This window comes from Alphaproteobacteria bacterium HT1-32 (assembly GCA_009649675.1).
In the GTDB taxonomy this organism is placed as follows: Bacteria; Pseudomonadota; Alphaproteobacteria; order Rhodospirillales; family HT1-32; genus HT1-32.
Genome location: WJPL01000001.1, coordinates 1 through 57540, shown reverse-complemented (window position 1 = coordinate 57540; position 57540 = coordinate 1). Strand labels below are relative to the sequence as shown.

The 57540-nt window shown below is 57.2% G+C and carries 58 protein-coding genes; 25 read left to right on the top strand and 33 right to left on the bottom strand.

Annotated elements, in window-relative coordinates; translation table 11 throughout:
- Window positions 1-21: 21 nt before the first annotated feature.
- Entirely contained in the window at window positions 22-729 is a 708-nt protein-coding gene (locus GH722_00290) for a response regulator (GenBank protein MRG70190.1), read from the bottom strand.
- 235 nt (window positions 730-964) lie between these two features.
- On the opposite strand from GH722_00290, the gene fliI reads away from it, so the two are divergent.
- Window positions 965-2290 carry a flagellar protein export ATPase FliI gene (fliI, locus tag GH722_00285; GenBank protein ID MRG70189.1) on the top strand — a complete coding sequence of 442 codons (1326 nt, stop codon included), beginning with the start codon at window positions 965-967 and terminating at the stop codon, window positions 2288-2290.
- On the top strand, window positions 2232-2729 hold the full coding sequence (locus GH722_00280) for a hypothetical protein (protein MRG70188.1): 498 nt from the start codon (window positions 2232-2234) through the stop codon (window positions 2727-2729). Before fliI ends, GH722_00280 begins: the two co-directional genes overlap by 59 nt.
- 18 nt (window positions 2730-2747) lie before the next feature.
- Here GH722_00280 and GH722_00275 read toward each other — a convergent pair whose 3' ends face one another.
- The 16 genes from GH722_00275 to GH722_00200 all read right to left on the bottom strand — a co-directional run bounded on the left by GH722_00275 (window position 2748) and on the right by GH722_00200 (window position 20077).
- Window positions 2748-3350, bottom strand: a complete 603-nt coding sequence (locus GH722_00275) for an AraC family transcriptional regulator (GenBank protein MRG70187.1) — start codon at window positions 3348-3350, stop codon at window positions 2748-2750.
- Between the two features lie 64 nt (window positions 3351-3414).
- Window positions 3415-3903 (bottom strand): hypothetical protein, encoded by a 489-nt coding sequence (locus tag GH722_00270; protein ID MRG70186.1) that lies wholly within the window; start codon window positions 3901-3903, stop codon window positions 3415-3417.
- Window positions 3904-3970: 67 nt separating this feature from the next.
- A complete protein-coding gene (locus GH722_00265; protein ID MRG70185.1) occupies window positions 3971-4981 on the bottom strand; it encodes a cyclase family protein in 1011 nt (336 codons plus the stop codon).
- Window positions 4982-5007: 26 nt separating this feature from the next.
- Window positions 5008-5370, bottom strand: a complete 363-nt coding sequence (locus GH722_00260) for a hypothetical protein (GenBank protein MRG70184.1) — start codon at window positions 5368-5370, stop codon at window positions 5008-5010.
- A complete protein-coding gene (locus GH722_00255; GenBank protein ID MRG70183.1) occupies window positions 5370-6875 on the bottom strand; it encodes a hypothetical protein in 1506 nt (501 codons plus the stop codon). Before GH722_00255 ends, GH722_00260 begins: the two co-directional genes overlap by 1 nt.
- A 13-nt stretch (window positions 6876-6888) precedes the next feature.
- Entirely contained in the window at window positions 6889-7683 is a 795-nt protein-coding gene (locus GH722_00250; protein ID MRG70182.1) for a P-loop NTPase, read from the bottom strand.
- On the bottom strand, window positions 7680-8666 hold the full coding sequence (locus GH722_00245; GenBank protein ID MRG70181.1) for a GTP-binding protein: 987 nt from the start codon (window positions 8664-8666) through the stop codon (window positions 7680-7682). Before GH722_00245 ends, GH722_00250 begins: the two co-directional genes overlap by 4 nt.
- A 12-nt stretch (window positions 8667-8678) precedes the next feature.
- Window positions 8679-10835: a flagellar biosynthesis protein FlhA gene (flhA, locus tag GH722_00240; GenBank protein ID MRG70180.1), complete on the bottom strand. Its 2157-nt coding sequence runs from the start codon at window positions 10833-10835 to the stop codon at window positions 8679-8681.
- Window positions 10836-10843: 8 nt separating this feature from the next.
- Complete coding sequence (locus GH722_00235) at window positions 10844-12163, bottom strand: AAA domain-containing protein (GenBank protein MRG70179.1); 1320 nt, start codon at window positions 12161-12163, stop codon at window positions 10844-10846.
- 15 nt (window positions 12164-12178) lie between these two features.
- Window positions 12179-12979 carry a flagellar motor protein MotA gene (locus GH722_00230; protein ID MRG70178.1) on the bottom strand — a complete coding sequence of 267 codons (801 nt, stop codon included), beginning with the start codon at window positions 12977-12979 and terminating at the stop codon, window positions 12179-12181.
- Between the two features lie 51 nt (window positions 12980-13030).
- Window positions 13031-13402, bottom strand: coding sequence for a flagellar motor switch protein FliN (gene fliN / locus GH722_00225; GenBank protein ID MRG70177.1), 372 nt, complete (start codon window positions 13400-13402; stop codon window positions 13031-13033).
- Between the two features lie 29 nt (window positions 13403-13431).
- Window positions 13432-14292, bottom strand: a complete 861-nt coding sequence (locus GH722_00220) for a hypothetical protein (GenBank protein ID MRG70176.1) — start codon at window positions 14290-14292, stop codon at window positions 13432-13434.
- 16 nt (window positions 14293-14308) lie between these two features.
- On the bottom strand, window positions 14309-15328 hold the full coding sequence (fliG, locus tag GH722_00215) for a flagellar motor switch protein FliG (GenBank protein ID MRG70175.1): 1020 nt from the start codon (window positions 15326-15328) through the stop codon (window positions 14309-14311).
- Between the two features lie 12 nt (window positions 15329-15340).
- Window positions 15341-17008 carry a flagellar M-ring protein FliF gene (gene fliF, locus GH722_00210; protein ID MRG70174.1) on the bottom strand — a complete coding sequence of 556 codons (1668 nt, stop codon included), beginning with the start codon at window positions 17006-17008 and terminating at the stop codon, window positions 15341-15343.
- A gap of 138 nt (window positions 17009-17146) precedes the next feature.
- Window positions 17147-17434 carry a DUF1153 domain-containing protein gene (locus GH722_00205; protein MRG70173.1) on the bottom strand — a complete coding sequence of 96 codons (288 nt, stop codon included), beginning with the start codon at window positions 17432-17434 and terminating at the stop codon, window positions 17147-17149.
- Window positions 17435-17647: 213 nt separating this feature from the next.
- The gene (locus GH722_00200) at window positions 17648-20077 is read right to left on the bottom strand and encodes a tetratricopeptide repeat protein (protein MRG70172.1); all 2430 of its coding nucleotides are present in this window, start codon (window positions 20075-20077) and stop codon (window positions 17648-17650) included.
- Window positions 20078-20165: 88 nt separating this feature from the next.
- Here GH722_00200 and GH722_00195 point away from each other — a divergent pair, with 88 nt between their 5' ends.
- The 9 genes from GH722_00195 to GH722_00155 all read left to right on the top strand — a co-directional run bounded on the left by GH722_00195 (window position 20166) and on the right by GH722_00155 (window position 32460).
- Entirely contained in the window at window positions 20166-22529 is a 2364-nt protein-coding gene (locus GH722_00195) for a tetratricopeptide repeat protein (GenBank protein MRG70171.1), read from the top strand.
- 89 nt (window positions 22530-22618) lie between these two features.
- Window positions 22619-24520, top strand: a complete 1902-nt coding sequence (locus tag GH722_00190) for a tetratricopeptide repeat protein (protein MRG70170.1) — start codon at window positions 22619-22621, stop codon at window positions 24518-24520.
- 79 nt (window positions 24521-24599) lie between these two features.
- Window positions 24600-26681: a tetratricopeptide repeat protein gene (locus tag GH722_00185; GenBank protein MRG70169.1), complete on the top strand. Its 2082-nt coding sequence runs from the start codon at window positions 24600-24602 to the stop codon at window positions 26679-26681.
- A gap of 52 nt (window positions 26682-26733) precedes the next feature.
- Window positions 26734-27846, top strand: coding sequence for an aminotransferase class I/II-fold pyridoxal phosphate-dependent enzyme (locus tag GH722_00180; protein ID MRG70168.1), 1113 nt, complete (start codon window positions 26734-26736; stop codon window positions 27844-27846).
- A 3-nt stretch (window positions 27847-27849) separates the two neighbouring features.
- A complete protein-coding gene (locus GH722_00175) occupies window positions 27850-28596 on the top strand; it encodes a methyltransferase domain-containing protein (GenBank protein ID MRG70167.1) in 747 nt (248 codons plus the stop codon).
- Window positions 28596-29138 (top strand): methyltransferase domain-containing protein, encoded by a 543-nt coding sequence (locus GH722_00170; GenBank protein MRG70166.1) that lies wholly within the window; start codon window positions 28596-28598, stop codon window positions 29136-29138. The genes GH722_00175 and GH722_00170 overlap by 1 nt, the downstream gene beginning before the upstream one ends.
- A 66-nt stretch (window positions 29139-29204) precedes the next feature.
- Complete coding sequence (locus GH722_00165) at window positions 29205-29981, top strand: class II aldolase/adducin family protein (protein ID MRG70165.1); 777 nt, start codon at window positions 29205-29207, stop codon at window positions 29979-29981.
- Between the two features lie 3 nt (window positions 29982-29984).
- Window positions 29985-30854 carry an alpha/beta fold hydrolase gene (locus GH722_00160; GenBank protein ID MRG70164.1) on the top strand — a complete coding sequence of 290 codons (870 nt, stop codon included), beginning with the start codon at window positions 29985-29987 and terminating at the stop codon, window positions 30852-30854.
- Window positions 30847-32460 (top strand): choline dehydrogenase, encoded by a 1614-nt coding sequence (locus GH722_00155; protein MRG70163.1) that lies wholly within the window; start codon window positions 30847-30849, stop codon window positions 32458-32460. The genes GH722_00160 and GH722_00155 overlap by 8 nt, the downstream gene beginning before the upstream one ends.
- 30 nt (window positions 32461-32490) lie before the next feature.
- Here the strand turns inward: GH722_00155 and GH722_00150 are convergent, their stop codons facing one another.
- The 3 genes from GH722_00150 to GH722_00140 all read right to left on the bottom strand — a co-directional run bounded on the left by GH722_00150 (window position 32491) and on the right by GH722_00140 (window position 35438).
- Window positions 32491-33798 (bottom strand): TRAP transporter large permease subunit, encoded by a 1308-nt coding sequence (locus GH722_00150; protein ID MRG70162.1) that lies wholly within the window; start codon window positions 33796-33798, stop codon window positions 32491-32493.
- A 3-nt stretch (window positions 33799-33801) separates the two neighbouring features.
- Entirely contained in the window at window positions 33802-34350 is a 549-nt protein-coding gene (locus tag GH722_00145; protein ID MRG70161.1) for a TRAP transporter small permease subunit, read from the bottom strand.
- A gap of 80 nt (window positions 34351-34430) precedes the next feature.
- Window positions 34431-35438 (bottom strand): hypothetical protein, encoded by a 1008-nt coding sequence (locus tag GH722_00140; protein MRG70160.1) that lies wholly within the window; start codon window positions 35436-35438, stop codon window positions 34431-34433.
- A gap of 164 nt (window positions 35439-35602) precedes the next feature.
- Between GH722_00140 and GH722_00135 the strand changes: the two genes are divergently transcribed.
- Window positions 35603-36376: a hypothetical protein gene (locus GH722_00135; GenBank protein ID MRG70159.1), complete on the top strand. Its 774-nt coding sequence runs from the start codon at window positions 35603-35605 to the stop codon at window positions 36374-36376.
- Here the strand turns inward: GH722_00135 and GH722_00130 are convergent.
- From GH722_00130 to GH722_00120, 3 genes are read right to left on the bottom strand one after another with little or no spacing between them, the layout of a single operon-like run.
- Window positions 36352-36897 (bottom strand): GNAT family N-acetyltransferase, encoded by a 546-nt coding sequence (locus GH722_00130; protein ID MRG70158.1) that lies wholly within the window; start codon window positions 36895-36897, stop codon window positions 36352-36354. The genes GH722_00135 and GH722_00130 overlap by 25 nt on opposite strands.
- A gap of 48 nt (window positions 36898-36945) precedes the next feature.
- Window positions 36946-37710 carry a hypothetical protein gene (locus GH722_00125; GenBank protein MRG70157.1) on the bottom strand — a complete coding sequence of 255 codons (765 nt, stop codon included), beginning with the start codon at window positions 37708-37710 and terminating at the stop codon, window positions 36946-36948.
- A gap of 18 nt (window positions 37711-37728) precedes the next feature.
- The gene (locus GH722_00120) at window positions 37729-38586 is read right to left on the bottom strand and encodes a hypothetical protein (protein MRG70156.1); all 858 of its coding nucleotides are present in this window, start codon (window positions 38584-38586) and stop codon (window positions 37729-37731) included.
- An 89-nt stretch (window positions 38587-38675) separates the two neighbouring features.
- Here GH722_00120 and GH722_00115 point away from each other — a divergent pair, with 89 nt between their 5' ends.
- Window positions 38676-39275 (top strand): DNA-3-methyladenine glycosylase 2 family protein, encoded by a 600-nt coding sequence (locus tag GH722_00115; GenBank protein ID MRG70155.1) that lies wholly within the window; start codon window positions 38676-38678, stop codon window positions 39273-39275.
- On the opposite strand, the gene GH722_00110 is transcribed toward GH722_00115, so the two are convergent.
- Genes GH722_00110 through GH722_00090 form a run of 5 tightly spaced genes read right to left on the bottom strand, consistent with a single transcriptional unit; the run spans window position 39251 to window position 41423 of the window.
- On the bottom strand, window positions 39251-39733 hold the full coding sequence (locus GH722_00110) for a GNAT family N-acetyltransferase (GenBank protein ID MRG70154.1): 483 nt from the start codon (window positions 39731-39733) through the stop codon (window positions 39251-39253). The two genes, GH722_00115 and GH722_00110, sit on opposite strands and share 25 nt — an antisense overlap.
- A gap of 7 nt (window positions 39734-39740) precedes the next feature.
- Entirely contained in the window at window positions 39741-40502 is a 762-nt protein-coding gene (fliP, locus tag GH722_00105) for a flagellar type III secretion system pore protein FliP (GenBank protein ID MRG70153.1), read from the bottom strand.
- The gene (locus GH722_00100) at window positions 40499-40828 is read right to left on the bottom strand and encodes a hypothetical protein (protein ID MRG70152.1); all 330 of its coding nucleotides are present in this window, start codon (window positions 40826-40828) and stop codon (window positions 40499-40501) included. Before GH722_00100 ends, fliP begins: the two co-directional genes overlap by 4 nt.
- 17 nt (window positions 40829-40845) lie before the next feature.
- A complete protein-coding gene (locus GH722_00095) occupies window positions 40846-41100 on the bottom strand; it encodes a hypothetical protein (protein MRG70151.1) in 255 nt (84 codons plus the stop codon).
- Window positions 41094-41423, bottom strand: coding sequence for a flagellar protein FhlB (locus GH722_00090; protein ID MRG70150.1), 330 nt, complete (start codon window positions 41421-41423; stop codon window positions 41094-41096). Before GH722_00090 ends, GH722_00095 begins: the two co-directional genes overlap by 7 nt.
- 204 nt (window positions 41424-41627) lie before the next feature.
- On the opposite strand from GH722_00090, the gene GH722_00085 reads away from it, so the two are divergent.
- From GH722_00085 to recA, 8 genes are all read left to right on the top strand, one after another.
- Window positions 41628-42035 (top strand): flagellar basal body rod protein FlgB, encoded by a 408-nt coding sequence (locus GH722_00085; GenBank protein ID MRG70149.1) that lies wholly within the window; start codon window positions 41628-41630, stop codon window positions 42033-42035.
- A 9-nt stretch (window positions 42036-42044) separates the two neighbouring features.
- The gene (flgC, locus tag GH722_00080; protein MRG70148.1) at window positions 42045-42455 is read left to right on the top strand and encodes a flagellar basal body rod protein FlgC; all 411 of its coding nucleotides are present in this window, start codon (window positions 42045-42047) and stop codon (window positions 42453-42455) included.
- A 24-nt stretch (window positions 42456-42479) separates the two neighbouring features.
- A complete protein-coding gene (gene fliE / locus GH722_00075; protein ID MRG70147.1) occupies window positions 42480-42791 on the top strand; it encodes a flagellar hook-basal body complex protein FliE in 312 nt (103 codons plus the stop codon).
- Between the two features lie 21 nt (window positions 42792-42812).
- Entirely contained in the window at window positions 42813-43079 is a 267-nt protein-coding gene (gene fliQ, locus GH722_00070; protein ID MRG70146.1) for a flagellar biosynthesis protein FliQ, read from the top strand.
- Window positions 43080-43094: 15 nt separating this feature from the next.
- Window positions 43095-43859, top strand: a complete 765-nt coding sequence (fliR, locus tag GH722_00065; GenBank protein MRG70145.1) for a flagellar biosynthetic protein FliR — start codon at window positions 43095-43097, stop codon at window positions 43857-43859.
- 9 nt (window positions 43860-43868) lie between these two features.
- The gene (gene flhB, locus GH722_00060; GenBank protein ID MRG70144.1) at window positions 43869-44945 is read left to right on the top strand and encodes a flagellar biosynthesis protein FlhB; all 1077 of its coding nucleotides are present in this window, start codon (window positions 43869-43871) and stop codon (window positions 44943-44945) included.
- Window positions 44942-47356 carry a response regulator gene (locus tag GH722_00055; GenBank protein ID MRG70143.1) on the top strand — a complete coding sequence of 805 codons (2415 nt, stop codon included), beginning with the start codon at window positions 44942-44944 and terminating at the stop codon, window positions 47354-47356. Before flhB ends, GH722_00055 begins: the two co-directional genes overlap by 4 nt.
- A gap of 210 nt (window positions 47357-47566) precedes the next feature.
- Complete coding sequence (recA, locus tag GH722_00050) at window positions 47567-48649, top strand: recombinase RecA (GenBank protein ID MRG70142.1); 1083 nt, start codon at window positions 47567-47569, stop codon at window positions 48647-48649.
- Window positions 48650-48801: 152 nt separating this feature from the next.
- Here recA and GH722_00045 read toward each other — a convergent pair whose 3' ends face one another.
- From GH722_00045 to GH722_00025, 5 genes are read right to left on the bottom strand one after another with little or no spacing between them, the layout of a single operon-like run.
- On the bottom strand, window positions 48802-50016 hold the full coding sequence (locus GH722_00045) for an NADP-dependent isocitrate dehydrogenase (GenBank protein ID MRG70141.1): 1215 nt from the start codon (window positions 50014-50016) through the stop codon (window positions 48802-48804).
- Window positions 50017-50020: 4 nt separating this feature from the next.
- Entirely contained in the window at window positions 50021-50224 is a 204-nt protein-coding gene (locus GH722_00040) for a hypothetical protein (GenBank protein MRG70140.1), read from the bottom strand.
- Window positions 50136-51344: a hypothetical protein gene (locus tag GH722_00035; GenBank protein ID MRG70139.1), complete on the bottom strand. Its 1209-nt coding sequence runs from the start codon at window positions 51342-51344 to the stop codon at window positions 50136-50138. The genes GH722_00040 and GH722_00035 overlap by 89 nt, the downstream gene beginning before the upstream one ends.
- Before the next feature lie 31 nt (window positions 51345-51375).
- On the bottom strand, window positions 51376-51957 hold the full coding sequence (locus GH722_00030) for a TIGR00730 family Rossman fold protein (GenBank protein MRG70138.1): 582 nt from the start codon (window positions 51955-51957) through the stop codon (window positions 51376-51378).
- 13 nt (window positions 51958-51970) lie between these two features.
- Window positions 51971-52630, bottom strand: a complete 660-nt coding sequence (locus tag GH722_00025; protein MRG70137.1) for a hypothetical protein — start codon at window positions 52628-52630, stop codon at window positions 51971-51973.
- Window positions 52631-52789: 159 nt separating this feature from the next.
- Between GH722_00025 and GH722_00020 the strand changes: the two genes are divergently transcribed.
- From GH722_00020 to GH722_00005, 4 genes are all read left to right on the top strand, one after another.
- Window positions 52790-54004, top strand: coding sequence for a LysM peptidoglycan-binding domain-containing protein (locus tag GH722_00020; protein MRG70136.1), 1215 nt, complete (start codon window positions 52790-52792; stop codon window positions 54002-54004).
- A 64-nt stretch (window positions 54005-54068) separates the two neighbouring features.
- Window positions 54069-54764, top strand: coding sequence for a phosphatidylserine decarboxylase (locus GH722_00015; GenBank protein MRG70135.1), 696 nt, complete (start codon window positions 54069-54071; stop codon window positions 54762-54764).
- A gap of 1 nt (window position 54765) precedes the next feature.
- Window positions 54766-55614 (top strand): CDP-diacylglycerol--serine O-phosphatidyltransferase, encoded by an 849-nt coding sequence (gene pssA / locus GH722_00010; GenBank protein MRG70134.1) that lies wholly within the window; start codon window positions 54766-54768, stop codon window positions 55612-55614.
- Between the two features lie 273 nt (window positions 55615-55887).
- A partial coding sequence (locus GH722_00005; GenBank protein ID MRG70133.1) for a hypothetical protein occupies window positions 55888-57540 on the top strand: 1653 nt, incomplete at its 3' end.

Sequence of the window (57540 nt, the reverse complement as noted above, 5' to 3'; positions counted from 1 at the left end):
TTTGTGGTTTGCCGGTTTAAATCAGGCAACCGCACTTTTCGGATTAATCACTTCATCAGGGTCGCGCAGTACGTAGCCACGTCCCCAGACGGTCTCAATGTAATTCTCGCCGGCGGTCGCGTTTGAAAGCTTCTTGCGGAGCTTGCAGACGAAAACATCGATGATCTTGAGTTCCGGCTCGTCAATGCCGCCATAGAGATGATTGAGGAACATCTCCTTGGTCAGGGTTGTGCCCTTCCGCAGGGACAGCAATTCGAGGATACCGTATTCCTTGCCGGTCAGGTGGATCGGATGGCTGTCAACCTCAACGGTTCTGGCATCCAGATTGACCGACAGACGACCGGTATGAATGATGGATTGTGCATGCCCCTTGGAGCGGCGGACAATCGCCTGAATACGCGCAATCAGTTCACGCTTGTCGAAGGGTTTGGTGAGGTAATCGTCAGCCCCGGTCCCAAGCCCCTTGATCTTGTTGTCTGGCTCGGACAGGCCGGACAGAATCAGGACGGGTGTCTGCACTTTTGCGTCGCGAAGACGCCGCAGAACCTCATATCCGTCAATGTCAGGCAGCATGAGATCGAGAATGATGATGTCGTAATCATACAGTTTCCCGATTTCGAGGCCGTCTTCCCCATATTCGGTCGTGTCGACCACCATATTTTCAGACCGGAGCATCAATTCGATGCTTTTTGCCGTTGCCTGCTCGTCTTCAACCAGAAGCACGCGCATATCTGGAACTCCACCTGAACGCTGTTAACCTTGGTTAACCATAATCAACTTTAATACGTCTTACAAGAGTATTGTTAACCATATTCGTAAGTTTGCTGTTTTACTGCGTAGTCTCCAAGAAAAACCAGCGTTATTTGGCTAGTCTTGAGGTCTGTCGGCGGACACGGATATTTACCAGTGATTAACCCTGTTGTCCGTACAGTGCGGAGGGATCGAGAGATGAGGGATAGTGGATTTGCGCAGTGCGCTGATCAAAAGCTTTATCAGTGATGTAGACCAGCTGACCGACCGGCATCTGTTCGGCCGGGTGACGGCTGTTCTCGGCATGCTGGTTGAAGTCGGCGGCGTCCAGCGGGCGTTGTCCGTCGGTGACCGCTGTACCATTCATGCCCGTGGCGGTCGTCATCTTCCCTGTGAGGTTGTCGGCTTCCGGAATGACAGGGCCCTGATGATGCCGTTCGGTGCCGTCGAAGGCATTGGTATTGGCTGTCGCGCCGAAATTGGCGAGGCGGAGCCAATGATCTATCCGACACGGGAATGGCTCGGGCGGGTGATCAACGCCATGGGGGAGCCGATTGACGGCAAGGGACCACTGCCTCGCGGTGATGTCGGCATGCCAATTCACAATACGCCCCCGCCGGCGCATCAGCGACAGCGCGTTGCCGGCAAGCTGGATGTCGGTGTGCGGGTAATGAACAGTTTCCTGACCCTTTGTAATGGTCAGCGCATGGGAATCTTTGCCGGGTCCGGTGTTGGCAAGTCTTCGGTGCTGTCAATGATTGCACGTGGAACCTCAGCCGAGGTGAATGTCATCGGCCTGATCGGTGAACGTGGCCGTGAGGCACGGGAGTTCATTGAAGATGATCTTGGTGACGATGGCATGGCCCGGAGCGTAATTGTTGCGGCAACGTCAGACGAGCCGCCACTGATGCGCCGCCAGGCGGCTTACGTAACGATGGCGGTTGCTGAATTTTTCCGGGATCAGGATTGTCAGGTCCTGTGCATGATGGATTCCGTCACGCGATTTGCGATGGCCCAGCGTGAGATCAGCTTGTCAGCAGGCGAGCCGCCGACGTCAAAAGGCTATACACCGACCGTATTTGCAGAATTGCCGAAACTTCTGGAGCGCGCAGGACCGGGCATTGATCGCGGCAGCATTACCGGTCTGTTCACCGTGCTGGTGGAAGGTGATGATCATAATGAGCCGATTTCCGATGCTGTCCGGGGTATTCTGGACGGCCATATTGTTCTCGACCGTGAAATTGCCGAGCGCGGGCGCTATCCGGCAGTGAATGTTCTGCGTTCTGTCTCCAGAACCATGCCTGCCTGTAATACGGCGGAGGAAACAGCGATTGTAAGCCGGGCGCGCCGACTGATGGCGACCTATGATGATATGGCTGAACTGATCCGTCTTGGTGCCTATCGGAAAGGCTCTGATCCGGGAATTGATGAAGCAATTCACTATCACGAACCGCTGGAAGAATTTATGACCCAGCAGAAGGGTGAGGCGACGGATCTCGCCACTGGTTATCAACGACTTGCAGAAATATTGGGGGCTTGAGGGTATGGCGCGACGGGGACTGGATAGCGTAATCCGGCTGCAGAAGTGGCGGCTCGATGAAAAACGCCGACAGCTTGGCGACTTGCTCAGCCTGTCTGAACAACTCCAGACGGAACTGGCAAATCTGGAGGCTGAACTACAGGCGGAGCAGGCGCTGGCAGCCCGGAATTTCGAGGCTGGCCGAACCTATGCAACCTATGCCCTTGGCTATATCGACCGGCGGGAACGACTGCGTCAGTCGCTGGCCAATGTGGAAAAACAGATTGAGTCTGCTCAGGAAGAAGTGCGCGGGGCCTTTCGCGAGCTGAAAACCATTGAAATAACCAAGGACAACCGGGACAAGGTTGAAACCCTGCAGGTCAACAGGCGGCAGCAGAACGAGCTTGATGAGTTGGGGCTTAACCCGCAACGCCGCGCACTGAATGCCGGCCGGCTTTAGGCTGCGCGCCGGCCTTGTTCACCGGCTCTGATCAGCCTGTGTTGCGGCTTTGACCAGATTATCGACAAAATTATCGCCCTCGCCGATGGGCGCAACATATGCCAGGGCATCGCGGGCGGCAGCTTCGCCAACCAGGCGGCAAAGTATCCAGGCCGCCAGTTGCTGTGCGCCGAGACATCCCCCGGCAGTGGCAATATTTCCGTCCACCGCAAGGGTTCTGTCGAGCACGGTAAGTCCCATCTCCTCGATCCAGGGTCGGGTCATGTTGTCGGTGCAGACCGGTAGTCCTTGCAGCAAACCGAGTTTTGCCAGAATCAGCGCCCCCGAACATTGTGACGCGACGATCTGCTGATCTGGTCTGAATTTCAGCGCGGTCAGGAAATCGTTATTAGCGGCAAACTTTCTGGTCAGACGGCCACTGCCGACAATGACTGCATCGGCTTTCAGGGCGTCTTCCAGACTGTGGTCGATATGAACCCGTGTGCCGAAGAAGGAAACGACCTCCGGTTCCGGCCCGGCAAGAAAAGCATCAACCTCCGGTGCCCGGTTCAGCATGTGGTAGGCGACAAAACTGTCGACTTCATTGAATTCAGGCAGCGTCAGTATGGCAACGGATGGCATGGTACTGTCCTTTGATTACGAGGGGATACCCTGCGCATTGCCTGATGTCAGAAGCTTGTCGATTTCAGGGTTGTTTGATGGACTGTGCCAGAAACTCTTCGGCTGTCAGGTCTGTATAAAGACCACAATCCTTCGGCTCGACACCAAGCCGGCTACAAAGGGTCACAACAGCGATCTGCTCCGGCAGGTTGACCTCGCCATCCGAAGCACAGATGGCGAGGCATATCCGCAGCATCAGAGCGGCTGTTTCGATATCCTCAACCGCGGCGTGGATATCTTCCCAGCAACGTTCGTGCCCGGCGGCAGAGTTTTCCTTGATCCCCTCAATATAATCATTGAACAGATCAACCCCTTCATGGGGGTCAAAAACCGCAAGCTTGTCGAGCGTTTCAAGAATCTGGTCAATTCGTACACGTTCGTTGAAGGTAACTTCCCCGTCGGCAATTGCCATGATCGCGCTGGACGCCATCACTGCCTTCAGAAAGGGCAGATTACGGTGCCGTTCCAGCATTTCCTGATAGGCGTTTGTCAGGCTCGATAGTAGTCCGCTCATAACATCCCCGAATTATTCTTCCCCGATGCGGAGACGATAGCGGAAATTCCCGGCAACTGCCAAATAGTCAAATGGTCGCGACAGGGGTTACCGGCGAACCAACGGCGCCGGGCAGGCGTAGTGGCGGGGCCGTGATCAGGAAGCTGTTGCGCTTACGGTCAACCAGGGCCTTCGCCAGATCTTCAAAATACCAGAGTTCCCCGAGATGTACGCCAAGTTTGAACAGGCAATGGTGATGCAGGGGAAGCCGGGAACCGCCATCTTCTGCGCCACCAGTGCCATGGGAGTCTTCAACTGCCATATTGTCGGAAGCAATCGCAACAATGCCGGTGTCACTGATCCAACGCAGCAGTCTGTCGTCACGGCCATTCAGCACGGCACAGGAACTGTGGAGTTTTGCTGCATCCGGATTACCTGCCATTTCCATGATCATGGTGGCAAACCCGGTATGAAGGCAGAGCATGTCGCCTTCGCGAACATCAATACCATCGGTATCCATGATCTGCTGGAGGCCGTCCATATCAATGGCTGTACGGGCATCGCCAAGATGACGCCGGGCGTCGATCATGACACCGCGGGTCTGGACGCAGGCTGTTGCCATATTGTCGATGCTGAGTGCACGGGCGCCGCCTTCGTAGGGGCTGTGAATATCTTCTCCGGCACGAAATCCGTTGTAATACAGGGCTTCGGGCACGCCATCCCCGTCGGCATCAAACTCGGCCCCGATATGGGCCAGGCTATCCCATTGGGTTGAATACTGGCTGTGTAGCAGAACCGCTTCGTCGCTGCTGATGTCATGGTTGCCGGGAATGCGTTCACTCCAGCGATAGTTTGAATAGACGTCATCGCCAACGAATACCGGGCGCAGTTCAGGTGGCTTGCGCTTGCTGTTCACACTGTCGCCGCCCGGCAGATCCAGTGGCAGGCTCAGGCAAAAGGTGACGCCCTCCTGTACCTCGGATATGGCGCTGCGGACCACCTCTGGTGTCAGCAGATTCATTCTGCCCTGCTGGTCATCTTCACCAAAATCGCCCCAGGTTGAGCCCTCAGGTCTTCGTTTCCATCGTTGTGTGGTCATTGCTTTCTCCCTCTCAGAGTTCCTGCCTATCGCAACCGTTCCAGCAGCCGTGTGTTATTCCAGTTTGGTTGCCGGTCTTCGGCCATGAATTCAATTGCCGCATCACCATCGGTCTGCTGCAGCGTTACCATTGTCCAGCGGGCGATCGAGACATCAAAGAAATCTTCCATCACCGTGACACCGATAGATTCAATGCCGGTCCAGTCAAGCCGTTCAATTGCCTGAAGGTATCGGATCAGCGAGTCCCGCATGATGATTTCACGATCCGGCACATAATGAATTTTCACGGTAATGCCGGGCAACTGGCCGGTAAGACTGACAATATAATCCCGATGTACGGCCGGATTGGGGGCACAGGCCAGCAAGGCACGGCGTTCAAAGGTCTCCATCAGACAAAAATTCCCGGTCTTGATTCTGCTGTCGGCTGAATTTCAATCAGGGGCTCGTCATGGCGGAAGGTCAGCCGTCCGGTTTTTCCGACAGCTTCCAGTGCAGTGATATAGATCAGGTTCAGATCATCCATGAAATTGCCGGGCATCGGCATGGTGGTGCGCAGGATCAGATCAAGACTCTGGTCGCCGATCAACCCGTCAATTTGCAGCGGGCCGATATTGCTGAGGTCGAGATCAATCAGAAAGCGTTTCGTTGCCTGATCCGGATCAGGTTTGCCGTCGTCATCTTCCGGGTGGTGGAGATGGAGCCTGATGGGCTCAATCTCCTGTCCATTGAGAAATGGTAACTGGTAACTTCGCCAGTCATTGTTTTCACCGCCGGTTTGCCGGGCAGTCCGCACGTCTTCCCGGATACGGCTGAGCAGTCCGCCACGCCCGCTTCTTTCCAGTATCTGCATGACTGTGTCGCCGATGACCGGGCCGGCCTGTCCCAGACGCAGACCGCTGATCATCCGTGTAATGTTGGCCGCCAGTTCGGGGCTGGCCTGTGGCAGGCGGGAGGCCAGCTCACGCGCGGCATCCGGATTCGTTCGGGACAGCACCTGCATGACCTGCAACAGGGTATCGCCCAGTCCGCGCAGACCGGAGGCTGATAATACCGGACTGTTTGTCAGGGGGGCGGGCAGGATCTCAAGAATTTCCAGCCGGACCTGACCGCCGGGAGGCGGTGCATCCGGCAGATTGAGCGACAGGGTGCCTGCTGGCGATGTCAGCAAGCTGGTCCCGCCGGAGCTGGTACTGGCAACAGTTGCTGTCAGAACTGTTGTTGCAGCAGATAAGGCAGATGAACCGGCGGGTAACGGACGCACTGTAAGCATACTTCCCGGGACGAATGTCTGTGGGGTTACCGCAGGGGCTGCGGCTGTCGATGCCGGAGCGACATTGCTTCCGGTCGGGAGCGGCGGAGTGGTTGTTGCGGTCGGTGTCGCCGGAGGTGCGCCTGATGCGGTTGTTGCGCCTGTCGCGGCAGGAGGCGTACCGGTAGCTGCCGCCGTTGAGGCAGAAGGAGCTGCCGGTGACGAGACACCGGCTGCCGGACGGATGACCGTGGCCTGCAAGGTACCCCTGATGGTGACGATTGCGGGATTGCCATCTGATCTGGCAGCGGAGGATGTGCCGCCGGAATTGCCGGCTGTCTTGCCGGTATCCGGCAAAACCAGCTGGGCCTTTGTGCCGTTGGCGGCGGGCAGAAGTTTCAGTTCAGCCTGGGTACCCGGCGCCAGAGTGACCGGACTGCGGACTTCCACAGACTGACCGGCAACCTGTAACAGAAGGACGGCTCCTGCTGATGTCGGCTGACTGGCCGTTACCGCAACCTGGACCGCAGTATTACCGCCCAGTGCAGCAAGTGCCGCCGCCGGATTGCTGAAGGTAACAACAGGATTTGGCGACGTTGTTCCCGGAACGGGCTGGGGCAGGGCCTGCGGGGTTATTGTCACCATGACCGATGGATGCTCAGCCGCTGCCTTTGATCAGGCGTGTCGCGATGGCTTCGATATCTGCTGCGGCGTCCGTGTTCGGATAGCGCATCAGCAACGGGGTCTGGCTGCGGATCGCAGACCGGACCTTGTCATCGCGGCGAACTGTTCCGGCAAGTGCCGGGCTGAACTTCAGAAAACCCTCACAGGCTTTCAGCAGGGTGTTGTAGGTACGTTCGCCTTCCTTCGGCGTGTTCGACATGTTCACGACAACCCGGATATCTGCATCCGGCTGATCCATATGGGTCACCTTGATAAAGGCATAGGCATCGGTGAGAGAGGTCGGCTCATCGGTTGTCACCACAAGAATGACCCCGACATTATTGGTCAGGGCCCGGACCGTCTTTTCGACACCCGCCCCGAGGTCAATGATGACATGATCGTAATTGGCCGCCATCAGGGTCAGGTCGTCACCGAGCCCCTGCAGACGTCCAACCGGCAGATCAACAAGGCTGCCGGAACCGGAACGCCCGGAGATGATATCAAATCCACCGTCATCAAACGGCAGAACCGCCTGATTGAGTGACATCCGGCCAGCAATTACACCGCCGAGGTCATGCTTTGGCATCAGGCCAAGCTGAATATCCACGTTGGCCAGTCCAAGGTCTCCGTCGAACAGCAGGACCTTGCGTCCGGCGCGTGCGAGCGCATGGCTCAGGCTGATGGCAAAGAGCGTCTTTCCGACGCCGCCCTTACCGGATGCGATAGCAACCAGATTGCGGCCTCGTGGCCGGGCATTGGTTCTTGGCGCGAGTGGTGTGACAGTACTCATGATAGGGCCTCATCGAGGGAGTAACTCGAAGTTGACTGTTGATAATCGGGCATTAGCAATTGTGCCAGAACGACCGGGTTGATCGGGCTGACGCCGTTGGCTACCTGGGGTGTGGCGCAGACATCGCAGAACATCATGCGCCCGGCATCGGCAGCACTGAGCAGGCTGCCCAGTCGCCGGGTCATGTCGAGACGGGTGGCCAGTAATCTTGTTGCACCCAGTCCGGCATAGGCTTCACCGATTTCGGCTGATTCCAGCGGATCGCCACCGGCCGCCAGCACCAGAACGGGTTCCAGTTCCGAGGCGGTGAAGTAATCTGCCAGATCGGCCATATCCATGCGGTTGAACGGATTGCCGGCGGTGCTGTCGATGAAGGTCAGTTCGTTGCCGGTGCGGCTTTGCAGCAATTTGGCGAGTGCAGCGGCGCTTTCGGCGGTTTCCAGCCGGATGCTCATGATCTTGGTGAAGGCGTCCAGCCGGGCAATGGCACCGGCGCTGGTGGTGTCGGTGGTAATGACACGAACCGGGTTGCCGGCCAGCATGGCCCGGGCTGCCAGCTTGGCTACGGTTACTGTTTTGCCGACACCGTGAGGGCCGATCAGCATAAAGGGCTTCGGCGCGGCATCCTGTGGAATGGGGGCAAAAGTAAATCCGGCCTCCAGCGCGCCGGCCAGTGCCATTACCGGATCTTCCACCTCGATCTGGCGGGCCGCATTCAGCAGCCTGTCAACCAGCCGGGGCGGGGCGTTATGGGCATCCAGCGTCCGGCGGATGGAATCGATGGCCGCGGGCTGCTGCGTCCGTGGTTTTTCTTCGGTCTCCTTGGCCGGGCCGGTCGATGGTTCAAGGGCTGCCGTGACACGCACGCCAGAGCCGTCGATACCCTTCTGGGTCGAGACGATGATGGCATCATCACCCATTTCCAGCCGGACAAGCCGCATGGCATCTGCCATGTCTATTGCTGTGAAGGTTTTCAAGCGCATGACCGGTTCACCCTAGACCTGACCCAGCGTGCGTATGCGCGCTTTCGGGTGGATTTCATTCTGGGACATGACGGTTGTAACAGGCCTGAAGCGCTCGATGATCGATCGCACATAGGGGCGGATTGCCGGGCTGGTCAGCAAAGCTGGCGTTTCGCCCATCATGGCAAAATGTTCAAAGGTCTGGCGTACCTTTGCAATGAAATCCTGCAACTGGCTGGGTGGCATCGCAAGCTGGCGATCGTCGCCCTGACCGATGAGGGATTCGGCAAATGCCTGTTCCCACTGCGGTGACAGGGTGACAAGCGGCACCACGCCATCCGCGTTCAGGTTCATGTCGCTGATCTGTCGCGCCAGCCGGGTCCGGACATGCTCGGTTATCTGCATGATATTGCGTGTGTGCCCTGATGTTTCCGATATCCCTTCCAGTATGGTCGGCAGATCGCGGACTGACACGCGTTCCTTCAGCAGATTCTGGAGAACACGCTGGATACCACCAACCGTGATCTGGCCGGGCACAAGGTCAGCGACCAGTTTCTGCTGTTCCTTGTCGAGTTCATCAAGCAGCTTCTGGGTTTCGCTGTGCGACAACAGTTCCGACATGTTGTCTTTGATGACTTCGGTGATATGGGTGGTGATGACTGTTGACGGATCAACGACCGTATAACCGCGGAACATGGCTTCTTCCCGGTTCGCCATGTCAATCCAGGTGGCGGGAAGGCCAAAGGTCGGCTCAGTCGTTTTTTCACCGGGGATTGTGATGTCATCACCCCGCGGGTCCATCACCAGCAGCATATTGGGCCGCAAATCACCGCGTCCGGCCTCGATCTCCTTGACCCGGATGACGTAATTGTTTGCGCCAAGCTGCATGTTGTCCTGAATGCGGACACTCGGCATGACAAAGCCCATTTCGGAAGCCAGCTGTCGCCGCAGTGCCTTGACCTGATCGGTCAGTTTCTGGCCACGCGGGCTGTTGATCATGCTCAGCAGACCATATCCCAGTTCAAGACGAACCAGATCAATACGGAGCGCTGTGGAAATCGGTTCGTCCTCTACAGGGGCCTGCTGCTCGGCTTCCTGACGTCGTTCGGCTTCCTGCGCAAGTTGCAGTGCGGTTTCACGTTTCTGGCGGGCCAGCATGAAAGCACTGATCCCGGTGACCCCGGCCAGCAGCGAGAAAGGAACGAATGGCATACCCGGAAGAAAGGCGAAGAAGGCCAGCAGGCCTGAACTGATGCCCAGCACCTTCGGATAACTGGTCAGCTGACCGATGACGGCTTTCTCGGCTCCGCCTTCTACACCGGCCTTGGTGATCAGCATACCCGCACCGACGGAGACCAGCAGCGCCGGAATTTGCGTTACAAGGCCATCACCCACGGTCAGACGGGTATAGGCATCGGCCGCATCAGAAAATGCCATGTCCTGCTGGGCAACGCCGATAATGATGCCGCCGATCACATTGATGAAGGTAATCAGCAATCCGGCAATCGCATCACCCCGGACAAATTTCGAGGCACCATCCATCGCGCCGAAGAAGCTGCTTTCTTCTTCCAGCTGCTTGCGGCGTGCGCGGGCACCTTCTTCATCCAGCAGACCGGAGGAAAGATCGGCATCAATGGCCATCTGCTTGCCGGGCATGGCATCGAGAGTAAAGCGTGCGGTGACTTCCGCGATACGCCCGGAACCTTTGGTAATGACGATGAAATTGACGATCACCAGAATCGCGAAAACGATGATGCCAATCACGAAATTGCCGGACATGACAAAGTCGCCAAAGGCTTCAATAACCTTTCCGGCAGCAGCCGTACCTTCATGACCATTGGCCAGAATTAGCCGCGTTGATGCCATGTTGAGTGCCAGCCGCAGCATGGTCGCGATCAGCAGGATCATCGGAAATGCACTGAATTCGAGCGGTTTTTCGATGAATATCGCGGTCATCAGGATCATCACCGAGAAGGTGATGGAGAGCGCGAGACTGAAATCCAGCAGCCAGACCGGCAAGGGCAGGATCAGGACGCCGACAATCAGGATGACGCCGAGTGCCAGCAGAATATCACCGCGGCGCAGTGCAGCCTGTGCGCGGGCAAACAGGCTGTCGAAATTGACACCGCCACCGTCAGCGCCGCCACCTTCCGGTGTCTGGTTATCGGTCTGGGGAAGGGCGTCAGCCATTCACGACCTCACCCTTCGCCGGGAGCTGGTACGGCAACACCCTGATCGTTGTACAGATTCAGCTTGTTTCGCAGCGTCCGGATTGAAATGCCCAGAATGTTCGCGGCATGCGTCCGGTTGCCGACGCAGTGCTGCAATGTATCAATGATCAGGTCACGTTCGACATCTGCGACGGTCCGGCCAACCAGACCTGTGGTGCCGTCTGCCGTATCTTTCTGCTGAGAGGAGGATGAGGGGGTGATCATGATTGAATCGGGCCCGATCCTGTCACCGGTGGTGATGATCACGGCACGATGGATTGTATTTTCCAGTTCCCGGACATTTCCCGGCCAGCTGTGACTTTTCAGCATGGTAAGGGCGCCGGGATCAATAGCCCGCTCCGGCATATGGTTCAGTTCGGCATATTTCCGGGCGAAATGGGTCGACAGGACTTCGATATCGGCGGGCCGGTCGCGGAGTGACGGCATCGCCAGATTGACGACGTTCAGGCGGAAATAAAGATCTTCCCGGAAACGTCCTTCACGCACTTCCGATTGCAGGTCACGGTTCGTCGTTGCCAGAATCCGGACATCCACCCGGACCGGCTTCGTGCCGCCCAGCCGGTCAATTTCGCGTTCCTGAATGACACGCAGCAGCTTTGCCTGCAGGCGAATATCCATTTCGCTGATTTCGTCGAGCAGCATGGTGCCGCCATTGGCTTCCTCAAACTTGCCAAGCCTGCGGGCAACCGCGCCGGTGAAGGCTCCCTTTTCATGGCCGAAAAGCTCACTTTCCAGCAGGTTTTCCGGAATGGCGGCGCAGTTGACGGCAACAAACCGGTTTTTTGATCGCCGGCTTTTGCGGTGAATGTGATGCGCAATGACTTCCTTACCGGTACCGCTTTCTCCGGAAATCAGAATGGTTGCCTCTGTCGGGGCGACCTGCTCGGCAAGGCGGATGGTCTCCAGCATGCGGCTGTCTGCGGCAATCAGCGCATGGCTTTCCTCCGCGACGGCCTCGAACACGGCGGCCATCAGTTCGGGATCAGGCGGCAGCGGTACAAATTCCTGCGCTCCGGCCTTGATTGCCCCGACGGCGGCCTGGCTGTCATTCTCTGTGCCACAGGCAACAACAGTGGCAGAAATGCGCTCGGATTTGAGGCTTTCGACCAGCTGCGCAATATTCTGCTTCACGTCGATCATGATCAGGTCAGCACCCTGACCGGACCGCAGCACGTTCAGCGCTTCGGCTACGTTATCGGCATGGACAACCTTTGCCCCGCGCGATACCGCAATCTTGCTCGCTGCACCGATCTGTCCGCCAAGTGAACCGATAATGAGTAGACGCATTGCCTTCAGAAGCCCCTAGTCAAAATACGTGATGCGCTGCGAAGGTGGCAGCAGACTGTTGATAAGAAGTTCCAGACGCCGGGGGTTTTCCTGGCGACCGATCGACCCGGCCCCCAACAGATAGACCTGATTGACGACCATTTCTTCGTCCGAATTTTTTTCCAGTTTCGATGCCAGCGGCGAGAACACCATGTTCGCCAGAATGGCGCCGTAGAATGTGGTCAGCAGGGCAACGGCCATGCTGGGACCGATGGTCGAGGGGTCATCCAGATTACCCAGCATCTGAACCAGCCCGATCAATGTACCGATCAGACCCATGGCCGGGGAAACTTCGGCTGCCCGCTTCAGGACTGCCGCACTTTTCTGATGGCGTGAGATGGTAGAGTTGAGATCACGCCGCATCACAAGTTCAACTTCATCGCCCGGCGTACCATCGACGACCATCGAAATGGCCTTGTGCAGAAACGGTGTCTCGTTCAGCCCTTCAACAACCCCCTGCAATGCCAGAACGCCTTTCTTGCGGGCCAGTTCAGACAGCTGCATCACCTGATTGGCGGCCCCGCTCGGGTCATACTGGGTTGCGACAAAGGTTTTCCCGATAACCACGCCGGCGCGAAGCATCTCGGAAATGGAAAAACTGACCATCGTAACTGCGAATGTCCCGCCGATGACGATCAGGATTGAGGGTATATCTACAAATGAACCGGGAGAACCGCCCAGCACCATGGCCGAGATGATCAGCCCGAAAGCACCGAGAAGTCCCAGTATTGTCGCGAGGTCGATTGACGTGCCGCCACCAGAGCTGTTGTCTGCCATTCGCTGAACCTAATCCGCCCAGTGTTGATCTGGAATGACCGACATGCGCTATCAGGCCCGGTCGGTCTTGATGATTTCCGTCATGGTCACACCAAGCCGGTCTTCCACGACGACGACTTCGCCACGCGCTACAAGTCTGTTATTCACATAAATATCGATGGCCTCGCCAACCTTGCGGTCCAGTTCGACGACAGCGCCACGACCCAGTCGCAAAAGCTGGCTGACCTGCATTGTTGATTTGCCGAGCACGGCCGATACCTGCACGGGAATGTCGTAGACAGCCTCCAGATCCCGGGCAGTGCGCGATGCCGCGCTCATGTCCGGCTCAGGGGGATCCGTCATTTCCTCGTCCATGCCCATTGATCCGCCGCTGGCTGCGACTTCATCAAGGTCAGGCAGATTCAGATCATTATCATCCGCCATCATTCAATCCTTATTCTGCGAATCATCTATCATACCGGCTTGTCGTCTGCATCCAAAGCAGTCTGTTCGTCGCTTTCTTCGTTTTCACCGGGGGGCTGTTCGTCAGCTTCAGGTGTCCCGGTTTCGTCATCTTCGTCTGCTGATGCTTCTGCCTCTGCTGCAGCTTCGGCTTCAGCAAGGGCAGCCGCTTCTTCCTCTGCGGCAATGCGTGCCGCTTCCTGGGCTTCCCGGTAGCGATCGATCAGGCCATCGAGATCATTCAGCATGCGTTCGACATCCCGTTCCGCACCACCATCAGACCATTCCAAATGGCAGTTGCCGACAGGTTGCTTTTCATCATCGACAATTGTCAGCTTGCCATCGAACCCGGTTTCCGTGGCCACTTCAGCCAGTCTCTCGCGCAGGCCTTCAGCAATTTCCGGGTTTGCGCGAACCACAACCCTCGGCTCATTGATCAGTCCTGAAACCGTTGAACGGACCAGTCCCTCAATCTCTTCAATCGCACCTTCTGCCATTTTCTCCGGCAGCAGCTTGCGGGCAACCGAGGCTGCAACGAGAACGGCATCACCACTGCGCATTTCTGCTTCGGGGCCCAGTTTTGCGGCAATATCCGGCAACTGGATGCTGATCGACCTCAGGGCGGCAGCGATTTCATCTTCGATAGACCGGCTTTGTGCGTCTTCTACCTCGGTCTTGCCGCGTAGATAGGCTTCTTCCTCAACTTCCTTCAGCTTCGCCGCGAATTCCTCTTCGGTCATCGTGACGGTCGGCACTACCGGTTCTTCCGGCTCATCAACGACAGGAGCTTCCGTCTTGGGTTTCTTTTTAGGCGCAAGCATATCCGGATCGTCAAAAGACTTCTCGAACAGGAACTTGTGAATGGCGGCCATGGTTTTCCGTGCAGCCCTAGTAGATCAGTTCGTCTTCTGCGCCACCGTCGGAGATCACGATTTCGCCTCTGTCGGCGAGCTCCTTCGCGGCGACCACAATGATCGCCTGGGCGTCGTCGACATCTTTCAGCCTGACAGGGCCGAGGGCATCCATATCTTCGCGCAGCATCTTGCCGGCACGTTCGGACATGTTGTTGAAGAACATCTCTGCGATTGATTCCGATGCGCCTTTCAGCGCCATCGCCAGCTTGTCCTTTTCGACGGACCGCAGGACAGTCTGGACACCGGCAGTATCGAGGCGGATGAGATCTTCGAAGGTGAACATCAGAGCCTTGATCTTCTCGGCGCTCTCGCGATTGCGCTCTTCCAGGGCGGTGACGAAACGGTTCTCCGTGTTGCGGTCCAGATGGTTGAAGATTTCCGCCATCATTTCATGGGCATCACGGCGCTGGGTGCGGGCAAGGTTCGACATGAATTCTGTCCGCAATGTCTTTTCGACACCGTCGAGCACTTCTTTCTGCACAGCTTCCATACGCAGCATGCGCATGATGACTTCCATGGAGAAGGTTTCCGGCAGCAGTGACAGCACGGCGGCGGCATGATCACCCCGAATTTTCGAGAGCACGACGGCCACGGTCTGCGGATATTCGTTCTTCAGGTAGTTGGCGAGAACGGCTTCGTTCACGTTCGCCAGCTTTTCCCACATGGTACGACCGGCAGGGCCGCGAATTTCCTCCATCATGGCCGCAGCACGTTCTGCGCCCATGCTTTTCATCAGCAGCCGTTCGGTGGAATCGTAGGTTCCGACAAGAGAGCCGGTGGATGAGAGCTGGTCGGCAAATTCAACAAACAGGCGTTCGACAACGGTGGACGAGACGGAACCCAGGTTAGCCATCGCCTGCGACAGCTCCTTGATTTCCTCGTCGTCCATCATTTCGAACATCTTGGTCGCCTGATTGTCGTTGAGCGACAGCATGAAAATAGCTGCCTTATCAACGCCTGCCAGGCTCCTGTAGTCGTCCTTCGTCCGGCCCATACTCTGACCCCCTTAGGTCTCTGCGTACAACCAGGTGCGGATGATTGACAGCGCTTCTTCCGGATGCTTGTCAACGATCTCACCAACCTTCTTGACGGAAGAAGCTTTAACACGACCTTCGACCCGGTCAATATCGATCAGTTCTTCAATCTGATCCATATCTTCCGGCGGACGCATACCCGGCACCCGTGCTGCTGTCGGTCCTGTCAGGGCTGGTGAGGCAGATGTCTGATCAGCGATCAGGCGGCGGCCTTCCTGGGCTGTAGCCGAAGCCTGCTCCCGGATATACTCCATCAGCGGCTTGACGATGATCAGCAGAACGATGATCCCGACGATGGCCAGCAGCACCAGTTCGAAGATGTCGTAAACCCGCTCGGTAATATTCACACCGAAGATGGTCAGACCGGCATCTTCGTCGATTCCAGCCGTCGGATCGATGAATTTGAGGTTGATGACTTCAACAGTATCGCCCCGATTCGCATCGAAGCCGATGGTTGATTGTACCAGTCGTGTGAGGTTCTGGAGTTCCTCTTCCGTGCGGGGCTGGTAGACGGGGATCTGACCTTCTGCGCCCTCGGCCGGCGGGGTGTAGAGCCCATCAACCAGAACAGCGACGCTGACCCGGTTCACAACCCCGGTTTCACGGACCTGATTGGTGATGGTTTTTGAAATTTCGAAGTTGGTGGTTTCTTCCGTGCGGGCACGTGAATTCGTGTCCGAACTGCCGCCGCCACTGAAGTTGAGGTCTGCATCCGGCAGATTGTTCCCAACAGAGACGGTATCGCTGTCGGCTTCTTTGGAACTTTCGGTTTCTTCAACCGTACGTGTGGAACGGACAACCTGTTCTTCCGGATCATAGCGTTCCTTGACGCTGGTGACCCGGTCGAAGTCCATGTCGACGAAAACTTCGGCGCGGACTTTGCCGAAACCGACAGTCGGCTCAAGGATCTGTTCGATCTTTGTGCGCAGGCGATCCTGTGCGCTGATCCGCATTTCCTCGGCGTTGGAGGCCATAAGGCCGGCCGCATCATTTTCGTCAAATCCGCGGGCGAGAAGCTGGCCGCGATCATCAATGACAGAAATCCGCGAGGGTTTGAGATTCGGTACAGCCGAGGCCACCAGATGCTGAATGGCGACAACCTGCTGACGCTCGATCTTGCCGGATGTCTTCAGGGCAATAGAGGCGCTCGGGTTAAGTTGTTCGCGGCTGAAAAGCTCGCGGCGTGGCATCACCAGATGGACACGGGCATTCCGGACACGGGGCAGGGTGGCGATTGACCGCTCAAGCTCGCCTTCAAGGGCCCGGACCAGATTGATGTTCTGCAGGAAGTTCGTGGAACCGAGGGACTCTCCCTTGTCGAACAGTTCGTAGCCTACGGTGCCGCCGGCCGGCAGGCCCTGTTCTGCCATGGTCAGGCGCAACCGGGCGACCTGGTCTTCCGGCGCCAGAATCTGGCTGCCATTACGGCCGATCTCATAGGGGATGTTCATCTGCTCAAGGCGACTGATGATGGCCGCAGAATCCTGCTGCTCCAGTTCGCCATAAAGCGGGGCCAGGTTCGGTGTCGAGAACCGTGCGGCAATGAAAATTGACGCGGTCAGCAGGATGGCGATGGGTACGCCGATTATTACCAGCTGGCGAGGGCCAAGGCCTTTAAATGTCTGAGCGAGTGATGCCACGGTCGGTCCTTCCCGTATTGTCCCTGTTTACTGAAACCGGGCACGAATGCACAGGCGTCAGCTTTCCACTGCGCCACTATGCTTTCGGGAAGGTAAATTTCTGGTTAACCCGTCGGTTAATCAACGGGCAGGGGCGGGTTATTCCTGGCCGGGGCGATAATCCTGCAGCCGGGTCGTGCGCAGGCCGAGCATGCCATGGCGTTCGATCATGCGCTGCCAGGAGAGAAATTCCTCTACCGACAGATCATACCGGTCACAGGCTTCCTGAAGACTGAGCAGCCCGGCACGAACACCGGCGACAACCTCTGCCTTGCGACGAATAACCCATCGCTTGGTATTTGACGGTGGCAGGTCAGCCCTTGTGATGGGGCGTCCGGCGGGACCGATTATATTTGCCGACCTTGATACGCTTGAATGCTCCACAATGCATTCCTTCCGACGACTGCTTCTGTTTGGTGCCGCTCATTGCGACTTTTTGTAGTGTCCACTATCCGCTTTAAAAAATAGCTAAAGATCGGGGTGAACATTGGGTTAAGAAACACTTTGGTCGACTGCGCTGTTCCGCAGTTTTCCTTGGGTTTTGCTTTTCAGCTACTTGCATTGCTGATCAGGCCCTTTGCGACAGGTTAAAGTTCTCGGTCACTTCAGGTGCCAGTTCAGGTCTGTTTCCGAGAACATGCGGGCGGCCGGACTCCAGTACCGGTTATAGATTGTCGGTACATTGCGGGTCCGTTTGCAGTATTCGATCCAGAAGAAGTCCTGGCTGTTATCGACCCACTTCAGCCGGCCAGTGCGGTGCATCAGATCGACGATATCGTGATCTATGGTCTCGAAAGGCAATGTGTAGGGATTTCCGGTCATGACGCAGAGCATGTCGCGGGCCGGATAGTAGGCGACGGGGGGCGGCTCCTTGAACCGCGTCCGGTAAATGTCGCCATCCCGGCGGCTGTTCCACCAGAATTCTGACGGATTATTCAGACCTGTCTGAATGACCAGATGCGGATGTCGGTGCATCGCGAGATCGACCAGATACTCATTGGTGAAGAACTGATCGACATCCGGCCGGGCGAGGTCAGCACGCAGATCCCGGTAAGCGGTTTCCATCATGACGCGGGGATGGCCGACCACAAGATAGTCGTATGGTTTCATGGCACGCAGGGTTTTGGACAATCCGCGGCCAAACACATGGTCTGGCGGTGCCATCAGGACCAGCGCCTCACGGGCAAGGGATGTTTCAACCTGATCCCATACAGCCCGGTACAGGCAGGAGCGCGCCGCGCCGTCGCCATTCTGTTCAAGAATTGAGGTGTTTATCCGGAGCGGAATACCAGCCTTGTCGAGAAGATGCCGGACCTGATGCAGCACGGGCAGTTCGCGGCGGGTGCAGTAGATATGCTGAACAACCTCATAATCCTTCATCAGGTCGGGCAGATTATCCGGCAGCATCAGTGACGGCAGCATGGTATGCGCCATCAGCCGCGCGAACATGTCACCATAGAAGATTGTATTGATATCAATCCGGCGGCAGGGGCGTGTCACAGACCGGTCGTAGTTGCTGATCTTCAGGAAGAATCTGCTGGCGATGACCTGCCCGGGTATTTCGGGGTCACCGATGCAGAGGTTATCACCGGGTATCAGCAGGTCATTACTTGCACCGAACTGCTTGGCCGGCTGTGTGCTAACCCGGCAGCTGATGCGCCCCTGAGCTCTGACCAGAATAAGCGTCAGACGATCTCCCACCGGCTGATCGCAGAGACGGTATCGTTCGATGCTGCGCCAGCTGCCGCCATCCCCGACGGAAAGGCTGAGCGTATTGTCAGCTTCACGGGTAATCTCGAAGCAATGGTCTTTCAGTGGTCGCAGCAAGGTCTGTCGTGCGCCGGTATCATGAACTGAAAGCTCTGCATGCAGCTCAAAGTCATGATCGGCCATCACAGCCATGGGCAGGCGAAAATCATCGTTCAGATGGCTGGCCGGGCGACCGGCAAAGGCGCAATCGTGATCTGATGACTGATCACTATAGATGATGATGTCGTCATAGTGCCCCTGCCATCGCCTGATATGTGCGTAATGACGGTTGGTGTCGGAATCATCGGGGTCCTGTTGGCGGGCGCGATGAAGCCAGGGTTCTGCCTTCGCCAGTTTGCCCTGATAGGTCAGGCAATAGCCCAGTTGCCGGGGGGCCGTGACCGGCGCTGCCGGATTTTCTGCGGCCCGCCGGAAGGCGGTCTCGGAACGGGTCCAGTCAGCCCGCAAATTTGTCAGCAAGCCGGTCGCAAGGTCGATTTCAAGCTGATCGCCATTGAACCGGTTGGCCAGCGTGAGGGCTTCTTCTGCGTCGGTAAGCGCCTGATTTGCTTCGGGATGCCGATAGGCCCACTGGTAATAGCGGGCGAGATTGATCAGGAAGGCACCCCGGCGGACATGAGCCTGCCCGGCTTCAGGAAAGCTTTCCTTCAGGTCATTGAACGCCCGGAGGGCGGATTCCCAGTCATTCGATTTGTAGAAAACTTCTGCCTGCTTGATGCGCAGCTTTACGGATTCCGGGAAGGTTTTCAGTCCGTCCGACAGGGTAGCGTTGAGGGCATCCGTATCGCGTTGTTTTTCATAGGCGAGCGCCAGTGCCAGATACAGGGCCTCTGTCGACAATCCTGCATTACGGGCCTGAAGCAGGGCCGCAATGCCCCGGGACAGGTTTTCCCTGTCGGTGGAGATAAGGGTCAGGCCATATTCAAACCAGATCTGAGATGATTTTGGGAAGATGCCCAGTCCGTTCCTGAGCAATAATAACATCTGTTCGGCGGTTGCTGTTCCCGCTGGCAGTTGGGTCAGTCGCAGGAAGGCGTCTTCCGGGCAGCCGGGAAGGCCGCAGGCGGTGGTCAGATAACTGGCCGCATCGTCACTATGTTGTCGGTCCAGGCATATGACCCCGAGCAGATAATACGCATTGGGATCATCAGGAAAGCTCTCGGTTATGTCGTGACAGATCGTCTCTGCCTGATCTGCGCGGCCACTTTGCAGTTGCAGTAAAGCAAGCTGCAGCTGTTGCTGGAGATGTCGGTTGTTCATGTTTGCATCAGACAGGTCATTGTAGACAATGATCGCCGCAAATGATTGATTTTCTGTTTACCATGTTTTGTCGGGGCCCGGATTTCTGATGGATACGCTGACCCGACAGGCATTTGCGTTTTTGGATGCGGGTATGACTGACCGCGCAGGCGACATGTTTCGTCAGTCGATTGCCGGAGACCCCGCCAATAATGCTGCCCGTCTTGGACTGGGGATCGTACTGATCCGGCTGGGCCGGTATGATGAGGCGGTTGAGCAGCTTGGCACGGTTGATCCGGAAGATGCCCGTTACGCGGAAGCGCGGATAGCGTCTGCCGAAGCCTATGCAAGGCAGGGAGACCATGCCGCCGAAGTGGCCGCCCTGAATGATGCCATCACCCATCATCCGGCGGCCCCTCTGGCGCTCAGACTGAAACATGCCTCTGCCCTGCGCCGTGCCGGATCATTTGACGAGGCTGAAGCCGTCATCACTGTTCTGCTCGGCATCGCGGCCCGGGATGTAAATCTGCTTTATGAACATGGAATGATCGCCATGGACCGCGGTCAATATGAACAGGCGGCAGACCGCTTTCGGTCTGCACTGGCGTTGAATCCCGACCTTACCGAAGGCTGGGTCAATCTTTGTATCGCAGCGAAGAACAGCTATCAGCCGGATATTGCGGTTGAGGCAGGACGGCGGGCTGTTCAGATTGAACCGGATATGGTGCTGGCCCATGTTGCGCTGGGGAATGCGCTGCGTGCCGCAGACCGCAGACCCGAGGCACTGGCTGAGTTTCTGACCGCCGTCACGCTGGCCCCTGACAATGCCGAAGCTCAGATGGGCCGGGGGCTTCTGCTGATGGAGACGGGGCAGATCCCCGAGGCCGTTCAGGCTTTGACGAAAGCCTCTGAACTGTCGACAAAGCAACCCCGGATATTCAACAATCTCTCTGTGGCGCTGCGCTATAACCGCCAGTTTGATGCAGCCATTGTTGCGGCCGAACGGGCAGTCGATCTGGTTCCGGCTTCGGCTGACAGTCACAATAACCTGGCGAATGCGTTGCGTGATGCGGGACGTCTGTTTGAGGCAGAGGTGGCATATCGCCGTTCACTCGCCCTGCGGCCCGGCCATGCGCCGGTCATGGGCAATCTGGCAAATCTGCTGCGTGACCTGATCGAGCCGGATGCCGCGCTGGAAATGAACCGTGCTGCCGTTGCAGCAAATCCCGATGATGAAGTTGCCGGGACAAAACTGTTGTTCGGTTTATGCCAGCATCCCGAGATTGACCCTGAAGAACTGGTTCGTGAACATCGTCGCTGGGCAGAGCGGTTCTGCGCTGATCCGGAGGCGAGGCCCGCGACGCAAGACCGGGATGCGGACCGGGTTATCCGTGTCGGGCTGGTGTCGCCGGATTTCCGCGCGCATTCGCTGCGCTATTTCATGGAAGGTCTGTTCCGGCTGCAACCGAGAGCACGGTTTCACCTGACCGGATTTGCCGAAGTCGTCCGGCCTGACGCCGAGACGAACCGTATACGTGGACTGATGGACAACTGGGTGAATACGTCAGGCCTCTCACAACGCGGATTCTCTGCTGCTGTGGAGCAGGCCCGGATCGACATCCTGATCGATCTTGCGGGTCATACGGCTAACAATCGTCTGAACAGTTTTGGCGACCGGCTGGCCCCTGTGCAGGTGGAATGGGGCGGCGGCTATGCCTGCACCACAGGCCTGTCGCAGATGGACGCCATTCTGGTCGACAGGGTCGTGGCACCGCCCGGTGACGAAGCCTTGTTTACAGAGCGTCCGGTATATCTGCCCGGCTGCTTTACCAGTTATCATCCACCCGCCAATGCACCCGGCGTCTCGCCCTCACCGGCGATGAGCCGGGGATATGTCACATTCGGCAGCATCAGCCGTTCCAGCAAGCTGAACCTGTCTGTCATACGGGCATGGTCGGATATTCTGAAACGGACAGCAGGTTCCCGTCTTGTCCTGAGGGACCGAAATCTCGGCGACACGCGATTGCAGGAAAAGCTCCGGTGTTTCTTTGAAGCAGAGGGCATCAGCCGGGACCGCATCGACCTGCTGGGGCCAGCCAGTCATGAAGTGACGATGGCGACCTATGACGGGATTGATATCGCTCTCGACCCGTTCCCGAACAGTGGTGGCATTACCCTGTGTGAAGCGATGTGGCATGGCGCGCCGGTCGTTGCCTTGCGGGGCAATTTCTTCCTCGCACGGGTTGGTGCCAGTCTGATCGGCGGTGCCGGTTATCCGGAATGGGTATCTGATGATGTACCGGGTTATGTTGAGACGGCCGCGGTGCTTGCCGCAGACATTCCGGCCCTTGCAGAAATCCGCACCGGACTGCGCCCGGCCATGGCAGGTTCCGATCTTTGCGATGTCGACGGTTACGGTGCTGCATTCGGCTCCGCCCTGTTGCAGCTTTGGGAAGACTATTGTGCAGATTAGTTTGTTCTTTTGAACGAATAGCTGTGTTGTACTTTTGCTCTGCCGCGTAGACTCCGGGTGATTCGCACTATTGGTCCGGACTGCAGACGTTGGTATTCAAACAATCGGAAGTATTCTGGCGTCAGCGCGATATCCCGGTGGAATCGCTGCTTGAGACGGCGCGTGCTATGGAACGCGAAGGGCGGGTGGCCGCTGCAGCCGCCGCCTATCGCCAGCTTATGCGCGTTTCACCGAATGATCCTGACGCCCTGATCGGACTTTCCGAACTTTCTGCCAGACTTGGCAATCTCAATGCGTCTGTTGATGCGCTGCGGCTGGTTTGCCGGCGATATCCGGATAATCATGCGCTGCAGTTCCGGCTGGCGGAACGTGAACATGCACGCGGGCATAACGAGGTCGCCACCGGTATCTGGCGCCAGCTGGCACAGCGTGATCCGCAGGATGGTGCAGATTATCGCTGGCGTGGACAGGCCCTGGAGAAACTGGGCCGAACTGATGAAGCCCGTGCAGCCTATGTGGTTTCGGCGAAAATAGCCCCGGATGACGCCGAGACATTCTGCGATCTGGGTCGCCTTGATATCTCCGCCGGGCGAAACCGGGATGGCCTGAGAAATCTGCTCCGGGCGGTCGAACTGTCACCAAAAGACGGTCTGCCGCTGAGCTGGCTGGCCCGTGCCATGCTGTCACAGGACCGTCTGGAAGAAGCATTGAAGACGGCCAGCACAGCTGTTGATCTGTCGCCGGACAAACCGGCATGCTGGATTGCGCTGGGACGGGTGGAGACCGGCCGGATGGCCTTGCGACAGGCAGCGAATGCCTTTTACCGGGCGTTGTCCATCGACCCCCGGTCGGTTGAAGCACATACCGGACTGGCTGAACTCCGTCTGGCTCAGGGGCGGGCGGATGAAGCTCATGCCAGCTATTCGCTGGCGATGGCTCTTTCGGTGAGTGATGACGCGCCGCCGGTGCCGCTTGATGCGATCCTGTCGGTTGGCGGGCAGCAGGAAGATCTGCCCGGCTATATGCTGCCGCCGGGCGGCGTAACCTCCTCCGTGATTGTCATCGGAACCAGCCGGATAGGTGACCTGGACCGGACTTTAACAGGTCTGGCAGCCCAGACCCTGCGGCCTGACAGTTATCAGGTTGTGGTTGTCGACACCTCGGCGGAGCATGTCTGTGCACCCGTGGTTGCCAGATTTGCCCCCCGGTTTCAGAACTTCAGACATCTGCGTGCCGAAGGGACGGACTGGATCGATGGCTGGAACAGTGCCGTCGCAGCAGCAGATGGGGGTGTTTTTGTGGTTGTTGGCGAGGGGGTGCGCCCGCTGCCGACATTTCTGGAAAACCTGTTACGTCCTTTCCGTGACGCCGATACCCTGCTGGCCATGCCCCGTGTGCTGCCGGGCTTTGACAAGACGCCCAGCAACTGGCTTGGCGGGATGCTGTCACCGGCAGGTGGTGGCTGGCGACTGGAAGCCTACGGCTGTGTTGACCCGGGTGAGGAAGAGGTTTCCCTGCGTGCAACCGAAGCATCGGCTGATTGTTTCGCCATCAGTCGTGAGCTGCTGGAACGCTGCTCCGGCCCACATCCCGGAGACACGTCGCTGGAGCGGCTGCAGTTCGCCGGGCCGGGTGCCGCCTCACTGCTGACAGAAGCAGAAGCCAATGCAGTGCCCTGCCATTATGCTGCCGGTGCCACGGCGATCCGAAGGATTGATGGCCGGTGGATTGAGCCGAACGGGCTGTTTCGCCGGGCCTTTAGACGCGGTGTCACGGCATCATTCGAGGATATCCGGGCTGACTCCGTACAGGTCATTGAAGGATCGGTGCCGGTCTCACCCCCGCTTGAATGGGTCGGGCCGATGGACCTGCCCGTTGATGAAATACTCAAATCCGGCTGGCGTCAGGGTTATGCCTGGCATCAGCGCGAAGTGAACCGCGACAAGGGATTGTGGCGGTTTGTCCTGAAAGGGAGTTACCGGAATTACTGAGGCGGAACAGAGACTACAGGCGGCGCGGCAGCTTGAAGCCGAAGGGGATTTTGCCGGCGCTGCTGATCTCTATACTCAGATGGTTCTCGAACAGGAAACGCCGGAACTGTACTGGCGACTGGGTAATTGCCAGCATGCGCTGGGGCGTTTTGCACCGGCTGCCCGGCATTACTGGAGTGCTTTGTCCCTCCGGCCTGATTTTCCGGAAGCGACGGTCAATCTGGCAAATACGCTGATTGATCTTGGCAAGGCACCGGCTGCGGTTGCTGAACTGAAAGGCCTGCTGACCCGCTATCCGACTTATCCGGCTGCACTGGCGGCTCTTGGCAGCGCGGAATTCGCCCAGGATAATCTGGCAGAAGCTGTTGAGGCGTTTTCCGCCGCATTGAAACTGCGCCCGGATGATCCGGTGACACAGCTAAATCTGGCCAGCCTGAAAATTGCACTCGGCGATGCCGCAGCCGTCATTGATGATCTGCGGGGGCTGGCCCGGCAATGGCCGAATGCGCCGGATGTTCAGAATGCGCTTGGTCTCGGCCTGCGGGCGACAGGTGATCTTGATGAAGCCATCACGGCGTTTCAGAAAGCACTGCGGATGGATGCGGGGAACCCGGATTATCTGACAAATCTGGCCGGGGCCTGGCAGCTGAAGGGTCGACTGGACCGGGCAGGCGAGAGTTACCAGCTGGCAATCGAGGCGCGACCGGGTTTCGTTCCGGCCTATCTGGGGCTTGGTTCTGCACTGATACTGGACGGACAGGCCGCAGAGGCCGAAGCCTTCCTGACCGCTGCCGTCGATGGCGATCCGGGTAATGCGGATGCGTGGAGCAACCTGGGCAATGCCTTGAAAGCGCAGGCCCGATATGACGATGCAATCACGGCTTATCGTCAGTCGGTGAAACTGCGACCGGATGATAAAGGCCTGTGGAGCAACCTTTTGCTTTGTCTGCGTTATGATCCGTCACGCACGGCGGCTCAGGTTTATGACGAACATCTGGCTTTTGGCCGGACTTTCGGTCAGGGAGCGGGGGCTGTCACCTCTGCGCCGCCACTGTCGGAAATTCAGACTGTCCGGGCATCCCGGCCTTTGCGGGTTGGATATGTTTCTGCGGATTTTCGCAGCCATTCCGTTGCCTTCTTTCTGGAGCCGGTTTTGCGGGCGCATGACCGGAATGCAGTTGAGGTGATCTGTTACAGCGATGTCGCTGCCCCCGATGGCGTGACCTCCCGCCTGCGCGGGCTGTCTGATGGCTGGCGTGATCTCCGGGGGCGGGATGACAGTGTTGCGGCGGATATGATCCGCTCTGATGCCATTGACCTGCTGGTCGATCTGTCCGGTCATACGGCGGGCAACCGGCTGGGTGTCTTCGCTGAACGGGCAGCACCGATCCAGCTGACCTGGCTTGGCTATCCGGGAACCACCGGTCTGGCGGAAATGGACTACCGCCTGACGGATGAAATGGCAGACCCGGACGACAGTTTCCATACCGAGCAGATGGTACGTCTGCCCCATGGCTTCCATTGTTATGGCCCGCCGCCAAATGCCCCGGTCCCTTCGCGAAGTGAGGGGCGGCCCCTGACTTTCGGATCATTCAACAATCTGGCCAAGATTACGCCGGATGTCATGTCCTGCTGGGCACGGCTGACCGCGTCAGTTCCGGATGCCCGATTGTTGCTGAAGGCGCGGCCGCTGGCGGATGCAAAGGTGCGGGAACAGTTTATCCGGATCGCAGAAGATGCAGGGCTGGCAGCGGACCGCCTCACGCTGATTGGTCATGTAAAGGATCTGGCAGAACATCTGGCGCTGTATCGCGATATTGATGTAGCACTGGACCCGTTCCCCTATGCCGGGACCACGACAACCTGCGAGGCGATGTGGATGGGAGTGCCGGTTGTCACCCTGCGCGGGACGGCCCATGCCGGGCGGGTTGGTGCCAGTCTGCTGACGACAGTCGGTCTTGACGATCTGATTGCGGATGACCTCGATGAATATGCGGGGATTGCGACGGCACTTATCGCTGACCGGGCACGACTGGCTGATGACCGGCAGACACTGAGGGCGCGGGTGGCGGCAAGTCCGCTCTGCCATGCAGAGGACTTCACCAGGTCGCTGGAAGATGCCTATCACACGCTCTGGCTTCGACAGAATGCACCGGATTAGATATGCATTATGTGACCGCCCGGCCGGGCAGATTAACTGAGGATCGCGGAAGATGACGGATAAGGTAATCACGCAGGTTTCACCCTGGTTCGACGACCGCGAGCAGGCGCTGGTTACGGAATGCCTTGAAAGCGGCTGGATTACTGAAGGCCCGAAAAGCGCGGAATTTACCGAACGCCTTAATGACATGATCGGCGTACCCTACGGCGTATTCGCACCCAATGGCACACTGGCTCTGGTGCTGGGATTGCTGGCACTGGAAGTTGGACCGGGGGATGAGGTTCTGGTTCCCGATGTGACTTTTATCGGGTCGGCCAATGCTGTTCTGATGACCGGTGCAACCCCGGTCTTTGTCGAGGTAACAGGCGACAATTTTCAGATCGACCTGTCGGAGGCTGACGGGCTCGTAACAGACCGGACAAAAGCGATCATGCCGGTTCATATGTTTGGCATGTGCGGTGATATGGATGGGGTCCGGAGCTTTGCCAAACGACATGATCTGCTGATCATTGAAGACGCAGCACAGGCAATCGGCGTGCATTATGATGGCGTCCATGCCGGTGCCATGGGTGATGTCGGCTGCTTTTCGTTCTTTGCCGACAAGACCATTACGACCGGTGAAGGTGGTTATGTGACCTGTCGGGACGAGGCGGTGTATGACCGGCTGCGCCTGTTGCGGAATCAGGGTCGTTTTGACCGTGGCGCCTATGTGCATCCGGCCATCGGCTATAACTTCCGTATCACCGACATGCAGGCGGCGATTGGTCTGGCGCAGCTTGAGAAAATGCCGGAAATTCTGGCGCGGAAGGCCGCACATCTGGCACGGTATGAAGCCAACTTTTCTGATCTGCCGGATGTCTATCTGCTGAAGCAGCAGCCGAAATCCGGCTATGTGCCGTTCCGGCTGTTTCTGTTTTCTCCGGCCGGTGAGGCGCTGCTGAATTACGTCAACGAGAATGGTGTGCAGTCGCGGCCGTTCTTTTATCCGCTGCATCGCCAGCCCTGCTTTGCGTCACTGAGAGAAACCCAGAACCTTGATGACAGCCGGTTCCCGAATTCGATCAGGGCGCATGAACATGGCCAGTGCCTGCCGATCCACCCGGCGTTGTCGGAAAGTGATATCGACCGGGTGTCAGAAGTTGTCAGAAGTTATTTCGAGCGTTGATCGGTGAATTTTTATCAGCATTACAATCGCCTCTATGCCTCGAAAGACTATCGGGCTGAGGCAACTGTTGTGCTGGATCTGCTGACAAACGGGGATGGGGCGGACTGTCAGCGGTTGCTGGAGGTGGGGTGCGGTACCGGAAGCCACAGCCGGGCCTTCGCCGCTCACAACATCTCTGTCACGGCTGTTGATACTGACGAGGAAATGATCGCCTCGGCGCAGGCCGCTGGTCCGCATGACGGAGTGACGTTCATTGCCGGGCCGGTTGAGCAGTTGCCACCAGATCAGTTTGATGGCGCTGCCGCCATGTTCAATGTTGTAAATTATGTCACCGACCGCACCTCCCTGATCTCGATGTTTCAGGCCGTTGCCTCGCATCTGCACCCCGCGTCATCATTTGTTTTTGACTGCTGGAATGGTGTTGCAGCCCTGATTGATCCGCCGCGTAACGAAGTACGGGACTTCCTGTCTGATGGATGGAGCTATCATGTGACCATGACAGCAGTCACCGACCCGATGCGCCAGCTTGTCGAGGTCAGTAATGAGTTTGACGCGGAGGGGCCGGGTGGCGAGGCCCATCATTTCTCGAACCGGCTGATTCATCGTCTCTGGACACCGGCGGAACTGACGGATGTGGCCAGGGAGGCCGGGTTTTCCTCTGTTCATTTCATGCGCTGGATGGTGCCGGGCAAGCAGGCCACGGCGGAGGACTGGAAGATCATGGCTGTAGCCAGACGCGGGGCAGCGTGATGCGGAAGCTGCATCTCGGTTGCGGGCCACGGATCATTCCCGGCTATATCAATGTTGATATTCAGCCGTTTGACGGTGTGGATGTGGTGACCGACCTGCGTGATCTGCCCTTCGCTCCGGGCAGTGCCGATTTTATCTATAGCTGCGCCAATATCGAACATTTTGGCCGTCATGAGTGGGTCGGCCTGCTGCGCCACTGGCAGTCTGTTCTGAAGCCCGGTGCGACATTGCGCCTGTCGACGGCAGATTTCGCAGCAGTTGTTGAGCGTTATCGTGAGGTCGGCAATATCAATGAACTGCTGGGGCTGGTCGTTGGCGGTCAGAAGGATCCGTGGGATCTGCATGGCATGATCTTTGACTTCAGCAGCCTCGCCGCCGGGCTCGAAGCCGCAGGTTTTAAGGATGTCCGGCGATATGACTGGCAGACAACCGATCTGGCGGAGATGGGAATTGATGATTTCAGTCAGGCTTACCTGCCACATATGGACAAGCAAAACGGCCGCCTGATGATGCTGAATGTCGAGGCGGTGAAAGTTGGATGATGGCGGTCGCTGGTATAATCTGATGTGATGATTTCAGTAACCTGAATTTGACCGACAGGTGGGACAATGAGCGATCAACTATCACTGCGTGGCAAGGTTTCCGAAGCTGAATGGGAAGTCCGGGTCAATCTGGCGGCGGCTTATCGCCTGATCGATTATTTCGGCATGACCGATATGATCTTCACCCATGTGACGGCGCGAGTTCCGGGACCGGAACACCATATTCTGATTAACCGGTACGGTCATTTCTTTGAGGAGGTGACAGCCTCCAGTCTGGTGAAATGCGATCTGGACGGCAATGTGGTTCAGAACGAGGCCGTCGAGGCCGGTCTGCAGGACATGGTCAATCCGATCGGATTCGGTTTTCACTCTTCGGTGCATGAGGCCCGGCCTGATGTGGGCAGCGTCATTCATACTCATACCCCGGCGGGTATTGCCGTGTCTTCGCTGGATTGTGGCCTGCTGCCCAGCAACCAGACGGCGCTGCGCTTCATGGACCGGATTTCCTATCACGATTATGAAGGCGTTCTGCCGGACAAGGCCGAACTGAAACGGATGACTGCGGCTCTCGGGCGAAACCCGGCGCTGATACTGCACAATCATGGTCTGCTGACCTGTGGTCGCCATGTGCAGGAGGCTTTCCATCTGATGTACTATCTTGAGGAAGCCTGCCAGTTACAGCTCGATATTCTCCAGACGGGCCAGAAAATTCACCCGATAGATCCGGATGTGATGCAGCAGGCTGCCCGTTTCTTCCGGGAGAGCAAATATGTGCCGGGTGAACGGGAATGGCCGGCCTTGCTGCGTATGCTCGACCGTATCGACCCCGGTTATCGGGAATAGGCGATGCAGGCGTCATCCCCCGCCTCCCCGAACCGGTCTGTGCTGCGGGGATTTCAGTCGATTGCCGAGGGGCAGGTTCATTACCGTTATGCGGAACCTGCGGGATCAACAGACAGTCTGCCGCTGGTGATGATTCACGCCAGCCCCGGGTCATCCCTGCAGATTGCCGGTCTGGTGGCAGAATTTGGCAAGACCCGGCGGGTCATCGCGCCGGATACACTTGGTAACGGCGACAGTTGTCCGCCGGCCATGGCCGTGCCCGAGATCGGCGACTTTTCTGATGCGCTTGGACGGTTTCTCGATGCGATCGGGCTGGATCAGTGTGATCTTTACGGCACCCATACCGGAGCGTCGATTGCGATGGAACTTACCATCGCGAGGCCGGACCGGGTGCGCAAACTGGTGATCGATGGCATGGGCCTGTACGCCCCGGAGGAACAGGCAGAGATTCTCCGTACCTACGCGCCGGAAATCACGCCGGACCTGAATGGCAGCCAGTTCAACTGGGCCTGGCATTTTCAGCGCGATCAGTTCCTGTTCTGGCCCTGGTTTCAGCGTGATGCTGACCATCGCCGCGATACGGGATTGCCGGAGGCGGATGACCTGCATGATATGGTGGTGGAGGTCCTGAAATCCATCCGTACCTATCATCATTCCTATCGGGCAGCTTTTCGTCATCCCAAACGTGACCGGCTGCCGCTGATCACCCGGCCCTGCATCGCAGCGGGTGAGACAGATGACATGCTCTATCCCTATCTGGACGAGGTCGTCTCGCTGATCCCCGGCGGGCGGCGGCTGGACCTGCCGGGTCATGCAACGCAGCAGGCGACGGCTGAGACCGTGCGCCTGATTTCCGGGTTCCTCGATGAGTGAGACGGAAAGTTTCGATTACATCATCGTGGGCGCCGGATCCGCCGGCTGTGTGCTGGCCAACCGGCTGACGGCGGATGGCCGGTTCAGTGTGCTGCTGCTGGAAGCGGGGAAGCGAAACATTAATCCCTGGTTCAGAATACCGCTGATGACTGGAAAGCTGCTGCGGGGCAGGGCACATAACTGGTTCTATCACACCGAGCCGGAGCCGAACCTGAATGGTCGCAGGCTTTTCTGGCCACGTGGCAAGGTGCTGGGTGGTTCCTCCTCCATCAATGGCATGGTCTACACCCGTGGTCTGCCGCTGGATTATGACATCTGGGCGCAGACGGGGCTGCCGGGCTGGTCATTCGATGATGTGCTGCCCTACTTCCGGCGATCAGAGAATTATCAGGGCGGTGCGAACGACCGGCATGGTGCGGACGGCCCGATGCCGGTGACCCGGCCGGAAGACCCGAACCCCCTCTATGACGCGTTTCTGACGGCCGGACGCGAGGCAGGACTGCCGGAGACCGATGACTTCAATGGCGAAAACCAGGAAGGGGTTGGCCGTTACCACTTCAATATCGCAAACGGTCGGCGACACAGTTCAGCGGCGGCTTTTCTGCTTCCGGCGCTCGCCCGCAAGAATCTTGAAGTGCGTACCGAGGCACAGACAACACGGCTGCTGATGCAGGGACAGGCCGTCACCGGTGTTGAATGGCGACAGGGTGGTGATATCCGGACGGCACAGGCCCGGTGTGAGGTGATCTTGTGTGGTGGGGTCGTCAATTCACCGCAACTGCTGATGCTGTCGGGTATCGGGCCGGGTGAACATCTGCGGTCGATGGGACTTGATGTTGTGCATGACCTGCCGGCTGTCGGAAAGAACCTGCAGGACCACCTGCTTGTCCGGGTCCAGCATGCCTGTCGTCTGCCGATTACCATGCACAGCCTGTTACGGGCTGACCGGGCTGTCCGTGCGGTGGTGCAGGCGATGCTGTTCGGCTCTGGACCGGCGTCAAAGTTTCCGCTGCTGACCGGTGCGCTGGTGAAAACCCGGCCGGAACTCGATCATCCGGATATCCAGTGTCATTTCCTGCCCGGACTATCGACGGCTGCCGTCCGCTGGAACCCGTTTGCGAAAGCCGGGCCAGATGACGGGCATGGTTTTTTTGCCAATGCCTACCAGCTGCGCCCCGAAAGTACGGGCGAGTTGCGGCTGGCATCGGCAGACCCGTTTGAGGCCCCGCGGATCACGGCGAACTATCTGGCGACCGAAACAGACCGTCGGACGATCCGGGATGCCGTAAAGCTGTTACGGCGTATTTTTGCACAACCGGCGTTCGATCCTTATCGGGACCGGGAACTGTCACCGGGTGACGGAATACAGTCGGATCAGGAGATTGACGGGTGGGTGCGAGAGACGGCTGAGTCTGTCTTTCACCCTGTCGGGACCTGCCGGATGGGCGTTGGGGCTGACGCGGTTGTTGATGGTAATCTGCAAGTGCATGGCATCAGGGGGCTGCGTGTTGTTGATGCCTCCGTCATGCCCCGGATGCCCAGTTGCAATACCCACGCTCCGACGGTGATGATTGCCGAGAAGGCAGCAGACGCCATTCTGGCGTGAGTTGTGGTCGGGCAGCCGTTTGTCCGTCCGTCAGAGCAGACCCCAGTATTGTGGCAGCCACAGTGCCAGTGACGGAAACAGGGTGACCACGGCCAGACGGCAGAGGTCGGCAATGAAGAAAGGCGTGATGCCGGTGAATATGGTTTTCAGCGGCAGATCCTTTGCCATGCCGTGCAGCACGAAAACATTGATCCCGATGGGTGGTGTAATCATGCCGATTTCCATGACCATGACATTGACAACGCCCCACCAGATCGGATCAAACCCCATGCCAACAACCAGCGGATAGACAAAAGGCAGGGTGATCACCATCGCAGCAATGGTGTCAAAAATGCTGCCGAGAATCAGATACATGATCTGCAACAGCAGGATGACCAGCAGCGGGTGGAGGTTCAGCGCCTCGATATTATCGACCACGGCCCCCGGCAACTGCGACAGGGTGACGAAATAGCTGAAGATTGATGCCCCGATGATGATGGTGAAAATCAGTCCCGTATTGGCAGCGGTTTCACCGAGACAGTTGAGGAAGCTGCGACGGTTCAGTTTGCCGCGCAGTGCAGTGAAGATGAAGGCCAGGCTGGCCCCGACGGCTGCAGCTTCGGTAACGGTGAAGACGCCGCTGTAGATGCCGCCGGAGACGACAATCGCCAGCACAATTACCCGCCAGGATTCACCGACGACGACCAGCCGCTTTGCCCAGGGAACACGCGGGCCGGCGGGGCCGGCATCCGGGCTGATCCGGACATAAATGGCGATGGTTGCGAAATAGAAGGCGACGGTCAGCAGGCCCGGAATGATGGCCGCGGCAAACAGGGCGATGACGAATTGTTCGGTCAGGATGCCATAGAGAATCATCACGACAGAGGGCGGGATCAGCATGCCAAGGGTGCCGCCCGCGGCAATGACACCGCTGGCCAGAGTCGGGCGATAGCCACGGTTCAGCATTTCCGGCAGTGCAATTCTGGCCATGGTGGCGGTGGTTGCGACCGATGATCCGCAGACCGCACCAAAACCGGCACAGCCACCGACGGTCGCCATACAGAGCCCGCCCCGCCAGTGGCCGACGAGGGAATAGGCCATTCGGTAAATGTCGGCAGACAGCCCCCCGGCACCGGCAAAGGCACCCATCAGCAGAAACAGGGCGAGCACGGCCAGTCCCTCGTTCGCGATGGCGCTTGATGGTTCTGTCCCCAGCAGGCTGACCGCAGGGCCCCAGCCGATAATGGCGGCAACACCAACCAGACCCGTCAGGCCCATGGCGATACCGATGGGGATATGCAGGATAATCATCAGGAACATCGCCCCGAGGCCGATCAGCCCGGTAAGGATCGGATCCATGGTTCAGGCCTCGTCAGGGTTGATGGCGACTTCTGATGTCATCTGTTCAGGAACAGCAGACGGCTGACCGGTAACGGCGGAATAGGCCCGGTTGGCGACGACCCAGCCCTGAACAGGGATGCAGAGGGCCATGATCGCTGTGGTTATCCACCACCATCCCGCAACGGGTAACTCGACAGTGCCGGTGGTCCGGTTGTTGGCCTGCAGATCCAGAGTGAGTACGACGAATTGCCAGGCCAGCAGACTGAAGAAGGTCAGAACAGCCGCTGCCCCGAACAGTTCCAGCCAGGATTCGGCCCGCGGGCCGACAGCCTTTCCAAAAAACCGGATGGTGATGTTATGACCCTGCAGAAGCCCGGCCGGAAAGCAGGTTGCGATAACGATCGGATAAACCAGTTCGCCAATATCTCCGAACCCCGGAATACGGGGGCCGTCGAGCCATCGGCTGGTGGCATCAATCATGGTCAGGAAGGCGATGAGAACCAGCCCGCTGAAGCCAAGTGTCGCCACATGGCGGGTGAACCGGTCGAGACGATACTGGGTGCGTTGCATCAGGTTCCGCAGGTCTGTTCAGGTAAGCGGGGATGCACCCGACAGCGCATCCCCGTTATCAAAGTCACACGAACTGGATGTCAGCTCTTGCCGCGGACAGCAGCGATGGATTTCTGCATCTCGTCATAGATCGCCTGACCATTCGGGGTCTTTGAAATCCATGATTTATGTACAGGCGCCGCATCAGCCCTGTACTGCTTATCGAGTTCTGGTGTGACGGGAACAAATGTCACCTTGCCCTCGTCAGCGACACCCTGACGGAGCGATCCGGCGATATCGTCATAGGCCTGGCCACCGGCCTTCGCCATGGCAAGGCCGCCATGTTTCATCATGATGGCCTGAACATCGGCAGGCAGCTTTTCCCAGGTGTTCTTGTTCATCAGCAGAAGGAAGGGAATGACACCAATCGGAACTTCATGGGCATGGTCGACTAGCTTGATGGTCTTGAAGGTATTCATGCCGGTCCAGCCCTGAATGGCGGCATCCAGAATGCCGCGGTTGAAGGCTTCGTTCATCTTCGTCGAGGCGATGGTTTCCGGCGATGCGCCGATAATTTCCACCCATTCCGCATGGATGGGGCCGACGCTTCGCATTTTCTTGTTCTTCAGATCAGCAAGCGAGGTTATCGCACCCTTTGTGAAAATCGCGTTCGGAGCGGAGGCGAAGAAGCCGATCAGATGGGTGTCGTCAAACCCGCTGAGCATGCCTTTTTCGTAAAGGTTCCAGCCAGCGATGGAAGCTTCATAGCCGTTTTCGGCAAAGAAAGGCAATTCCATGATCTGGAGTTCGGGGAACTGACCGGCGGTATAGCCTGGCAGTACCCAGGTGATGTCGGCGACACCATTCTTGACCAGCTCATACTGCTTGAACGGGTTTTTGCCGAGCGACCCGCCCCAGAAAGCCTGCATGTTTATCTTGTCACCGGCTTCAGCCTGTACGGCTTCCATCCATGGTTTGATGACCTTGGCGACGCCGACGCTTTTCTCAGGTACAAAAGTCGCAACCTTGACTGTGACGGGTTCAGCAAAGGCGCTGCCCGCAAACAGTGATGCGCCGATCATGGCGCCAAACAACCTGCTGCCTCTCATGTTACTCTCCTCGCTATCCCTGTTTAACTGACGCTGATCGCACGGGTCTTGATCGCCCGGTCATATCCTATCATCGGAACCATAGCAGCGTTCCTGTCGGGAACGCTAGTATTGACATAAAAGTATGTCAATATAACGATTAAAGGCAGGAAACGGAGGGTATCATGGATTACGCGGCAGACGGGTTGATCGGTATCGTGACGCCTCAGGCAAATTGTAATGTCGAGGCTGAACTCCGGATTTTGCTGCCATCTTGTTACGGGATGGCCGTCGCCCGCATGACCAGCAATGCGGAGAGCATGAAAGACCGTCTGATTGCCTATTTTCGCGATCTTCAGGAAACCCTCGACCGGTTTGATAATGCGCCGCTGTCGGCGATTGGTGTCGGCTGTACCGGGTCGTCCTATCTGATTGAGCCAGAGGAAGACCAGGCGATTTTTGATCTTGCCACGCAACGGCGTGAGGCGCCGGTTCTGTCGACCGCGACGGCGATCGATATGGCTTTAAAAGAAATAGGGGCAAAGCGGATCGCGCTGGTCAGCCCTTATGCGGACTGGCTGACTGACGCGGCCCGGGCGCACTGGACACGCTCTGGCTATGAGGTGGTGGCGGTGGAGAAAACCCGTGCGGTGGAGGGTTATCATTCAATCTACGCGCAGCCGGGTGTCGCCGGATATGAGGCAGCGGGACGGCTGCCGCAGGATGGTTATGATGCGGTGGTGATTTCCGGTACGGGTATGCCCAGTCTTGCTGCCATCGCCGCGCTGGGGGATGCCGGTGGTCCGCCGGTCTTGTCGTCGAATTTTGCTCTGGGCTGGTTGTTGCTGAACCAGGTTGAATGGGACGGTGGTAATCTGTCGTTCAGTGACTGGATCTCGGGTGCCGGTGGCTGGCAGGACCGCCTGTTCCGCGATTACCGGGCTGCCCGGCTGGTCTGATATCCGGCCTTTGTCAGTTCCAGAAGATGAGTTTCGATATTCCGGTTCTTCGGGTTTCTGAAACGCATGATCTCGACCATACCGATATGTTCAGCAACCTTGCGTGATGCAGGGTGGTCAACCGGCATGTTGGCGTGAATGGCGTTGAGGGACAGCCGGTTGAAGGCATCATCGCGGATCGCTGTGGCTGCCTCTGTTGCATAACCGGCTCCCCAGTGACTCCGGTGTATGACCCAGCCAATATCATTGACCTCCCGGCCATTGACGGTGAGATGCATCAGTCCGGCATCACCGAGCAACTGGTTGTCGGACCGACGGATAACCGCGAACCGGCCATAACCGAACTCTGTCCAGAAATCGAGATTGCGGCTAATCCATCCCCCGACCGCGATATCGTCAAAGGCATGCGGATAATAGGACATGGTTTCCCGGTCCTTCAGCACAGGGGCGAAGGCCTCGAAATGCTGCTGTGTCAGCGGCTCCAGCCGGAGACGGTTCGTCGTCAGAACCGGGATGGTCATCAGGGAGCTCCTTGCAAAAGGGGCGGGGTGGTAGCCTGACTCTGCTGGTCAGGCAAGGCTAACAGGCGGTTTTACCCAGCCTGCGACGGTCATTTCCATTTCCATGCGCCGGGATATTTCACCGGTCGGGGCGATCTGCCATGTCCAGTTACAGTGCGGATCATCCAGCAGTTCCGATGTCAGGGAAGATTGCCGGGTCCATGTTGTCGCGGGCAGGGTTCGCCGGCGGACTTCCGTTTCGGCAATCAGAACAGTCTGACAGTCAAAGGATCGCAACCAGTCCAGATGGACGCGGTGGACTGCGGTTCGAAGAGCTGCCTGATCTGTCGGGGTGCTGCGGCTGTCGAGAAAGGGCAGGGGCAGTTGTGTGATCAGGTTGGCAGAGACAACCAGATCAATGCGGGGCTCTGTCTGCCACAGATCGACAGGGCGGATATCAGAAAGGTTGTCCGGCAGAGTGGTTGCCAGCAGACCGGTGAGATCTGCCGTTATCAGCCTGATCTCAGGGTTACGACGGGCCAGCCGTCTGACCGAGATGTGAAAGGCAACATCGGCCAGCCAGATTTCAGTGTAGCGGGAGAGCAATGTCTCAACCGGCAGATCGAAACTGATCCCGGCCCCGGCCAGTAAGGCCACATCCCCTCCCGGTGCATGGTCAGTGATGACCTGATGGCAGTTCTGCTCATGTGTCTGCCAGGCGTTTCTCCAGCGTTGCCGCCGGGCATGAATTGCCGCCAGTTCCCTGTGGAACCCATAGGAGCGGAACGGCGGGGGACAGTTGCAGCGCAGGCTGTCGATGAACTCGGCAATCATCTTCCGGCCCGCCGGTGGTCAGCTTGCCAGAAGTGAGAGTGAGGCGAAGACCGGCTGATGGTCAGAGCCGGTCGCGCTTTGATCGACCTGCATGGCGGTGACGCGTTGTGCGAGGCCGGGGCTGCAAAATATATAATCGATCCGGTTCAGCCCGTCATCTTCCTCGCAGGTCCAGCCTGCAGGGCCGTCTGTGCCGGTAGCGACAGCAAGATCGACCAGCGGTGCCGGTGAGGCTTTGTCGACCAGCATCTGATATTCTGGGAAGTCTGGCCGCAGATTGAAGTCGCCCATGACGATATACTGGTCGCCGAAGGGGGTTGGTTGCGGATCACGCTTCCAGTATCCGCTGCCGGGGTTGCCTGTCAGGACGCCACGTTCCGCCACGCCGTCAGCCAGCCGTTGCTGTAATTGCCGGATCTGGCGTTCTCGGTCTGCACCGGAGGAATGGGACAGATGGGTTGAGAGGATACGAAGAGCCCCCAGCTCTGTCATGATAGTGGCTTCAATCGCCGCACGCTGGATGGTCAGTTTCGACGGGTCTTCGACGCGGTGATACAGCAGGTGGTTGCGTGACGACAGGATCGGATAGCGGCTCAGGATCATATTGCCGAATTGCTTGCGCCGGCTGACCAGGGTTCTGCGGGCGCTGCGATAGCCCGCGTTCAGGTCGATGCCCGGCCCGTAGACATAATAATGATCCGGAAAAAGTTCAGCGATTTCCTTCACTTCATCCAGATTCAGCGAGCGGTCCCAGAACCGCTCGACCTCCTGCAGCGCGATGATATCGGCTTTCCCTAACTCTCTGGCGATACGGTCGATATCAATTTCACCGTCTTTGCCGAGGCCAAACTGGATATTGTAGGTCGCGAGTTGCATGATCCTGTACTTTCCCGTCCAACATCTGTTCTGGATACGGCTTTTGCGCCCCGGAGGCTAATGATTTGATCCGTCTTACGCGACCCGTCATGCAGGAGGCCCTGGCTGGCCTTTCGGTGCAGGATCCGGATATCGCCCGTGCCTATGCCGCTGTTGGTTTACCCCCGATGCGGGCAAGGCCGACCGGCTTTCCGACACTGGTTCGTGCCATTGTCGCGCAGCAGGTTTCGGTGGCGTCTGCCCGTGCGATTATCGGTCGGCTGGAAACCGCGACGGATGGCCTTGATCCGGAGGCCATGCTGGCACTGGATGATGCGGGTATGCGCGAGGTCGGGATGAGCCGGCAGAAAGTTGTCTATGTTCGCGAACTGGCGACGTCTGTGCTGGAAAAACAGTTGAACTTCCGGCGTATCGCCAGTCTTGAGGATGAGGAAGCGATAGCCGAACTGACCCGAATCAAGGGAATCGGCCGCTGGACGGCGGAGGTCTATCTGCTGTTCGCACATCGCAGGCCGGATATCTGGCCGGTCGATGATCTGGCGGTTGTCGTCGGGCTGCAACGGCTGAAGGGGCTGGAGGAACGTCCGACCCGTAAGGAAATGCTGGCCATCGGCCAGGACTGGCGCCCCTGGCGCAGCGTCGTCGCCCGGCTTTGCTGGCACTATTACAGTTCGGCTCCGCCTGCCTGAGCAAGATCGAACAGGCAAAGCGGCAGACGCCGGCCCGGGATCATTTCCGACGGAACATCGCCTCTGGTCTCGCAGCCCATGCGCTCATAGAACGGAACGGCATTCGGATCGGCGAGGATTTTCAGCATGGCTGCACCCTGCTGACGTGCCAGCCGGGTTATCGCGTCAAAGAGTATCCGACCTCCGCCCTGACCGATATAGTCCGGATCAATGAAGAACAGGGCGAGTTCAAGCCAGCCCGGCTTGCCGGTTGCTTCAAGCGCCGCAACCCCGAGCGGATGATCTTTATCATCTGCCAGAACCAGCACCAGACCGGACGCAATCATATCGTCGGTTACGGTCAGAACAGGGACAGACCGGGCCATGAACAGATCGTCATACCCCCAGAACGCCTTGGACCGGATGCAGATATCTGTCAGTGCATCCTGCTCCTGCGCGCCGGGGGGACGAAGTTTCATGTCCGGATCAGCCACCGCCGCCCGGTATTTGCCCGGTAAAGCTTTGAACCAGCGATCCGGCGACCAGATACCAGCCGTCAATCAGGGTGAAGAAGATCAGCTTGAAGGGCAGGGCAATGATGATCGGGGGCAGCATCATCATACCCATCGACATCAGCACAGATGCCACGACCATATCGATGATGATGAAGGGAACGAAGAGCAGGAACGCAATTTCGAAAGCGCGTTTCAGTTCGCTGATCATGAAGGCCGGTATCAGCACCTGAAGCGGTGTATCTTCTGATACGGAGGGCGCCTGCTGGCCGGACATGTCCATGAACAGCCGCAGATCCTGATCCCGGACATGGGTCAGCATGAACCGTTTGACGGGCGCGACGGTACGGGTGAATGCCTGTTCTTCGCTGATCTGGCCGTCAACATAGGGGGCAATTCCCGAATTCCAGGCTTCTTCGAGGGTGGGGGCCATGACAAAGGCGGTCAGAAACAGCGCCAGTGAAACAATAACCGTGTTCGGTGGCGAGCTTTGTGTGCCGATGGCCTGTCGCAGAAAGGACAGAACGACCACAATTCGCGTGAACGAGGTCATCATGATGAGAATCGACGGCGCCAGACTGAGAACCGTCAGCAGGGCAACAAGCTGAATGATCCGGCTTGTTGCATCAGCACTGTCGCCGCCCGTATCGAAGGTGAAGCTCTGCCCGAATGCCGGTGTCGCGGCGATACAGCCAAAGATGCATAAAGGCAGGAAAAGGCGGAGAAGACGGCTCATTTAGTCTGACCTTCAGCGTCAGCGGCCCTGGTGGCCTGTTTCAGGTCTTCGCTGAAATCGGGGGCAGCAATGTCGCGTTCGATCACGGTATCTGTCGTCGCTCCCAGAAGAATCAGATGTTCAGTATCATCGCGGCGGACCAGAACCAGTCTGCGGCGACCGTCAACCTGCATGACTTCGCTGATTGAGAGGCGTTTCCCGGCGGCTTTGCGGCTGGATGTGATGGTTCCCAGACCATAGCGACGCGCCACCCAGGCCATCAGTCCGATCAGGCCGAGGACAAAGGCGAGGGCGAAAACAAAGCGTATATAAGTGCCGACTTCCATGGCCGGACTTTGCGCGGTCAGTGACCGGCTGTAAACCGGCTGTTGCCGGCAATCGTGCGTAAAGTGTCTTCAAGCTCACCCAGAACGCCGTCGAGTTGCTGCAAACCCATGGCGATCATGGCCCGGTCGGCAAGGTCTGCACGCTTGGCAAGTTCGCAAAGCCGGCTGACATCGTCGTCAAAACTGGCAAGCTCGACCGGGACGCCGCCGCGGGCACGCATCAGAGCCTGTTCAGCGCGTGCCAGTGTTTCCTGCATGACCGTGTTCAGCATTCAGCCTGTCCATTTTCCAGTGCTGCCTCGCGCTCGCGCGCAGCAGCAAGTATGTCATTCCACTGGCCATTTGCGCGGTACACAAAGGCCAGCACTTCTGCGATTGCCGCCCAGCATTCGACGGGCAACTCGGCTTCAATTTCGATTGCCGCGAGAATTTCGGCAAGATCGGCGTCTTCGCGGACCGGGATACCGTTGGCAAAAGCCAGATTGAGGATCTGCTCTGCAATGGCATTCCGACCGGAAGCAACGACCGTCGGTGCCTCTGCCGCGCCGCCATCATGGCGAACGGCAACGGCCAGCCGTCGGTCTTCCCCGGTCATTAAATCCTTGTCGCGGACCGCCAAAACATCATCCCGGCAATAGTATTCAGAACCAGCTTATGTCCGGTACTGGTTAACAAAACCCTACCGGAAGAGTGTTAAAATTTACTCTATTGGTTAAAAAATGAAGAACGATTCATTCTTCGTTAAGGACTCCGGTAACAATATGCGAACACCGGAGCAGGGGTGAAAGGCGACAATCAGATGTTTTCGAATGATGCACCAATCATGTCGATGATGAAGAAGAAGATGGGATGGCTCTCGCAGCGCCAGTCCGTTCTCGCTCAGAACGTCGCCAATGCAGATTCGCCGAACTATGTTGGCAGTGATCTCAAACCCTTCACCTTCCGGGAAGAAATCGGCAAGGTTCAGGCGCGTATTCCTGTGTCTGTTACCAGCGAGAATCATATTGAAGGCCCGCGCAACGCGAATGATGCCTTCGAATCCAACGAACTTCGCAAGCGTTATGAAACTTCACCTGACGGTAACGGCGTGAACCTTGAGGAGCAGCTTATCAAGGTCGGCGAAACCCAGATGGATCATGAGCTGGTGACCCAGCTTTATGCCAAGTATCATAACATGTTCAAAATCGCGATAGGCCGGGGAAGATAGGGGTAAACAATGGACGATCTGCTTAAAACGCTCCACATCTCCGCTTCCGGTATGCGTGCGCAGACAACCCGTATGCGGGTTTCGTCTGAAAATATCGCGAACTCGGACTCACTGCCGCGCTTCAAGGGCGATGATCCCTACCGTCGCAAGACCATCACCTTCAAGAACGTCATGGACCGCGAGCTGGGTGTTGACCGGGTCAAGGTCGACAAGATCGGTGTCCAGGCCGGTGAGTTCGGCAAGAAGTTTATTCCCGGCCATCCGGCAGCCGATGAAGACGGCTATGTAAAGGTGCCGAATGTGAATTCCCTGATTGAAATGAATGATATTCGTGAAGCGCAGCGAAGCTATGAAGCCAATCTGAACGTGATCAATTCATCACGCTCAATGCTGCGTAAAACCATCGATATCCTGCGCTGATCCCGAACCGGAGCAATTTGAACCATGACTGTCAGCATCAATAGCGCACTGTCCGCCTACCAGCAGACCCTCAAGAACAATCAGGGGCAGAATGCACCGACCGCAGGTGCACCGCCGGTTCGCGGCTTTGCCGATCTGGTCAAGAACGCGGCTCAGGATGTGATCGGAACCAGCCGGGCTGCTGAAGCGCAGTCAACCCAGGCAATTCAGGGGACGGCTGATCTCGGGCAGGTCGTGACTGCCGTTGCCAGTGCTGAATTATCCCTCCAGACAGTTGTCGCGGTTCGTGATAAGGTGATTGAAGCCTATAACGAAATTATCAAGATGCCGGTCTGACCGGCTCGAAGTGAGCGACGGTTGAATCAGACAGAAGTCCTTGATGTCGGTCGAGAAGCCATCATCGTTCTGATTACGGTCGGGGCACCGATCATGACGATTTCGCTCGCCATTGGTCTGATAATTGCGCTGTTTCAGGCGCTGACACAGATTCAGGAAATGACCCTGACCTTCGTCCCGAAAATTCTGGCGATCTTTATCTCGCTGGTCATCTTCCTGCCTTTCATGTTCACGACCCTGTCCGAATTCGCGCTGCGCATGGCAGACCGAATTATCGCCATCAACTAACGGCGGAATGCCGGCATGTCGCTTGATGCCTTCCTCAGTGGCAGCGTTTATGCCTTTGTCCTGATCATTGCCCGGTTTGGCACGGCCATCATGCTGATGCCCGGATTTGGGGATATTTATGTCTCGCCGCGTATCCGTCTGGCGCTGGTGATGATGATTGCGCTGATCCTGACACCAGTCATCGGTCCTATTCTGCCCCCGGAACCCGCCGCGCCGGCGGCCCTGCTGAAGATTGTGGCGAGCGAGGTTTTTGTCGGTGCCTTTCTGGGCGGGTTGATCCGGGTGCTGGTCGGAACGCTGACCACGGCAGGCACGGTGATCGCCTATCATGCGGGTGCCGCAAACGCGCTTATCTTTGACCCTATTGCCGTTCAGCAGTCGTCAGTCTATGCAACCTTTCTGACCAATATCGGTATGGTGCTGATTTTCGTTACTGATCTGCACCATCTGATGCTGAATGCGATTTATGACAGCTATACCGTAATGGTCCCCGGTGCATTGTTCAGTATGGGCAACTTTTCCGATGCCTTTACCTACAAGGTGATGGAAAGCTTTGAAGTGGCGATGCGAATTGCCTCTCCGGTGGTGGTCTCCGGCGTCACCTTTTATGTCGGGTTGGGGCTGTTGTCGCGGCTGATGCCACAGATGCAGGTGTTCTTTATCGGGCTTCCGATCCAGATTTTACTTGGTTTGTCAGTTCTGGCGGTATCTCTGCCGATAATGATGTATACTTTCCTCGCTTACTTCGAAGAAGGTCTCATTTTTCTGTTGCGGACCTGAGGACAGGACATGGCTGACGATACAGACCAGTCACAAAAAACCGAAGAACCGACCAGTAAACGGCTGGCCGACGCTCGCAATAAGGGTCAGGTGGTCAACTCGACCGAGGTAAAAACCTGGTTCACCCTGCTGGCGCTGGCGCTGACCATCGGTCTGATGGGCCCCTTTCTGGCCCGGTCGATCGCCGAGCCGCTGCAAAAGTTCATCTATCAGCCGCATATGATGTCCACCACCTTGTCCGGAATCGAAGGAATCTTCATCGAAACCCTCGCGAAGATCGGACTGGTCCTGCTGATTCCGATGGGCTTGGTGATGGTATTTTCAGTGGTGGTCAGCCTGGTGATGACCGAAGGCCCGCTGCTGACCACTGAAAAAATGAAGCCGAAGCTAAGCAAGATCAGTCTGCTTGGCGGTGCCAAACGGATGTTCTCTGCCCGGTCGCTGGTGGAATTTGCCAAGGGCATCCTGAAGCTTGCGATTGTGACGGTCATCGGAATTCTGGTGATGATCCCGCAAGTCGATACGATCATGGGAATGCCGGACCGCCCGGCGTCAGCGATTCTGCAGGAGCTGCACTGGCTGGCTATCCTGCTGATTCTCAGCGTGCTGTCGGTCATGGCCGTCGTGGCAGCGGTCGATTTCATGTATCAGCGTTACGAACATATCAAATCGCTGAAGATGTCGAAGCAGGAGGTCAAGGACGAGCAGAAGCAGTCGGAAGGTGACCCGCATGTTAAAGGCCGGTTGCGGTCAATCCGGATGGAGCGGGCACGTCAGCGGATCATGCAGGCCGTTCCGAATGCCACGGTGGTTATCACCAACCCGACCCACTATGCTGTCGCGCTGAAATATGATCTCGACCAGATGGCTGCACCGCTTTGCGTGGCCAAGGGTATGGACGAGGTTGCCCTGCGTATCCGTGAAATCGCGAATGAGAACGAAGTGGCGATTATTGAAAACCCGCCATTGGCGCGGGCACTTTATGCGACGGTAGAGATTGATCAGGAGATTCCGACAGAGCACTATCAGGCGGTGGCCGAAATCATCGGCTATGTGTTCCGCTTGAAAGGCAAAATGCCATCGTGACTCTGAAGGATTACCGGCTTTCTGCCGGGATCATCATCATTACGCTGATTGTCGCCGCAGCTTCCAGCCAGTTTGCCGGCATGGCAGGTGCTGTGGCTGTTGTCGTGGCCGGGCTTTGCATGCTTGCTCTGTCGGTTCTGACAGAACAGCGAACCCATGCGGCATTACAGCAGCAGAACCATCAGGTGATCTTGGGAAGAATCGCCGGAGATGTGGCTGTCATCAGTGGTCCGGACGGGGTGATCCTGGCTTCTCGAGGACAGTTTCAGGGCGTGAACCTGTCAGATATCCCGCTGCATCTTTCAGGGCTGGCCGCAGATGATGCGTCACGCCGGGTTGCGGCTGATCTGCGTGAGGCTGCTGACAGGGAGGATTTTAGTAAGGGAGAAATGCGGCTGCTTTGTGCCGATCAGAGACCTCTTGCGGTCCGGATTGAAGTTGAAACCGACCCGGATGGATTGCGGCTCTGGCGTCTGGATGACCTGACGGAACTGGCGGCTGCCCGCGAACTGGCCGTTCAGGAAGCGGATCGGGCGGTTGAATTTCTCGATGGCTTGCCGGCAGGCATCTTCGTGTCCGGCAAGGGGGGGCAGATGCTGTTCTCCAATCGTGTCATGAATGACTGGCTGGGTGACGGCAGGGACTTGCAGGCAGGGCGTGCCAGGTTGCAGCATTTCGTCTTCCGTGACCCGGATGGCCTGTTTGACCCGGAGGTCTGGACAGACGAGCAGGAGCGCCGGGGGCGTGTTTCCTTCGCGATGGAGGAGCATTCGCCGTTTGATGCTTCAGTGATCGTCAACCGCTTCGAGATAGGAGGCGATCAGTCACCGCTGTTTCGTGTTCTGGTCCTCAAGGAATCTTCGGAAACCGAGGAAATGCAGCTTGCCCTGCGGCAGGCCCGGAGTCGTCTCGATGCCTTTTTCGAACGCTCACCGATTGGCATTGCGGAACTGACCCCATCCGGAGAGATCGAGGAGGCGAACGCTGCCTTCGCCAGGATCGTCGGTGCCGAACAGGACAAGCTTGAGGACCGGCCGCTGGGATCCTTCGTGGCGTCTGATGACAGGGAACTGCTCAATGCCCGGCTGTCAAAGATGCTGATGGGCTCTGCCCGGGGAGCGGAGTTCGAGGCACGGCTTCTGGGTGAAAATGACCGGACGGCAATTTTCCGGATCAGCCCGCGTTTTGATGCGGAAGGCGATACAGATGGCATGGTCGCGCATGTCATGGACGCGACGGAGCAGAAGAATCTCGAAGTTCAGTTCGCGCAGGCTCAGAAGATGCAGTCGATGGGTCAGCTTGCCGGCGGGGTTGCCCATGATTTCAATAACCTGCTGACTGCGATGATTGGCTTCTGTGATCTGCTGCTGCAGCGCCACAGCGCCGGAGACCCGTCTTTCGCTGACATTATGCAGATCAAGCAGAACGCCAACCGCGCGGCCAATCTGGTGCGCCAGTTGCTTGCGTTTTCCCGCAAGCAGAAGATGGAGCCGAAGATTGTCGATGTTGCGGAGTCGCTCAGCGAACTCAGTAATCTGCTGCGCCGTCTGATCGGCGATCACATCGCGCTGGATATCCAGAACGAGGTCGAAAACGGTCTGGTGCGGGTTGATCCCGGACAGCTTGATCAGGTTGTGATCAATCTGGTGGTCAATGCGCGGGATGCCATGGCTGACGGCGGGTCGGTCAGTGTCCGTTCGTCATCCGTCTCCTATGACCGTCAGATTCGCCGTGGTGGTGATGCGATCCCCCCGGGAGACTATATCCGGATTGAAGTTGCTGACGACGGCACCGGTATTTCGCCGGAAAATCTCGGGCGTATCTTCGAGCCCTTTTTCTCGACCAAGGATGTCGGGGCCGGAACAGGTCTCGGCCTGTCCACGGTCTATGGTATCATTCGCCAGACCGGCGGCTATATCTTCGTCGAGTCAGAGATCGGCAAGGGAACCACCTTTACCATTCTGCTGCCGATCTATGGCGACGAGACGGCGCGTCCGACACAGCGGCGCAAACAGGCAGCACCGGTCACCGATCTGACAGGCAAGGGCAATGTGCTGCTGGTCGAAGATGAGGATGCCGTGCGCATGTTCGGTGCCCGTGCCTTGCGGAACAAGGGGTATACGGTCCTTGAAGCGACCAGCGGGGAAGGGGCGATCGAAGTCCTGAATAATGCCAAGGTCGATATTGATATCATTATCTCTGACGTCATGATGCCGGGTATGGACGGCCCGACACTGATCCGTCTGATCCGCGAAGACCGGCCAAATATGAAGGTCATCATGATTTCCGGCTATTCGGAAGAGACCATCCGGGGGGACTTCGGTGGTGATGATCAGGTTCATTTCCTGCCGAAACCATTCAGCCTCAATGAACTCGCGACAAAAGTGAAAGAGGTCGCGACCAACGGCTGATTATACCGAATCAGCCGCGGCTTCTGTCCCCCGGTTTCAGGTTCTGACTTTGTCGATTCCCTCTTTCTGCATGAGAACATAAGCCAAACATAGTGCAAATACATGTTTTAGAACAAAGCGTTAACTAAGCCTGTTTACAGTGAGAACAAATCATGTACATATGGCTGCATTGCGCCACTGATATCGCTATGAAATAAGGGAGACCGGATTATGTCGCAGGCTGCACTGCGCCTTATAGGCAAGGACGATATGGACAAGAACAAGGCACTCGACGCCGCCGTCGCCCAGATTGAACGGGCATTCGGCAAGGGCTCGATCATGAAGCTCGGCTCGCAGGATTCGGTTGATATCGAAGTGGTATCCACAGGCTCGATTGGCCTTGATATCGGTCTCGGTATCGGTGGTCTGCCCCGCGGACGTATTGTTGAAATTTACGGCCCGGAAAGTTCGGGGAAGACGACACTTGCACTGCATGCGGTTGCCGAGGCTCAGAAACTTGGTGGTACCTGTGCTTTCGTTGATGCGGAGCATGCACTGGACCCGGGTTATGCCCGCAAGCTGGGTGTCAATATTGAGGAACTGCTGATTTCCCAGCCGGATGCCGGTGAACAGGCGCTGGAGATTGCCGATACGCTGGTGCGTTCCGGTGCCATTGACGTGCTGGTGGTCGATTCTGTTGCTGCACTCGTCCCCCGGGCTGAACTGGAAGGCGAGATGGGCGACAGCCATGTCGGTCTTCAGGCCCGCCTGATGAGCCAGGCGCTCCGCAAACTGACGGGATCCGTCTCGCGGTCGAAAACGACAATTATCTTCATTAACCAGATCCGCCTGAAAATCGGTGTGATGTTCGGTAGTCCGGAAACGACGACAGGTGGTAACGCGCTGAAGTTCTATTCTTCGGTTCGTCTCGATATTCGCCGTATCGGTGCGATTAAGGACCGTGACGAGGTTGTCGGTAACCAGACCCGGGTCAAGGTGGTGAAGAACAAGATGGCCCCGCCCTTCAAGGTTATCGAGTTCGATATCATGTATGGCGAGGGTGTCTCGAAGACCGGTGAATTGCTCGATCTGGGTGTTGCGGCAAACATCGTTGAGAAGTCGGGCGCCTGGTTCAGCTACGACAGTCAGCGTATTGGCCAGGGCCGCGAGAATGCCAAACGCTTCCTGAAGGAAAACCCGGAAGTGGCGAACAGTATTGAACAGAAAATCCGGGCGAATGCCGGATTGCTGTCAGAAGCCATGATGGCCGGCCCGGGTGGTCAGGACGAGGATGGTGTCGTCTCTGACGACTGATCTGCTCAGTATCATGTACGAAAGGGCGCAGTCACAGGCTGCGCCCTTTTGCGTTTCTGACGTTTCCGGAAAGCTGCCTTTGACGCAGATATGAAAACGGCCCGCCGGGTTTCCCGGGCGGGCCGTTTTTTGACTGCTTACGCAGAAGCCGCTCAGCCCATGCGGGCTTTCAGGCCGCTGTCGATCTTGTCGAGGAACTGCTGGGTTGTCAGCCAGGGAGTTTTCTCGCCGATCAGCAGCGCGAGGTCCTTGGTCATGAAGCCGGCTTCCACCGTCTTGATGCAGACATCTTCCAGGGTTTCTGCAAACTTCACCACGTCAGGGGTGTTGTCGAAGTTACCCCGATGGGCAAGGCCGCGTGTCCAGGCAAAGATCGACGCAATCGGATTGGTCGAGGTTTCCTTGCCCTGCTGGTGCTGGCGATAGTGACGGGTCACCGTGCCATGTGCAGCTTCAGCTTCGACGGTCTTCCCGTCCGGGGTCATCAGAACGGATGTCATCAGGCCAAGTGAACCAAAGCCCTGTGCAACCGTGTCGGACTGTACGTCGCCGTCATAGTTCTTGCAGGCCCAGACATAACCGCCGCTCCATTTCATGGCGCAGGCAACCATGTCGTCAATCAGGCGATGTTCGTAGGTGATGCCTTTTTCAGCGAAGGCTTCCTTGAACTCGGTCTGATAAACTTCCTCGAACAGGTCCATGAAGCGACCGTCATAGGTCTTCAGGATGGTGTTCTTGGTCGAGAGATAGACCGGCCAGCCGAGATTCAGGCCGTAGTTCATGCAGGCCCGGGCGAAGCCACGAATGGATTCATCAAGGTTGTACATGGTCATGGCAATGCCGGGCTCTTCAGCCTTGAACACTTCATGCTCGATCGCGTCGGAACCGTCATCCGGTTCAAAACGCATGATCAGGCGTCCGGCTGAACCGAACTTCATATCCGTGGCGCGATACTGGTCACCAAAGGCGTGACGGCCGATGACGATCGGCTGGGTCCAGCCCGGTACCAGACGCGGGACATTCGAAATAACGATCGGCTGACGGAAAATCGTACCGCCGAGAATGTTGCGGATCGTACCGTTCGGTGACCGCCACATTTTCTTCAGGCCGAATTCTTCAACACGACCTTCATCCGGGGTGATGGTCGCGCATTTGACGCCGACGCCATATTCCTTGATGGCATTAGCCGAATCGATCGTAACCTGATCGTCTGTCGCATCACGATGCTCAACGCCCAGATCGTAGTATTTAAGGTCGATATCCAGATATGGCAGGATCAGTTTTTCTTTGATGAACTGCCAGATAATCCGGGTCATCTCGTCGCCGTCGAGTTCGACGACCGGAGTCTTGACCGCTATCTTGCCCATGAATTCAGTCTCCAAAATGCTGGTTAGGATAAGGAAAAGAATCCGGCGCGCAGGGGTGTGCCCACCACCGCGTCGGCGGGGCGGAACATACCCAACCGCAACCGGTTCCGCAACTGCGCCTACCAGTGTTTATGAATGAGATAGGCAAGGCAGCCCGAGAAGAACAATGGTGCGAGCAAAAGCAGGGGCGGACCACAGACCACCGCAACCATTATCAGCCCCGCCCATCGGCGCCAGCCAGAGGCCAGCCGGGCGATAATCAGGATCAGCTGGAACGGCATCAGATAGCACAGAAACCAGAAGGCTTCGTTTGAAAAACTATGGACGCCACCGAGCAGCGGATTCACACCAGCCAGATTGAACAGCCATATTTCATTCAGATACAGCAGTGAGGTTATCCAGGTGAACGGGATACGCCAGAGGGCATCACTGCCCGAGAGCAGGGCGGGCAGGCGTTCCTTCCCGATATCAAAATAGACCACACGATCATAAAGAGCAGGATCAAGGCTGAAGCCGATTGCGTCGAGTACGGGGGTCAGCAGCAGCATCGGGACGACCAGATATACCAGGCTCCAATAGCGTTTCAGAATGACCTTGGTGATATTGCCAACAGTCCGGTCCACCGACAGCATCGCAAAATATCCGGAGATCATGAAAAAGGCGGGGACTGCAAAGCGTGGGGCATTGCCGTCAAATCCGGGCATTTCCCAGGTCGAGAAGACATCAAAACTGAAATGGCCAAGCAGGATGGTGGACATCGCAAGAACCTTGACGATGTTCATCATGTCGCTCTGGGTTGCTGCCATCATCATCGCATCGTCGCGAATGGCGGAACCTGAATCAGGTGCCCCGGGATTGTTTCGCAGGTTGATGCGATCGAGATAGCAGCGTTTTACCCGGTCAAAGCGGGGCTTCAGTAAGAGGCAGGCCTTGCCGGCCGCAATACTGGCGGCAGTCGTCAGTCCCAGCAGCAGAGTCTGGCTGAAATTGCTGGCCGGATCATGCCGGATGATGGCCGCAATGACATACAGGAAGGGGAAGTGAAAGATGAAGACAGGAACAGTATAGGCAGCGGCAACTGAAATCAGTGCGGAGTGACGTTGCGAAAACCAGCTACCGGTAAAAATGTATTTTGTGCAGACCAGCAGGCTGAACAGGAAGGCCATATGCCCATACTGCAGCAGGAACCGTTTGCTGAGGCCAAGATGCTGCCGGTAGTCGTAACTCGCCAGCGACTTTGAATATTCGTAGAGGTCGATATCCGTGCCAGAGGCCAGATACCACCAGTATCCGGCACAGATTGCAGGCACGGCAGTCAGTGCCGCCAATCGTGATCCGCGCTGTGTGCTGGTCCGGATGTCAGGTTTTCCCGGCATCAAAAGCTTTGCTGGAAGACGCTTTTTCAAGGCAGTCCAGAAGGCCGTCGACGGAGGTGACGATTTCCATCGCCTGCCGGGTTTCTGCACCGGCGAACCCGTCTTTGATGAGTGAGTCGATCAGGGCGGCGAGGGGGCTCCAGCAGCCGTCTATATCGACGACGATAATGGGTTTGTCGTGAAGTTTGAGAGTGCGCCAGGTGAGAACCTCAAAAAACTCTTCAAGGCTGCCGATACCCCCGGGCATGACAACAAATGCGTCGGAACGCTCGGTCATCAGCTGTTTGCGTTCGTGCATGCTGTTGACGACGATCAGTTCGTCGCAGCTCTGGTTGCCAACCTCGGCTTTTTCGAGAAAGTCCGGAATGATGCCGACAACCTGCCCGCCGTTTTCCTGCGCATGCTGGGCGATTTCACCCATGATACCGATCCGGCCACCGCCATAGACCAGGGTGATGCCCCGCTCTGCCATTGCCTTGCCAAGTTCGCTTGCCGCTTCTTTCCAGACAGGTTTATTGCCGGTCCGTGCACCACAGAAAACACAGATGGATTTAATATCGGGCATCAGAAATCCTTACTTACAAATAGCCAATGATCAGCCATGTGATGGCTGCGGCAACCAATACAGCAGCAACGGCGCGATGAAACGACATGATAACGGGAGGTCCGTCAGCCGAATTCTCGCCAGCCTTTTTACCGGTGATCATCGGCAGGATCAGGTTGTCGCGTTTGACGATTAAATAAGCCAGAACGGCGACCAGATGCACGACGATCAGGATCTGCAGAACGGACCAGCTGTAATGATGGACAGTGGTCATAAGGTCACTGGTTTCCTTGTCCACAAGATGGAACAGGGGACCTTCAAACAAAATATCGTCATTCGACATCAGGCCGGTCACCGTCTGTATCAGCAACAGCACAAGCAGGCCGATGACGGACAATGCGCCGAGCGGGTTATGTCCTCTGGATGTCGTGCGTCCCCGCAGATAGTCAGCAATTGCCCCGGGGCCACGCAGGAAAGTACGGAACCGGGCATATCGGCCGCCAATAAAACCCCAGATAATCCGGAAAATGACCAGCCCGAGAATGGCGTAGCCGCTGTAGGCATGCCAGTCCCGTGCATCCAGTGAGTCGCTGAACTCTGCACTGTACCATGAGAAGGCGACGAGAGCAGCCAGCAGCCAGTGGAACAGCCGGGTCGGGAAATCCCAGACGGGGGATGTTTGTTTTGTGTTCATTCGCCTCTGCCCGTTGCGGTTCTGATGTCCGGTTTCTCAGTTACAGGAGTAGAATACCGTATGTCTCAGGCCTCACAACCGAGAGAAGTGCGTCAGAATTTGCGCGCTTCCGATCAAGCCTGTAGTCTCTGACCACACTCATCTGGCGGAGTTCGGGCCTTGCGTCCTACGATCTATCTGGCTGTCATTGGACTTGTTGCGATTATCGTCGCCCTGCTGCTCAACTTTCGGGAGACCGGAACGGATGTCGCAGATGCGCCTGTTGATGGTGCTCAGTCTGAAACTGCTGCTTCGGCGCCGTCTGCGACGGCTGTTTCTCCGTCTTCCGGGACAGAACAGAATGCCACGGGCGCAAAGCCGGGTAAGACTGCCGGCGGTGATACACCAAAACCTGACGATGCAGGGCCCGGGACGACGCAGACCTCTCCGTCGCCCAGTTATGATATCGTGCGGGTCAATCCGAAAGGCGATGCTGTTATGGCCGGCCGCGCCGCGCCGGGTGCTTCGGTTGAGATTCGGGAAGATGACAAGGTTATCGGCAAGGTAACGGCCGATCAGCGTGGTGAGTGGGTCTTTGTACCTGACAAGCCGCTGGCGCCGGGTAATCGTCAGTTATCCCTGTCGGCAACAACCGCTGATGGTGAGCGCAAGGATTCAGAAACGGTTGTCGTCATGTCGATTCCCGGACCATCGGATTCGTCGGTCGGGGCGGGAGGCTCCGGCGTCGTTGTCGTGCCGCAGGATCAGGCGTCCCTGTCGTCAGGAACAGGAACGACGGCAGGCGATGCGACGGGGCCCGGTGTCGGGAATGAGGGTGTCGTGGCGAAGAGCCAGTCGACAGGACAAAATCCTGTCGTTGTCGAGTTGTCCCGGGAAGCTGGCCGACAGGCGAAAATTCTGCAGGGACCTAAAGAAGGTGTCCGGTCTGGGGAACTTTCACTCGATTCGATTGATTACAATGACAAGGGTGAACTGAACATTCAGGGGCAGGCACCGGAAGGCGCCCGCGTACAACTGTATCTCGACAATAAGTTTGTCGGCGCATCCGAGGGGCAAAGTGATGGTCAGTGGGCGGTAACCCCGGCGCAGCCTATTCCGCCGGGAACGTACAAACTTCGCGTTGACCAGGTCGCGGATGGAGGTAGTGTGCGCTCCCGCTTGGAGATACCCTTTGCCCGGGCAGAACCAATTTCGAACCTTCCCGAGGGTTCGTTCGTTATTGTCCAGCCGGGTAACAGTCTCTGGCGGATAGCCCGGCGCACTTATGGTTCCGGTTTTAGCTTTGTCGATATATTCCGGGCGAACGATGATCAGATCGGTGATCCCGATCTGATTTATCCGGGTCAGATATTTACGCTGCCTGCGGCAAATTGACGCTGAAACATTTCACACCATCTGAATGGTGTTGATTAACTGATTCGAAAATCGAGGAAATATCATGGATACGATCAAGTCTGTACTGGTGCCCATCAATCGCGAGGGCTGGCCGTTTGTCGTGCTCTTCGCGATTGTCTCTGTGCTCCTTGGAGGACTTGTCTGGGAGCCCCTTGGATGGCTTGGTCTCGTTCTCACAGTATGGTGCATCTATTTTTTCCGTGATCCGGACCGGTATACGCCGGACCGTGATGGTCTGGTGATCAGCCCGGCTGACGGGGTTGTGCAGTCCATTGTTGCTGCTTCTCCGCCGCCTGAGCTGGATATGGGTAATGAGGCGCTGACACGTGTTGCCGTTTTCATGAATGTCTTTGATGTTCATGTGAACCGTGCCCCGGTTGAAGGTGTGGTCAAACGTCTTGCCTACCGTCCGGGTGCCTTCCTGAACGCTTCTTTCGACAAGGCCAGTGAAGATAACGAACGGCAGTCGATTCTGCTTGAGACCGATTCCGGTAAGGAAGTGGCTTTCGTGCAGATTGCGGGTCTGGTCGCACGACGTATCCTTTGTGATCTTGAGGACAATCAGCGGGTTGTGACCGGTCAGCGGATTGGCATGATCCGTTTTGGCAGTCGCGTTGATGTCTATCTGCCGAAGGGTGTGAACCCGCTGGTGTCCGTCGGGCAGCGTGCGATTGCAGGCGAAACGGTGCTCGCGGATCTGAAATCGCGCGAGAAGCAGCGCTCCGCCGAGGTTCGGTAAGATGACTGGCCGCCGCCCATTACGGGGGATGTCGATCAATGTGCTGATCCCGAATATGCTTACCGTTGCGGCGCTTTGTGCAGGGCTGACGGCGATTCGTTTTGCCCAGCAGGCGCAATGGGAAGCGGCTGCTTTCGCGGTGGCGCTGGCTGCCGTCTTTGACGGTCTCGATGGTCGTATGGCGCGGCTGCTTAAAAGCTCCAGTAAATTCGGTGCAGAACTGGACTCTCTCTCTGATGTCGTCAGTTTCGGGGTTGCGCCGGCGATGGTGCTGTATTTCTGGACCATGCAATCGGCTGATCCGTTCGGCTGGGGGCCTGTCATGTTGTATGCTGTCTGCTGTGCGCTTCGGCTGGCGCGCTTCAACACGGCACTGGATGCTGCGCCGCCTAAATGGGCTGAAAATTTCTTTGTCGGTGTCCCGGCGCCAATGGCGGCAGGGCTGGTTCTTCTGCCGCTGGTAATGTCCTTTGTGACGGATGCGGCCCTGTTTTCCCATCCGGCATTTGTGACGCTGTTTCTCGCAGGCGTTTCCATTCTTATGGTAAGCAAGGTTCCGACCTTTGCTTTCAAGAAGGGGCGCATCCCCGCACGGTTTGTGCTGCCGTTTTTGCTGGGAGTGGGTCTGTTCGCGGCCTTTCTCGTCAATACGCCCTGGGCAACGCTCGCCCTTTTCCTGACGGGCTATCTGATCAGTATACCGGTTGCTATCCGGACCTATCGCAAGCGCCAGAGACAATCAGAACAAGGTGGCATTCCGGACGATGATGATGCCATCGATGATGATTCCGAAGAGACCGAGGCCAGCATCCCGGGCAATCCGTCTGCATCAGATAAAAACACAATATAAGAATATATAAATAATCCTATATAGGGTCAATGCGGCTCCTTAGTCCGGATTTTCCGGATTTTCGAATAATTAGATCCCCCTGTTTTGGTAGTTGTGCGGATTTTGTTTCTGTGCGTGCTGCCTGTCCCCTACTTTATCGTCTAATGGAGTGATTTCCGTCACAGATATGGCGCTATGGGCGTTTCATATTGACTGAGTGGGAATACATCATTTTTGGGTAGGCGGATCGCAACCGGGTCAGGTTCGGTCCACAACAGTACAGGGTCGAATCACATGGCTGACGAACAGCGTCCGGAAGACGAACTCCCGGAAGACGAAAATCAGGAACAGCAGGCTGGTCCTGAGGACAATCCGCAGCAAGCTGCTGCCGGCGGTGAGCAGCCGCAGACCTCTCCCGTCGATGACGACGAGGAGGAAGAGGAGGAAGAGGCCCGTGAGGATCTTGATGATCTCACGGTTCTGCAGGAAACCGACTCTGCTGATCTTGATGCTGTTGAGCGCCCGGGTGCCGGCAATGATACAGACCTGGAAGATCTTCAGGGGCTGTCCAATATCAATATGGGCAGTCAGCAGACCACCGATCAGGTGATCGGCGGCCTTGTCCCGGAAGAATCCCCGCCAGCTCCCGGTGTTTTCGTAGAGCCGGATCCCTTTGACCCGCAGGGCAATCCGCTACCCGATCTCGACCTGAATGACTTTACGGTTACCAATGAAGTCCGTCCGCCCGAAGACGTAGACCCGCTTTTCTTTACTTTTGATAACGAAATTGAGCGCCCGGTACGCCCGGTTGAAGGTGGAGAGGTCGTTGAAGATGAGATTGATGATCCGGAGGGTGTAGATCCTTCAGAAGACGGTGGTGGGCCTGTTGCGCAGCCGTTCTTCTTTATCCCCGACGATACGCTTCCACCGCCTCCGCCACCCCCTCCGCCGCCTGCACCATCTCTTGATGTCGTGGATGCTGTTGTCGATGAAGATGATCTGCTGTTCGGAACGGACGACGACAAGGAATCGCTCTCAGTTACGCAGCCGATCACCATTGATCTCGGTGGTGTGGCATTCGGTGATTTGCGCTTTACTGCGGATACTCCGGATAATCTCGATTCGCTGGGTCTGACCTCGAATGGTGAGTCCATCGAATATGAACTGGATGGTACGAACCGGACAGTGACCGCGACGTCTGATGGTGATCCGGTTTTCAGTATTACCCTGAATGTGAACGGGGACGGGACTTATTCCTACACCTTCACTCTTCAGGGCAACGTCGATCATGAATTCGGCGATGGTGAGAATATCCAGAGCTTCCCGTTTGATTTCGAGGTCCAGAACGCCGAAGGACAGATATCAACGGACAGCTTCTCTGTTGGCGTTATCGATGACGTGCCGGTCGCCAATCCGGATGCGATTTCTGTTGATGAAGATGACCTTGCCAGCGGTACCGACGCGACGAAAGAACCTGTTTCTGTCACGGGTAACCTGAATATCGACTTTGGTGCTGATGCGGAGCTGGCGCAGGTCAGCTTTATCGATGTCTCTGACCTGGAAGCTCTGGGGCTGACGTCCGGTGGCGATCAGATCGATTATTCCATCGAAAATGGTGGTCAGACCATTGTTGCGACAGCTGCCGGGAACCCGGTGTTCACAGTCGATCTCAGCAATGACGGCACCCAGTATACCTTCACTCTCGAAGGGCCTTTGGACCATGGTAATGCCGGCGGCGAGAACTCTCTTTCTCTGCCTTTCTCTCTTAATATTGAAGACGGCGATGGCGATGAAGCAACAACCAGCTTCAATGTCACAGTTGTGGATGACGTTCCGGAAGCGGCTGAAGTTGCGACACCGACAGTCGCTGACACAGTCACGCTGGATGAAGATGATCTGGCTGACGGTACGGACGACACGAAGGAATCCCTCTCAGCCTCTGGCGAC

Bases quoted from the DNA above. Each gene is read 5' to 3' on its own strand.
- GH722_00290 (MRG70190.1), bottom strand. From the start codon at position 729: ATGCGCGTGCTTCTGGTTGAAGACGAGCAGGCAACGGCAAAAAGCATC.
- GH722_00275 (MRG70187.1), bottom strand. From the start codon at position 3,350: ATGCCATCCGTTGCCATACTGACGCTGCCTGAATTCAATGAAGTCGAC.
- GH722_00270 (MRG70186.1), bottom strand. From the start codon at position 3,903: ATGAGCGGACTACTATCGAGCCTGACAAACGCCTATCAGGAAATGCTG.
- GH722_00265 (MRG70185.1), bottom strand. From the start codon at position 4,981: ATGACCACACAACGATGGAAACGAAGACCTGAGGGCTCAACCTGGGGC.
- GH722_00260 (MRG70184.1), bottom strand. From the start codon at position 5,370: ATGGAGACCTTTGAACGCCGTGCCTTGCTGGCCTGTGCCCCCAATCCG.
- GH722_00255 (MRG70183.1), bottom strand. From the start codon at position 6,875: ATGGTGACAATAACCCCGCAGGCCCTGCCCCAGCCCGTTCCGGGAACA.
- GH722_00250 (MRG70182.1), bottom strand. From the start codon at position 7,683: ATGAGTACTGTCACACCACTCGCGCCAAGAACCAATGCCCGGCCACGA.
- GH722_00245 (MRG70181.1), bottom strand. From the start codon at position 8,666: ATGCGCTTGAAAACCTTCACAGCAATAGACATGGCAGATGCCATGCGG.
- flhA (MRG70180.1), bottom strand. From the start codon at position 10,835: ATGGCTGACGCCCTTCCCCAGACCGATAACCAGACACCGGAAGGTGGC.
- GH722_00235 (MRG70179.1), bottom strand. From the start codon at position 12,163: ATGCGTCTACTCATTATCGGTTCACTTGGCGGACAGATCGGTGCAGCG.
- GH722_00230 (MRG70178.1), bottom strand. From the start codon at position 12,979: ATGGCAGACAACAGCTCTGGTGGCGGCACGTCAATCGACCTCGCGACA.
- fliN (MRG70177.1), bottom strand. From the start codon at position 13,402: ATGGCGGATGATAATGATCTGAATCTGCCTGACCTTGATGAAGTCGCA.
- GH722_00220 (MRG70176.1), bottom strand. From the start codon at position 14,292: ATGGCCGCCATTCACAAGTTCCTGTTCGAGAAGTCTTTTGACGATCCG.
- fliG (MRG70175.1), bottom strand. From the start codon at position 15,328: ATGGGCCGGACGAAGGACGACTACAGGAGCCTGGCAGGCGTTGATAAG.
- GH722_00200 (MRG70172.1), bottom strand. From the start codon at position 20,077: ATGAACAACCGACATCTCCAGCAACAGCTGCAGCTTGCTTTACTGCAA.
- GH722_00195 (MRG70171.1), top strand. From the start codon at position 20,166: ATGGATACGCTGACCCGACAGGCATTTGCGTTTTTGGATGCGGGTATG.
- GH722_00185 (MRG70169.1), top strand. From the start codon at position 24,600: ATGGTTCTCGAACAGGAAACGCCGGAACTGTACTGGCGACTGGGTAAT.
- GH722_00180 (MRG70168.1), top strand. From the start codon at position 26,734: ATGACGGATAAGGTAATCACGCAGGTTTCACCCTGGTTCGACGACCGC.
- GH722_00170 (MRG70166.1), top strand. From the start codon at position 28,596: ATGCGGAAGCTGCATCTCGGTTGCGGGCCACGGATCATTCCCGGCTAT.
- GH722_00165 (MRG70165.1), top strand. From the start codon at position 29,205: ATGAGCGATCAACTATCACTGCGTGGCAAGGTTTCCGAAGCTGAATGG.
- GH722_00160 (MRG70164.1), top strand. From the start codon at position 29,985: ATGCAGGCGTCATCCCCCGCCTCCCCGAACCGGTCTGTGCTGCGGGGA.
- GH722_00155 (MRG70163.1), top strand. From the start codon at position 30,847: ATGAGTGAGACGGAAAGTTTCGATTACATCATCGTGGGCGCCGGATCC.
- GH722_00150 (MRG70162.1), bottom strand. From the start codon at position 33,798: ATGGATCCGATCCTTACCGGGCTGATCGGCCTCGGGGCGATGTTCCTG.
- GH722_00145 (MRG70161.1), bottom strand. From the start codon at position 34,350: ATGCAACGCACCCAGTATCGTCTCGACCGGTTCACCCGCCATGTGGCG.
- GH722_00140 (MRG70160.1), bottom strand. From the start codon at position 35,438: ATGAGAGGCAGCAGGTTGTTTGGCGCCATGATCGGCGCATCACTGTTT.
- GH722_00135 (MRG70159.1), top strand. From the start codon at position 35,603: ATGGATTACGCGGCAGACGGGTTGATCGGTATCGTGACGCCTCAGGCA.
- GH722_00130 (MRG70158.1), bottom strand. From the start codon at position 36,897: ATGACCATCCCGGTTCTGACGACGAACCGTCTCCGGCTGGAGCCGCTG.
- GH722_00125 (MRG70157.1), bottom strand. From the start codon at position 37,710: ATGATTGCCGAGTTCATCGACAGCCTGCGCTGCAACTGTCCCCCGCCG.
- GH722_00120 (MRG70156.1), bottom strand. From the start codon at position 38,586: ATGCAACTCGCGACCTACAATATCCAGTTTGGCCTCGGCAAAGACGGT.
- GH722_00115 (MRG70155.1), top strand. From the start codon at position 38,676: ATGCAGGAGGCCCTGGCTGGCCTTTCGGTGCAGGATCCGGATATCGCC.
- GH722_00110 (MRG70154.1), bottom strand. From the start codon at position 39,733: ATGAAACTTCGTCCCCCCGGCGCGCAGGAGCAGGATGCACTGACAGAT.
- fliP (MRG70153.1), bottom strand. From the start codon at position 40,502: ATGAGCCGTCTTCTCCGCCTTTTCCTGCCTTTATGCATCTTTGGCTGT.
- GH722_00100 (MRG70152.1), bottom strand. From the start codon at position 40,828: ATGGAAGTCGGCACTTATATACGCTTTGTTTTCGCCCTCGCCTTTGTC.
- GH722_00095 (MRG70151.1), bottom strand. From the start codon at position 41,100: ATGCTGAACACGGTCATGCAGGAAACACTGGCACGCGCTGAACAGGCT.
- GH722_00090 (MRG70150.1), bottom strand. From the start codon at position 41,423: ATGACCGGGGAAGACCGACGGCTGGCCGTTGCCGTTCGCCATGATGGC.
- GH722_00085 (MRG70149.1), top strand. From the start codon at position 41,628: ATGTTTTCGAATGATGCACCAATCATGTCGATGATGAAGAAGAAGATG.
- flgC (MRG70148.1), top strand. From the start codon at position 42,045: ATGGACGATCTGCTTAAAACGCTCCACATCTCCGCTTCCGGTATGCGT.
- fliE (MRG70147.1), top strand. From the start codon at position 42,480: ATGACTGTCAGCATCAATAGCGCACTGTCCGCCTACCAGCAGACCCTC.
- fliR (MRG70145.1), top strand. From the start codon at position 43,095: ATGTCGCTTGATGCCTTCCTCAGTGGCAGCGTTTATGCCTTTGTCCTG.
- flhB (MRG70144.1), top strand. From the start codon at position 43,869: ATGGCTGACGATACAGACCAGTCACAAAAAACCGAAGAACCGACCAGT.
- recA (MRG70142.1), top strand. From the start codon at position 47,567: ATGTCGCAGGCTGCACTGCGCCTTATAGGCAAGGACGATATGGACAAG.
- GH722_00045 (MRG70141.1), bottom strand. From the start codon at position 50,016: ATGGGCAAGATAGCGGTCAAGACTCCGGTCGTCGAACTCGACGGCGAC.
- GH722_00030 (MRG70138.1), bottom strand. From the start codon at position 51,957: ATGCCCGATATTAAATCCATCTGTGTTTTCTGTGGTGCACGGACCGGC.
- GH722_00025 (MRG70137.1), bottom strand. From the start codon at position 52,630: ATGAACACAAAACAAACATCCCCCGTCTGGGATTTCCCGACCCGGCTG.
- GH722_00015 (MRG70135.1), top strand. From the start codon at position 54,069: ATGGATACGATCAAGTCTGTACTGGTGCCCATCAATCGCGAGGGCTGG.
- pssA (MRG70134.1), top strand. From the start codon at position 54,766: ATGACTGGCCGCCGCCCATTACGGGGGATGTCGATCAATGTGCTGATC.